53 protein-coding genes, 4 tRNA genes and 1 other RNA gene are annotated in these 56,119 nt (G+C 69.2%); 21 read left to right on the forward strand and 37 right to left on the reverse strand.

Annotation, left to right across the window (positions count from 1 at the left end):
• Positions 1-220 precede the first annotated feature (220 nt).
• Entirely contained in the window at positions 221-865 is a 645-nt protein-coding gene (locus ACWD3I_RS06120; RefSeq protein ID WP_365394901.1) for a TetR/AcrR family transcriptional regulator, read from the reverse strand.
• A gap of 79 nt (positions 866-944) precedes the next feature.
• On the opposite strand from ACWD3I_RS06120, the gene ACWD3I_RS06125 reads away from it, so the two are divergent.
• Positions 945-2,369 (forward strand): MFS transporter, encoded by a 1,425-nt coding sequence (locus tag ACWD3I_RS06125; RefSeq protein ID WP_365394899.1) that lies wholly within the window; start codon positions 945-947, stop codon positions 2,367-2,369.
• Here ACWD3I_RS06125 and ACWD3I_RS06130 read toward each other — a convergent pair.
• From ACWD3I_RS06130 to purS, 4 genes are all read right to left on the reverse strand, one after another.
• A complete protein-coding gene (locus tag ACWD3I_RS06130) occupies positions 2,359-3,618 on the reverse strand; it encodes a hypothetical protein (RefSeq protein ID WP_365394897.1) in 1,260 nt (419 codons plus the stop codon). The two genes, ACWD3I_RS06125 and ACWD3I_RS06130, sit on opposite strands and share 11 nt — an antisense overlap.
• Before the next feature lie 105 nt (positions 3,619-3,723).
• Positions 3,724-5,982, reverse strand: a complete 2,259-nt coding sequence (gene purL, locus ACWD3I_RS06135) for a phosphoribosylformylglycinamidine synthase subunit PurL (RefSeq protein WP_365394895.1) — start codon at positions 5,980-5,982, stop codon at positions 3,724-3,726.
• On the reverse strand, positions 5,979-6,659 hold the full coding sequence (gene purQ, locus ACWD3I_RS06140) for a phosphoribosylformylglycinamidine synthase subunit PurQ (RefSeq protein WP_266890397.1): 681 nt from the start codon (positions 6,657-6,659) through the stop codon (positions 5,979-5,981). Before purQ ends, purL begins: the two co-directional genes overlap by 4 nt.
• Positions 6,656-6,919 carry a phosphoribosylformylglycinamidine synthase subunit PurS gene (purS, locus tag ACWD3I_RS06145; protein WP_015659417.1) on the reverse strand — a complete coding sequence of 88 codons (264 nt, stop codon included), beginning with the start codon at positions 6,917-6,919 and terminating at the stop codon, positions 6,656-6,658. The genes purQ and purS overlap by 4 nt, the downstream gene beginning before the upstream one ends.
• Before the next feature lie 292 nt (positions 6,920-7,211).
• Between purS and ACWD3I_RS06150 the strand changes: the two genes are divergently transcribed.
• The 8 genes from ACWD3I_RS06150 (at position 7,212) to ACWD3I_RS06185 (ending at position 11,657) form a co-directional block, all read left to right on the forward strand.
• The gene (locus ACWD3I_RS06150; protein ID WP_365394893.1) at positions 7,212-7,529 is read left to right on the forward strand and encodes a histone-like nucleoid-structuring protein Lsr2; all 318 of its coding nucleotides are present in this window, start codon (positions 7,212-7,214) and stop codon (positions 7,527-7,529) included.
• Between the two features lie 134 nt (positions 7,530-7,663).
• A tRNA-Gly gene (locus ACWD3I_RS06155) sits at positions 7,664-7,735 on the forward strand.
• A 79-nt stretch (positions 7,736-7,814) separates the two neighbouring features.
• Positions 7,815-7,887 (forward strand) — tRNA-Gly (locus tag ACWD3I_RS06160).
• A 128-nt stretch (positions 7,888-8,015) separates the two neighbouring features.
• A complete protein-coding gene (locus tag ACWD3I_RS06165) occupies positions 8,016-8,951 on the forward strand; it encodes an ABC transporter ATP-binding protein (protein ID WP_365394891.1) in 936 nt (311 codons plus the stop codon).
• The gene (locus ACWD3I_RS06170) at positions 8,948-9,727 is read left to right on the forward strand and encodes an ABC transporter permease (RefSeq protein ID WP_365394889.1); all 780 of its coding nucleotides are present in this window, start codon (positions 8,948-8,950) and stop codon (positions 9,725-9,727) included. Before ACWD3I_RS06165 ends, ACWD3I_RS06170 begins: the two co-directional genes overlap by 4 nt.
• A gap of 15 nt (positions 9,728-9,742) precedes the next feature.
• Positions 9,743-10,954, forward strand: a complete 1,212-nt coding sequence (locus tag ACWD3I_RS06175) for a sensor histidine kinase (RefSeq protein WP_365394887.1) — start codon at positions 9,743-9,745, stop codon at positions 10,952-10,954.
• A complete protein-coding gene (locus tag ACWD3I_RS06180; protein WP_266890390.1) occupies positions 10,951-11,559 on the forward strand; it encodes a response regulator transcription factor in 609 nt (202 codons plus the stop codon). The genes ACWD3I_RS06175 and ACWD3I_RS06180 overlap by 4 nt, the downstream gene beginning before the upstream one ends.
• Positions 11,560-11,581: 22 nt before the next feature.
• Positions 11,582-11,657, forward strand: a tRNA-Gly gene (locus tag ACWD3I_RS06185).
• Positions 11,658-11,692: 35 nt separating this feature from the next.
• On the opposite strand, the gene ACWD3I_RS06190 is transcribed toward ACWD3I_RS06185, so the two are convergent.
• From ACWD3I_RS06190 to ffs, 6 genes are all read right to left on the reverse strand, one after another.
• Complete coding sequence (locus ACWD3I_RS06190) at positions 11,693-12,592, reverse strand: phosphoribosylaminoimidazolesuccinocarboxamide synthase (RefSeq protein WP_365394884.1); 900 nt, start codon at positions 12,590-12,592, stop codon at positions 11,693-11,695.
• Positions 12,593-12,684: 92 nt separating this feature from the next.
• On the reverse strand, positions 12,685-14,190 hold the full coding sequence (locus tag ACWD3I_RS06195; protein WP_365394882.1) for a N,N-dimethylformamidase beta subunit family domain-containing protein: 1,506 nt from the start codon (positions 14,188-14,190) through the stop codon (positions 12,685-12,687).
• Positions 14,191-14,405: 215 nt separating this feature from the next.
• Entirely contained in the window at positions 14,406-16,250 is a 1,845-nt protein-coding gene (locus tag ACWD3I_RS06200) for a M48 family metalloprotease (protein WP_365394915.1), read from the reverse strand.
• A gap of 416 nt (positions 16,251-16,666) precedes the next feature.
• Positions 16,667-17,920 carry a phosphoribosylamine--glycine ligase gene (gene purD / locus ACWD3I_RS06205; protein WP_365394880.1) on the reverse strand — a complete coding sequence of 418 codons (1,254 nt, stop codon included), beginning with the start codon at positions 17,918-17,920 and terminating at the stop codon, positions 16,667-16,669.
• Positions 17,921-18,034: 114 nt separating this feature from the next.
• Positions 18,035-20,440, reverse strand: a complete 2,406-nt coding sequence (locus ACWD3I_RS06210; protein WP_365394879.1) for a DNA polymerase III subunit gamma and tau — start codon at positions 20,438-20,440, stop codon at positions 18,035-18,037.
• Positions 20,441-20,503: 63 nt separating this feature from the next.
• Positions 20,504-20,602: signal recognition particle sRNA small type (gene ffs, locus ACWD3I_RS06215), an RNA gene on the reverse strand.
• Between the two features lie 72 nt (positions 20,603-20,674).
• Here ffs and ACWD3I_RS06220 point away from each other — a divergent pair.
• Positions 20,675-20,762, forward strand: a tRNA-Ser gene (locus ACWD3I_RS06220).
• A 79-nt stretch (positions 20,763-20,841) separates the two neighbouring features.
• Here the strand turns inward: ACWD3I_RS06220 and ACWD3I_RS06225 are convergent.
• The 10 genes from ACWD3I_RS06225 to ACWD3I_RS06270 all read right to left on the reverse strand — a co-directional run bounded on the left by ACWD3I_RS06225 (position 20,842) and on the right by ACWD3I_RS06270 (position 27,852).
• Positions 20,842-22,080: a tyrosine-type recombinase/integrase gene (locus ACWD3I_RS06225; RefSeq protein WP_365394877.1), complete on the reverse strand. Its 1,239-nt coding sequence runs from the start codon at positions 22,078-22,080 to the stop codon at positions 20,842-20,844.
• Between the two features lie 11 nt (positions 22,081-22,091).
• A complete protein-coding gene (locus ACWD3I_RS06230) occupies positions 22,092-22,325 on the reverse strand; it encodes an excisionase family DNA-binding protein (RefSeq protein ID WP_365394874.1) in 234 nt (77 codons plus the stop codon).
• Positions 22,318-23,616: a replication initiator gene (locus tag ACWD3I_RS06235; protein ID WP_365394913.1), complete on the reverse strand. Its 1,299-nt coding sequence runs from the start codon at positions 23,614-23,616 to the stop codon at positions 22,318-22,320. The genes ACWD3I_RS06230 and ACWD3I_RS06235 overlap by 8 nt, the downstream gene beginning before the upstream one ends.
• 142 nt (positions 23,617-23,758) lie before the next feature.
• Positions 23,759-24,004: a SpdD protein gene (locus tag ACWD3I_RS06240; RefSeq protein WP_365394872.1), complete on the reverse strand. Its 246-nt coding sequence runs from the start codon at positions 24,002-24,004 to the stop codon at positions 23,759-23,761.
• Between the two features lie 25 nt (positions 24,005-24,029).
• Complete coding sequence (locus ACWD3I_RS06245; RefSeq protein ID WP_266825090.1) at positions 24,030-24,224, reverse strand: hypothetical protein; 195 nt, start codon at positions 24,222-24,224, stop codon at positions 24,030-24,032.
• 15 nt (positions 24,225-24,239) lie between these two features.
• On the reverse strand, positions 24,240-24,431 hold the full coding sequence (locus ACWD3I_RS06250; protein WP_365394870.1) for a mobile element transfer protein: 192 nt from the start codon (positions 24,429-24,431) through the stop codon (positions 24,240-24,242).
• A 12-nt stretch (positions 24,432-24,443) separates the two neighbouring features.
• Positions 24,444-25,070 carry a DUF2637 domain-containing protein gene (locus tag ACWD3I_RS06255; protein WP_365394868.1) on the reverse strand — a complete coding sequence of 209 codons (627 nt, stop codon included), beginning with the start codon at positions 25,068-25,070 and terminating at the stop codon, positions 24,444-24,446.
• 89 nt (positions 25,071-25,159) lie between these two features.
• On the reverse strand, positions 25,160-26,536 hold the full coding sequence (locus ACWD3I_RS06260) for an FtsK/SpoIIIE domain-containing protein (RefSeq protein WP_365394866.1): 1,377 nt from the start codon (positions 26,534-26,536) through the stop codon (positions 25,160-25,162).
• Positions 26,536-26,895 (reverse strand): SCO3933 family regulatory protein, encoded by a 360-nt coding sequence (locus ACWD3I_RS06265; protein WP_046260708.1) that lies wholly within the window; start codon positions 26,893-26,895, stop codon positions 26,536-26,538. Before ACWD3I_RS06265 ends, ACWD3I_RS06260 begins: the two co-directional genes overlap by 1 nt.
• A gap of 168 nt (positions 26,896-27,063) precedes the next feature.
• Complete coding sequence (locus ACWD3I_RS06270) at positions 27,064-27,852, reverse strand: GntR family transcriptional regulator (RefSeq protein ID WP_046260707.1); 789 nt, start codon at positions 27,850-27,852, stop codon at positions 27,064-27,066.
• Between the two features lie 107 nt (positions 27,853-27,959).
• On the opposite strand from ACWD3I_RS06270, the gene ACWD3I_RS06275 reads away from it, so the two are divergent.
• The 5 genes from ACWD3I_RS06275 to ACWD3I_RS06295 all read left to right on the forward strand — a co-directional run bounded on the left by ACWD3I_RS06275 (position 27,960) and on the right by ACWD3I_RS06295 (position 31,410).
• Positions 27,960-28,367 (forward strand): NUDIX hydrolase, encoded by a 408-nt coding sequence (locus tag ACWD3I_RS06275; protein WP_361554245.1) that lies wholly within the window; start codon positions 27,960-27,962, stop codon positions 28,365-28,367.
• A gap of 46 nt (positions 28,368-28,413) precedes the next feature.
• Complete coding sequence (locus ACWD3I_RS06280; RefSeq protein ID WP_365394911.1) at positions 28,414-28,842, forward strand: ATP-binding protein; 429 nt, start codon at positions 28,414-28,416, stop codon at positions 28,840-28,842.
• On the forward strand, positions 28,842-29,219 hold the full coding sequence (locus tag ACWD3I_RS06285; protein ID WP_365394909.1) for a hypothetical protein: 378 nt from the start codon (positions 28,842-28,844) through the stop codon (positions 29,217-29,219). The genes ACWD3I_RS06280 and ACWD3I_RS06285 overlap by 1 nt, the downstream gene beginning before the upstream one ends.
• A gap of 444 nt (positions 29,220-29,663) precedes the next feature.
• Positions 29,664-30,725, forward strand: coding sequence for a DUF262 domain-containing protein (locus ACWD3I_RS06290; protein WP_365394863.1), 1,062 nt, complete (start codon positions 29,664-29,666; stop codon positions 30,723-30,725).
• Positions 30,718-31,410 (forward strand): MAE_28990/MAE_18760 family HEPN-like nuclease, encoded by a 693-nt coding sequence (locus tag ACWD3I_RS06295; RefSeq protein WP_451084039.1) that lies wholly within the window; start codon positions 30,718-30,720, stop codon positions 31,408-31,410. The genes ACWD3I_RS06290 and ACWD3I_RS06295 overlap by 8 nt, the downstream gene beginning before the upstream one ends.
• 405 nt (positions 31,411-31,815) lie before the next feature.
• On the opposite strand, the gene ACWD3I_RS06300 is transcribed toward ACWD3I_RS06295, so the two are convergent.
• From ACWD3I_RS06300 to ACWD3I_RS06370, 15 genes are all read right to left on the reverse strand, one after another.
• Positions 31,816-32,361, reverse strand: coding sequence for a hypothetical protein (locus ACWD3I_RS06300; protein WP_365394859.1), 546 nt, complete (start codon positions 32,359-32,361; stop codon positions 31,816-31,818).
• A 364-nt stretch (positions 32,362-32,725) separates the two neighbouring features.
• Entirely contained in the window at positions 32,726-33,754 is a 1,029-nt protein-coding gene (locus ACWD3I_RS06305; RefSeq protein ID WP_365394857.1) for a tetratricopeptide repeat protein, read from the reverse strand.
• A gap of 483 nt (positions 33,755-34,237) precedes the next feature.
• On the reverse strand, positions 34,238-36,019 hold the full coding sequence (locus tag ACWD3I_RS06310) for a stealth family protein (RefSeq protein ID WP_365394855.1): 1,782 nt from the start codon (positions 36,017-36,019) through the stop codon (positions 34,238-34,240).
• A gap of 28 nt (positions 36,020-36,047) precedes the next feature.
• Positions 36,048-37,745 (reverse strand): stealth family protein, encoded by a 1,698-nt coding sequence (locus tag ACWD3I_RS06315; RefSeq protein WP_365394853.1) that lies wholly within the window; start codon positions 37,743-37,745, stop codon positions 36,048-36,050.
• Positions 37,746-37,909: 164 nt separating this feature from the next.
• On the reverse strand, positions 37,910-38,116 hold the full coding sequence (locus ACWD3I_RS06320; protein WP_365394851.1) for a DUF4287 domain-containing protein: 207 nt from the start codon (positions 38,114-38,116) through the stop codon (positions 37,910-37,912).
• A 55-nt stretch (positions 38,117-38,171) separates the two neighbouring features.
• Positions 38,172-40,166 (reverse strand): beta-galactosidase, encoded by a 1,995-nt coding sequence (locus ACWD3I_RS06325; protein ID WP_365394849.1) that lies wholly within the window; start codon positions 40,164-40,166, stop codon positions 38,172-38,174.
• Positions 40,163-41,476 (reverse strand): glycoside hydrolase family 36 protein, encoded by a 1,314-nt coding sequence (locus ACWD3I_RS06330; protein WP_365394847.1) that lies wholly within the window; start codon positions 41,474-41,476, stop codon positions 40,163-40,165. Before ACWD3I_RS06330 ends, ACWD3I_RS06325 begins: the two co-directional genes overlap by 4 nt.
• 38 nt (positions 41,477-41,514) lie before the next feature.
• Positions 41,515-42,399, reverse strand: coding sequence for a carbohydrate ABC transporter permease (locus ACWD3I_RS06335; protein WP_365394845.1), 885 nt, complete (start codon positions 42,397-42,399; stop codon positions 41,515-41,517).
• The gene (locus tag ACWD3I_RS06340) at positions 42,396-43,376 is read right to left on the reverse strand and encodes a carbohydrate ABC transporter permease (RefSeq protein ID WP_365394843.1); all 981 of its coding nucleotides are present in this window, start codon (positions 43,374-43,376) and stop codon (positions 42,396-42,398) included. Before ACWD3I_RS06340 ends, ACWD3I_RS06335 begins: the two co-directional genes overlap by 4 nt.
• A 5-nt stretch (positions 43,377-43,381) precedes the next feature.
• The gene (locus tag ACWD3I_RS06345) at positions 43,382-44,680 is read right to left on the reverse strand and encodes an ABC transporter substrate-binding protein (RefSeq protein ID WP_365394842.1); all 1,299 of its coding nucleotides are present in this window, start codon (positions 44,678-44,680) and stop codon (positions 43,382-43,384) included.
• 292 nt (positions 44,681-44,972) lie between these two features.
• Entirely contained in the window at positions 44,973-46,691 is a 1,719-nt protein-coding gene (locus ACWD3I_RS06350; RefSeq protein ID WP_365394907.1) for a copper resistance CopC/CopD family protein, read from the reverse strand.
• 101 nt (positions 46,692-46,792) lie between these two features.
• On the reverse strand, positions 46,793-47,551 hold the full coding sequence (locus tag ACWD3I_RS06355; RefSeq protein ID WP_365394840.1) for an SDR family NAD(P)-dependent oxidoreductase: 759 nt from the start codon (positions 47,549-47,551) through the stop codon (positions 46,793-46,795).
• Positions 47,548-48,015 carry a cupin domain-containing protein gene (locus tag ACWD3I_RS06360; RefSeq protein ID WP_365394838.1) on the reverse strand — a complete coding sequence of 156 codons (468 nt, stop codon included), beginning with the start codon at positions 48,013-48,015 and terminating at the stop codon, positions 47,548-47,550. Before ACWD3I_RS06360 ends, ACWD3I_RS06355 begins: the two co-directional genes overlap by 4 nt.
• Positions 48,012-48,605 (reverse strand): GNAT family N-acetyltransferase, encoded by a 594-nt coding sequence (locus tag ACWD3I_RS06365; RefSeq protein WP_365394836.1) that lies wholly within the window; start codon positions 48,603-48,605, stop codon positions 48,012-48,014. Before ACWD3I_RS06365 ends, ACWD3I_RS06360 begins: the two co-directional genes overlap by 4 nt.
• Positions 48,598-50,661 (reverse strand): penicillin acylase family protein, encoded by a 2,064-nt coding sequence (locus tag ACWD3I_RS06370; RefSeq protein WP_365394834.1) that lies wholly within the window; start codon positions 50,659-50,661, stop codon positions 48,598-48,600. The genes ACWD3I_RS06365 and ACWD3I_RS06370 overlap by 8 nt, the downstream gene beginning before the upstream one ends.
• Positions 50,662-50,739: 78 nt before the next feature.
• Between ACWD3I_RS06370 and ACWD3I_RS06375 the strand changes: the two genes are divergently transcribed.
• From ACWD3I_RS06375 to ACWD3I_RS06390, 4 genes are all read left to right on the forward strand, one after another.
• On the forward strand, positions 50,740-51,444 hold the full coding sequence (locus ACWD3I_RS06375) for a siderophore-interacting protein (RefSeq protein WP_365394833.1): 705 nt from the start codon (positions 50,740-50,742) through the stop codon (positions 51,442-51,444).
• 25 nt (positions 51,445-51,469) lie between these two features.
• Positions 51,470-52,063 carry an HhH-GPD-type base excision DNA repair protein gene (locus ACWD3I_RS06380; protein WP_365394831.1) on the forward strand — a complete coding sequence of 198 codons (594 nt, stop codon included), beginning with the start codon at positions 51,470-51,472 and terminating at the stop codon, positions 52,061-52,063.
• A 55-nt stretch (positions 52,064-52,118) separates the two neighbouring features.
• Positions 52,119-52,775, forward strand: coding sequence for an HdeD family acid-resistance protein (locus tag ACWD3I_RS06385; protein ID WP_365394829.1), 657 nt, complete (start codon positions 52,119-52,121; stop codon positions 52,773-52,775).
• 69 nt (positions 52,776-52,844) lie between these two features.
• A complete protein-coding gene (locus ACWD3I_RS06390; RefSeq protein WP_365394827.1) occupies positions 52,845-53,150 on the forward strand; it encodes a hypothetical protein in 306 nt (101 codons plus the stop codon).
• Positions 53,151-53,349: 199 nt separating this feature from the next.
• On the opposite strand, the gene ACWD3I_RS06395 is transcribed toward ACWD3I_RS06390, so the two are convergent.
• A complete protein-coding gene (locus ACWD3I_RS06395) occupies positions 53,350-54,963 on the reverse strand; it encodes a helicase HerA-like domain-containing protein (protein WP_365394825.1) in 1,614 nt (537 codons plus the stop codon).
• A 104-nt stretch (positions 54,964-55,067) separates the two neighbouring features.
• Here ACWD3I_RS06395 and ACWD3I_RS06400 point away from each other — a divergent pair, with 104 nt between their 5' ends.
• Both ACWD3I_RS06400 and ACWD3I_RS06405 read left to right on the forward strand, forming a co-directional pair.
• Positions 55,068-55,364 carry a type II toxin-antitoxin system VapB family antitoxin gene (locus ACWD3I_RS06400; protein ID WP_003999914.1) on the forward strand — a complete coding sequence of 99 codons (297 nt, stop codon included), beginning with the start codon at positions 55,068-55,070 and terminating at the stop codon, positions 55,362-55,364.
• A gap of 99 nt (positions 55,365-55,463) precedes the next feature.
• Positions 55,464-56,105, forward strand: coding sequence for a LytR C-terminal domain-containing protein (locus ACWD3I_RS06405; RefSeq protein ID WP_365394823.1), 642 nt, complete (start codon positions 55,464-55,466; stop codon positions 56,103-56,105).
• Positions 56,106-56,119: the final 14 nt, after the last annotated feature.

Below are 56,119 nucleotides of genomic sequence, written 5' to 3' on the forward strand. Positions count from 1 at the left end.
GTCGCCGAACAGGCTGAAAGACACAGGCGGGTAGAGGATCGGGACGGCAAACCCTCACCCCCGGACGCCGAACAGGCTGAAAGACACAGGCGGGTAGAGGATCGGGACGGCAAACCCTCACCCCCGGACGCCGAACAGGCTGAAAGACACAGGCGGGTAGGGGATCGGGACGGCGAACCCTCGTCCTCCGACGCCGGACGGGCTGGAGTGCCCGGGGCGTTCACTTCCTGCGTGCGTATCCCCCGAGTCCCTGTTCCACCAGCGCGAAGGCCTTCTCGGCCCGTTCGGCGGCGTCGGCGGCGACCTCGTCCACGGACTCGCCGGCGTCGATGCGCAGATGGTGTTCCTCGACCAGGGCCTGGCGGGCGGCGGTGAGGGTGGCGGCGGCGATCAGGGCCAGGGTGCGGTCGCCGGTCTCCTCGGTGAGAAGGTCGGCCAGTTCACGCGCGCCCTTCTCGGACGACAGATAGGCACGTTCCCGCAGGACCGGCGTCGCCATGATGACCGTGCGGATCCGGCGGGCGAAGGGTTCGCCGTGCAGGCCGATCGAGGGGTCGCGGCTCTCGGCCATCGCCAGGAACTGCCGGCGCACGGCCTCCACCGCGGACTCGCCCGGCGCCCGCTCGCGCACGGCACGGGCCGGGTCGGAGAAGTGCTCCTCCATGGGCTTGAAGACCAAGTCCTCTTTCGTACCGAAGTAGTTGAAGACGGTCATCTTGGAGACCTCTGAGGCGTCCGCGACCTCCTGCACGGAGACGGCGTCGAACCCCTTCTCGACGAACAGCTCGACAGCGGTCCGGTAGATCCGCAGCGCCGTCTGGAGCTTCTTGCGCTCGCGCAGCCCCATCCCCTCAGCAAAAGCCATGGCATCACTGTACCAAGATGAATTTTAGGTCGAGATAAAAGATTGACTCAGTACATAAATCTCGGGCATGGTGCTGCCCATGACCGAGACCCTCATGACCGAGACCCAACGGAAAATCGGCTTCCTCGTCTGCCTCGTCACGATCGTCCTGGCCGTCCTGGACATGCAGATCGTGTCCGCCGCGACCGTCCCGATCGTCCGGGACCTCGACCCCGCGCACGGCATCGACAAGATCCCGTGGCTGGTCAGCGCCTTCTCGCTGGCCTCGGCGGCGGTCCTGCCGCTCTACGGCAGGCTCTGCGACGTCCTCGGCGCCAAGCACGTCTTCCTCGGAGCCGTCGGCACCTTCCTCCTCGGCTCGGCGCTGTGCGGCGCGGCCCAGTCGATCGGTCAGCTCATAGCGGCCCGGGCCGTCCAGGGCATCGGGGCCGGCGGGCTGATGAGCGTGACGATGGTCGTGATCGCCCAGCTGAGAGGGCCCGGTGAGCGGGACGCCAAGGGCGCGGGCATGGGCGGGATCCTCGCCGGTGGGGGCATGGCGATCGGCCCGTGGATCGGCGGGGTGCTGTCCGACCACGCGAGCTGGCGGTGGATCTTCTACGTCAACCTGCCGCTCGGCGCCGCCGTCCTGGTGCTCGGCGCGCTCGCCCTGAAGCTCCCCCGGCACGGCGGCGGTCACCGCATCGACTTCCTGGGCGCCGCCCTCGCCGCCGCCTTCTCCACCGCACTCCTGCTGGTCACCGAGTGGGGCGGCCGGCAGTACGCCTGGTCGTCACCGCAGATCACCGGCCTCGCGCTGGCCTCCGCCGCCGCCCTCGCGCTGTTCCTGCGCCGCCAGGTCACCGCCGTCGAACCGATCCTGCCGCTCTCCATGTTCCGTATCCGGGAGCTGCGCTGGGGCTTCGCGATCCAGGGACTGGTCGGTGCGGGCATGGTCGGCGCGATCTACTACGTGATGGTGTACCTCCAGGTCGCCCGGGGCATGGACAGCGCCTCGGCCGGACTGTTCCTCATCCCCATGGCGCTCGGCATGACGGCCGTCGGCATCGTCGCGGGCAGGCTCGCCGAACGCGGCCGCCCCGAGCGGACGTTCGTGATCACCGGCTCGGCCGTCACCGCCGTCGCCTTCCTCCTGCTGGCCACCACCGGCACCCGCACCTCCCTGTGGTGGCTGCGCGCCGAACTCCTCCTCCTCGGCGTCGGCTTCGGCCAGTTGATCGGGCAGCTCATCCAGCTCGTCCAGGAGGCGGCCCCGCGCCACCAGCTCGGCGTCGCCACGACCGCCATCCGCTTCTTCCAGACCCTGGGCACGGCCCTGGGCGCCGCCGTCTTCGGCACGCTGCTGACCCGGCTGGACGACGGAACGGGCACGGCGTCCTACGTCTCCGCCATGGACGCGGTGTTCCTGTGCGGGGCCGGGCTGATGGCTCTGTGCGTGGTGCTGGCGCTGCGGCTGCCCAAGGCGGGTACGGCGGTGCCCGCGCCGACCCCGGTCAGGACGTGAAGCCGGACGGGAACTTCACGCCGGTGCAGCCACGGCGGGCGGCGACATCGTCGACGTACGCCTTGAAGAGCGCGCGCAGTCTCGGCCGGATGTACTGGTCGTACGGGTACGGCACGGTCAGCGTGTGGAGCGCGGGCTCGCCGGCGCAGGTGGCTGAGGCCCACCAGACGTTGGCGGTGTCGTCGAAGCCGGCCGTGCCGGGAGCGAGGGGTGTCTGGTCGGTCCCCAGGCCCTCCGACTCGACCTCGCCGGCCTCGTCGCCGAAGAACGACTCGGTCCGCAGCCACCAGGGGGTGCCCGGTGTGTCGCGGTCCCCGATCTCCTTGTCACCGAGGTCGGACCAGATGCGGTCCACCTCCTCGTCGTCCACCGCGAGCAGACAGCTCTCCTCCGGCGCGTGGGCGCCGGCCGGGGTGGCGAGGGCGCGGTCGGGGAGGCGGCCGCGGCCCTGGTCCTCGATGTGCGCGGCGTACCAGGCGCAGGTGCCCCTCGCCGACGCCGCGGCCGTCAACCGCTTGCTCGGTGTGGGGAGTTCGGCCGGGAGGGCGGGGAGCTCGGTCGTGCAGCCCGTCTTGGCCGCGAGGCGCTCGGCGGCGGTGCGGGCCAGCGCGGCGAGGGTCCGGCGGTCGGCGTCCGTGACCTCGGTGTCCTCGGAGTAGTGGGCGATCGTCATGGCGTTGAGCGAGGTCACGTGGTCCGGCTCGTTCGCGCAGACGGCCTTCACGGCGACGGCGTTGTCGTAGTACAGGCCGAGCCGCCCGTCGCCCAGCGGGTACGCGGCCGACTCGGCGGCCTCCCGCGTGCTGTCCGCCTCCCGCGTCCACCGCTCGAAGGGGTCGTCCCAGCCGTCGACGAGCTGCGCGTACTCGTCGGACGGGGTCTGCCAGACGGACAGCTGGAAGTGGTTGTACGAGGTGCCCGGCTCCCCCACCCGGTAGATCACGCACTTCTGGGGGAGCGTGCCGAGGGCGTCGGAGTCGTCGAGGTCGAACATCACGTCGTCCTCGTCACTGCCCGGTCGCGCCCGGTCGGTGCCGCCGTCGAGGCCGAGGACCGGGTCCGGGTCGACCAGGCCGTCGCAGGCCTTCGTGATCTTCTCCCGGCTGGCGGCGCGATCGAGGTGCTCCTCGGTCTCCAGCCACAGCCCCCAGCCGCCCGCCCCGATGCCGAGCACCGCGGTGATCACCACGAGCCGGTTGAGCCGGTCACTGAGCCGGCCGCCCCGGCCGGGTATCCGCAGGAACTCCACCGATCCTCATCCCCCGCGTGCATCGATGACCGGCAGAAGTTAACACAAGTGAAGGCCCCGGCCGTTGGACGGTCGGGGCCTTCAACTCCGTATGTGCGAAAGGCTTTACGCCAGCAGCGCCGGGATCGTCTCCTCGTGCGCCTTGCGCAGCTCCTCCAGGGACAGCTCGAACTCGCCCTGGAGCTCGACCGTGTCCCCGTCCACGACACCGATGCGGGTGACCGGCAGGCCGCGCGCACCGCACATGTCGTTGAAGCGGAGCTCCTCGGAGCGCGGCACGGCGACGACCGCGCGTCCCGCCGACTCGGAGAAGAGGAGGGTGACGGCGTCGAGCCCGTCCGGTACGACCAGACGCGCGCCCTTGCCGCCGAGCAGCGCCGACTCCACGACCGCCTGGATCAGGCCGCCGTCGGAGAGGTCGTGCGCGGAGTCGATCATGCCGTCGCGGGAGGCGGAGATCAGGATCTCGGCCAGCAGCCGCTCACGCTCCAGGTCGACCTTCGGGGGAAGGCCGCCGAGGTGGTCGTGCACTACCTGCGACCAGGCCGAACCGCCGAACTCCTCACGCGTGTCGCCGAGGAGGTACAGCAGCTGGCCCTCCTCCTGGAAGGCGACCGGCGTGCGACGCGCCACGTCGTCGATGACGCCCAGGACCGCGACCACCGGGGTGGGGTGGATGGCCACCTCGCCCGTCTGGTTGTAGAGGGAGACGTTGCCGCCGGTCACCGGGGTGCCCAACTGCTGGCAGGCGTCGGCCAGTCCACGGATGGCCTCCGCGAACTGCCACATGACGGCCGGGTCTTCGGGCGAGCCGAAGTTCAGGCAGTCGGAGACGGCGAGCGGCTTGGCGCCGGTCGTCGCCACGTTGCGGTACGCCTCCGAGAGCGCCAACTGAGCGCCCGCGTACGGGTCCAGCTTCGCGTAGCGGCCGTTGCCGTCCGTCGCGATGGCGACGCCGAGGCCGGTCTCCTCGTCGATGCGGATCATGCCCGAGTCCTCGGGCTGGGCCAGCACCGTGTTGCCCTGCACGAAGTGGTCGTACTGCGAGGTGATCCACTTCTTGGAGGCCTGGTTGGGAGAGGCGACCAGCTGGAGCACCTGTGCCTTGAGCTCTTCGCTCGAAGCGGGCCGGGCCAGCTTGTTGGCATCGTCCGCCTGAAGGGCGTCCTGCCACTCCGGACGGGCATACGGACGCTCGTAGACCGGGCCGTCGTGCGCCACGGTCCGCGGGTCGACGTCGACGATCTTGCCGCCGTGCCAGTAGATCTCCAGGCGGTCGCCGTCGGTCACCTCACCGATGACGGTGGCGATGACGTCCCACTTGTCGCAGATCTCCAGGAACCGGTCGACCTTCTCCGGCTCCACGACCGCGCACATGCGTTCCTGCGACTCGCTCATGAGGATTTCCTCGGGCGAGAGCGTGGAGTCACGCAGCGGTACGTCGTCCAGCGTCACGCGCATGCCGCCGGAGCCGTTGGAGGCCAGCTCGCTGGTGGCGCAGGAGAGACCGGCGGCACCGAGGTCCTGGATGCCGACGACCAGCTTCTCCTTGAAGGCCTCCAGGGTGCACTCGATGAGGAGCTTCTCCTGGAAGGGGTCGCCGACCTGTACGGCGGGGCGCTTCGAGGGCTTGGCGTCGTCGAAGGTCTCGGAGGCCAGGATCGAGGCGCCGCCGATACCGTCACCGCCGGTCCGGGCCCCGTACAGGATGACCTTGTTGCCCGAGCCGGACGCCTTCGCGAGGTGGATGTCCTCGTGCCGCATGACGCCGATGGCACCGGCGTTGACCAGCGGGTTGCCCTGGTAGCAGGAGTCGAAGACGACCTCGCCGCCGATGTTGGGCAGGCCGAGGCAGTTGCCGTAGCCGCCGATGCCCGCGACGACACCCGGCAGCACGCGCTTGGTGTCGGGATGGTCGGCCGCGCCGAACCGCAGGGGGTCCACGACCGCGACCGGGCGCGCGCCCATCGCGATGATGTCGCGGACGATGCCGCCGACACCGGTGGCCGCACCCTGGTAGGGCTCGACGTACGACGGGTGGTTGTGCGACTCGACCTTGAAGGTGACCGCGTAGCCCTGGCCGACGTCCACGACGCCCGCGTTCTCGCCGATGCCCACGAGCAGCGCGTCGGACTGGGGGGCCTTCTCGCCGAACTGGCGGAGGTGGACCTTCGAGGACTTGTAGGAGCAGTGCTCGGACCACATGACCGAGTACATGGCGAGCTCGGCACCGGTGGGCCGGCGGCCGAGGATCTCCACGACCCGCTCGTACTCGTCCTTCTTCAGACCGAGTTCGGCCCAGGGCAGCTCGACGTCGGGGGTCGCGGCCGCGTGCTCGACCGTGTCCAGAGGCGTCCGGCTCATGCGTTGACCAGCTTCTTGAGGATCGAGGTGAAGAAGGGGAGACCGTCGGTGCGGCCGGAGCCGATGAGCGGCTCGACGGCGTGCTCCGGGTGCGGCATGAGGCCTACGACGTTACCGGCCTCGTTGGTGATGCCGGCGATGTCGCGGAGCGAGCCGTTCGGGTTGAAGTCGACGTACCGGAAGGCGACCCGGCCCTCGGCCTCGAGCTTGTCGAGGGTGTACTCGTCGGCGACGTACCGGCCGTCCATGTTCTTCAGCGGGATGTGGATCTCCTGGCCGGACTCGTAGTCGGCGGTCCAGGCGGTCTCCGCGTTCTCCACCCGCAGCTTCTGGTCGCGGCAGATGAAGTGGAGGTGGTCGTTGCCGAGCATTCCGCCCGGGAGGAGGTGGGCCTCGGTGAGGATCTGGAAGCCGTTGCAGATACCGAGGACCGGGAGTCCGGCCTTCGCCTGCTCGATGACCGTCTCCATCACGGGCGAGAAGCGGGAGATGGCGCCGGCCCGCAGATAGTCGCCGTAGGAGAATCCGCCGGGCAGCACCACGGCGTCGACCTGGTGGAGGTCCTTGTCCTTGTGCCAGAGGGCGACCGGTTCGGCACCCGCGAGGCGGATCGCGCGCTGGGTGTCCCGGTCGTCGAGACTCCCCGGGAAAGTGACGACGCCAATACGAGCGGTCACTTCGCGGCCTCCGCGACTTCTTCCACCTTCACGGTGAAGTCCTCGATCACGGTGTTGGCGAGGAAGGATTCCGCAAGATCGTGGATGCGGGCGAGCGCGGCCTCGTCGACCGGTCCGTCAACTTCCAGTTCGAATCGCTTTCCCTGACGTACGTCGGAGATGCCTTCGAAACCCAGACGCGGCAGTGCGCGCTGCACCGCCTGGCCCTGGGGGTCGAGGATCTCCGGCTTGAGCATGACGTCGACTACGACGCGTGCCACTGGCACTCCCGGTGTGTGGTGCTGAGCAAGGTTCCTGAAGGTGTCTGTCCAACAGTGTCTTCAGACTACCCGCACAAAATTTCTACGCGCGTCGACTTGTAGGAAACTACGTGACTGCCGTCACGATCCGGTATCAACGGCCGTGTTCACGAAAATTTCCAGGAAAGATCCCCGATCGACACCCGATACCTATTGCGCTCAGACACGCGGAAGGATTTAGTCGGGCTTCCCATTGCATTGTCGGGCACTGTACAAATGAATTGGCAAGTGCCGTATGAAGGGACCGATATTCGTGGCGCAGAAGGTCGTGGTCACTCTCTTTGACGACATCGACGGCTCGGAAGCGGCGGAAACGATCGCCTTCGGACTCGATGGCAAGTCGTACGAGATCGACCTGAATCAAGCGAATGCCAAGAAACTGCGTAGGGCGCTCGAGCCCTACGTGGACGCCGGCCGCAAGCGGTCGAAGTCCGGCAAGGCCTACCGGCAGACGGAGGTCGCCCCCGACCCGGCGGCCGTCCGCGCCTGGGCCCAGGCGAACAAGATGGACGTGCCCGCGCGTGGCCGTATCCCCAAGAAGGTCTACGAGGCGTTCGCCGCGGCGCAGTGACAGCTCACAGGGCGTGCTCAGGGTCCGTCAGCGGGCCCTGAGGACAACCGACTTGCGTTGCACCCCACCTGGTCGGCTAGAGTCTGGAGCACGCCGAGGGGCGGGGACGGAAAAGCCCAGCCCACGGAGTACATGCGGGTGTAGTTCAGTAGCAGAACATCCCCCTTCCAGGGGGAAGGCGCAGTGTGCAATTCCTGTCACCCGCTCTGCACCACCGTCTGACCACTCTTGTGGATCAGGTAGGATGGTGCCCGCGCCGATCGGTGAGAGCCGATCGGAGGCAATGCGAACGTAGCTCAGTTGGTAGAGCGCAACCTTGCCAAGGTTGAGGTCGCGAGTTCGAACCTCGTCGTTCGCTCTTGATTCGAAGGCCCCCCGGCTTCTGTCGGGGGGCTTTTTCGTGGTTGGCGTACCCCTGACATTTGTCATGTCGAGTGATGACAGCGCGCACTGCTTCCGGGCCCGGGGCACCGAGATGCTTGACCCATGAACACGAACGTGATTGAGGTCACCGACCTGCGACGCGTCTACGGGGGCGGGTTCGAAGCGGTCCGCGGGATCAGCTTCTCCGTGGCCCGGGGCGAGATCTTCGCACTGCTCGGCACCAACGGGGCCGGCAAGACATCGACAGTGGAACTGCTGGAGGGGCTCGCCCGGCCGACCGGCGGCCGGGCGCGGGTGCTCGGGCACGATCCCTACGAGGAGCGGGCCGTCGTCAGGCCGCGGACCGGCGTGATGCTCCAGGAGGGCGGTTTCCCGTCCGAGCTCACCGTCGCCGAGACCGCCCGGATGTGGGCGGGGTGCGTGAGCGGGGCGCGGCCTCCGCTGGAGGCGCTGGAGCTCGTCGGGCTCGCGCGGCGGGCCGACGTACGGGTGAAGCAGCTGTCCGGGGGTGAGCGGCGGCGTCTGGACCTGGCGCTCGCGCTGCTCGGGAACCCGGAGGTGCTGTTCCTGGACGAGCCGACGACCGGACTCGACGCCGAAGGGCGCCGGGACACCTGGGAGCTGGTGCGGGCGCTGCGCGACGGCGGTACGACCGTGCTGCTGACCACGCACTACCTGGAGGAGGCCGAGGGCCTCGCCGACCGGCTCGCCATCCTGCACGAGGGGCGGATCGCGGTCACCGGGACACCGGCCGAGGTGACGGCCGGACAGCCCTCGCGGATCTCCTTCGAACTGCCCGAGGGGTACTTCGTGGGCGATCTGCCGCCGCTCGGGGAACTGGGGGTGCTGTCCCACGAGCTCGACGGCCGCGTCGTACGACTGCGGACGCGGGAGCTGCAGCGGGCGGCGACCGGGGTGCTGGTGTGGGCTTCGGGAGCGGGGGTCGAGCTGCGGGGGCTCGATGTGCGGTCGGCTTCGCTGGAAGAGGCGTTCCTCGGGATCGCCGAGACGGAACAGATGAAGGAGCGGGTGGCATGAGCAGCACGACTCTCAGCACGCCGGCCGGGCGGATCTCGGCGCTCGGACGGGCCGAGCTGACACTGTTCCTGCGGAGCAGGGGCATGGTCTTCTCCGCGATGTTCCTGCCGCTGATACTGCCCTTCAGCGTGAAGGCGGCCCTCCAGGACATGGACCTCGGGAAGTCGGGGCTCACCGTGGGGCTGGTGCTGCTGCCCGCCGCCATCGGGTTCTCGCTGCTCTTCGCGGTGTACACGGCACTCGTGGGCGTCTTCGTCGGGCGGCGCGAGGAACTCGTCCTCAAGCGGCTGCGCACCGGGGAGCTGCGGGACGTGGAGATCCTGACCGGGGCCGCGCTGCCGGCCGTCGTCACCAGCATCCTCCAGTCGCTGCTCCTGGTCGCCGGCTGCACGGTCCTGCTCGACGTGGCGGCACCGAAGGCGGTGGCGCTTGCCGTCCTGGGTCTGCTCCTCGGCCTGGTGATCTGCGCGTCCCTGGCCGCCGTCACCGCGAGCTTCACCCGCACCGTGGAGAGCGCACAGGTCACCGGCCTGCCGCTGATGCTGGTCTCGATGATCGGCTCCGGGATCACGGTGCCCCTGGAGGTGCTGCCCGACCGGATGGCCTCGGTGTGCGAGCTGCTCCCGCTCACCCCCGTGATCACGCTGGTACGCGGCGGCTGGACCGGGGACCTCTCGGCGTACGAGGCTCTCGGTGCCGCGCTGACGGCACTGGCCTGGGCCACGCTGGGCGTGTTTGCTGTACGACGGTGGTTCCGGTGGGAACCGCGGCGCTGAGTCGGGGGCTGGGAAATGAGCGGTTCGGGGGGCTGGTGGCGGCAGAAGAGCACGCCGGCCAAGGTAGAGACGTACACGCGATGGTCGTTCCACTTCTTCGCGCTGATCGAGTTCGTCTCGATCGGGCTGCCGCTCTTCGGTGAGATGGTGCCCTGGGTCGCGGCCTCGCTGGCGCTTGTGGTGGCCGGGCACGCCGTGGTCTGTGCCGTGACCGCGGCGCGGGCGCTGGACTGGACGCTCGGCCGCCGTGAGCAGCCCGTCCACATGCTGTGGACGCTCGGAGCGATCACCGCGGCGGTCGCCGTCATGGCGATCGTGATCGCGGAGCACGGGCCGAGCGGGGACGACGTCGACACCGCGGCCGGCTCGGTCTTCGCCGTCGTGCTGATCTTCGGGGCGGGCATCTTCTCGCTCGGTGTGCGCAGCCGGCGGCGCATGTACTCCGTCGTCACGGGCTTCGCCGTCGGGGCGGGGCTCGTGGCGTTCGCGGGCAAGCCCGGCCCCGCCGCCCTGATCAGCGTGCTGGTGGTGCTCCTCGGCGGCGGATTCCTCGCCTTCACCTCCGCCTTCTCCGTCTGGCTGCTCAACGCCGTCTACGAGCTCGACGAGGCCCGCGAGACCCGGGCCCGGCTCGCCGTCGCCGAGGAGCGGCTGCGGTTCGGGCGCGATCTGCACGACGTCATGGGGCGCAACCTCGCGGTGATCGCCCTGAAGAGCGAGCTGGCCGTGCAGCTGGCGCGGCGCGGGCGGCCCGAGGCCGAGGAGCAGATGGTCGAGGTGCAGCGCATCGCGCAGGAGTCGCAGCGCGAGGTGCGGGATGTCGTACGGGGCTATCGGGAGGCCGATCTCGGGGTCGAACTCACCGGCGCGCAGGGTGTGTTGCAGGCGGCGGGGATTCGCTGCGAGGTGTCCGGGGAGGCGGCCGGGCTGCCGGTGGACGTGCAGTCGGCGCTCGGCTGGGTCGTGCGGGAGGCGACGACCAATGTGCTGCGCCACGGAGATGCCGGGCGGTGCGCGGTGGACGTGCGGGTGACTCGCGACTGTGTGGTGCTGAAGGTGGAGAACGACGGGGTGGCCGCGCCTTCCGGACCGGGAGGCTCGGGGCTGGCCGGGCTGCGGGAGCGGCTGGCGGCGGTGGACGGGACGTTGGAGGCGGGGCCCGTGGGCGACGGCGTGTTCAGAGTGGTGGCCTCGGTGCCGCTGCGCGTGAGTGAGGTCATGGCATGACGGTGCGACTGCTGCTCGCCGACGACGAGCACCTGATCCGGGGCGCGCTCGCGGCGCTGCTCGCGCTGGAGGACGACCTCGTGATCGTCGCCCAGGCCGCGTCCGGTCCCGAGGCGCTGGCGATGGCGAAGGCGCACACTCCCGACGTCGCCGTACTGGATCTCCAGATGCCCGGCGCCGACGGTGTGAAGGTCGCCACATCCCTGCGCACCGAACTGCCCGACTGCAAGGTGCTGATCGTGACCAGCCATGGGCGGCCCGGACATCTCAAGCGGGCCCTTGGGGCCGGTGTGCGCGGGTTCGTCCCGAAGACGGTCAGCGCGCAGCGGCTCGCGGAGATCATCCGCACGGTGCATGCCGGAAACCGCTACGTCGACCCGGAGTTGGCCGCCGACGCGATCTCCGCCGGGGACTCGCCGCTGACCGCGCGCGAGGCCGAGGTGCTGGAACTCGCCGCCGACGGGGCGCCCGTCGCGGAGATCGCCGAGCGGGCCGCGCTGTCGCAGGGGACCGTGCGGAACTATCTGTCGTCGGCGGTGTCGAAACTCGGGGCGGAGAACCGCCATGCGGCGGTGCGGCTCGCGCGGGAACGAGGTTGGGTATAGTGGTTCTCGCGCCACGGCGCATGCGAACGTAGCTCAGTTGGTAGAGCGCAACCTTGCCAAGGTTGAGGTCGCGAGTTCGAACCTCGTCGTTCGCTCCATGTGAAAGCCCCCGGTCTCCCGGGGGCTTTTCGCGTTACGACCAGCTGGTGCCGGTCAGTCGCTCGTACGCCTCGACGTACTTGGCGCGGGTCCGGTCCACGACCTCCTGCGGCAGCGGCGGCGGGGGCTGCTCGCTCTTGCGGTCCCAGCCGGACTCCGCCGAGGTCAGCCAGTCGCGCACGAACTGCTTGTCGTACGAGGGCTGCGCGCGGCCCGGCTCCCACTGGTCGACCGGCCAGAAGCGGGACGAGTCCGGGGTGAGGACCTCGTCGCCGATGACGAGGGTGTCGCCGTCGAAGCCGAACTCGAACTTGGTGTCCGCGAGGATGATGCCCCGGTCGCGGGCGATGTCCCGGCCGCGCGCATAGACGGCGAGGGTGGCCTGGCGCAGCCGGGCGGCGGTGTCGGCGCCGACCTGGCGGGCGACCTCCTCGTAGGAGACGTTCTCGTCGTGCTCGCCGACCGCGGCCTTGGTGGCCGGGGTGAAGATCGGGGCGGGGAGTTCACTGCCGTCGGTCAGGCCCTCGGGGAGGGCGAGGCCGCAGACCGTGCGGGACTCGTTGTACTCGGTGAGGCCCGAGCCGGTGAGGTAGCCGCGGGCGACGGCCTCCACCGGGACCATCTGGAGCGACTTGCAGACGAGGGTGCGGCCCGCCCAGTCGGCCGGGGCGCCCTCGGGCAGTTCGGTGCTCAGGACGTGGTTGGGGATCAGGTCCGCGAGCTGGTCGAACCACCACAGGGAGAGCTGGGTGAGGATGCTGCCCTTGTCGGGGATCTCGGTCGGCAGCACCCAGTCGAAGGCGGAGATACGGTCACTGGCGACCATCACGAGGTCGCCCGCCTCGTTCTGGTACAGCTCACGCACCTTGCCGGTGTGGAGGTGCACCAGGCCCGGAACCTGAATCGGCTCGGGCTTTTCTACGAATCCGGACACGGTTCCTCCCCGTGGTTCTGTCCAAGTGGCTCGATTGTCCCGTATCGGGACCCTGACCAGGGACAGGGGGTCGGTGGCGGTGGCGTATGGGGTCAGTCGCGCTTGCAGATGTGGTCCAGCAGATTGGCGGTGGCGCGCTGGACTCTGGGATCCACGTGCCCGGGGCGGTCCAGGAACGGGGACCACGCGAAGGTGCCGGACGCGAAGACCAGGGCGCCCGAGGGGGCGCGGTAGAGGGACGTCTCCTGGTGGCGGAGGGTGCCCTCGGTGTCGGCGTACGGGGAGTGGGCGAGCAGGATGCGGTCGTCGTGCTCGGGGAGCGGGGTGCGCGGGAAGTAGCGGTCGGCCTCGCCCGCGACCAGTCCCTCGATCTCGTCGCCCTCGTGGGCGCCGGTGGCCTCCCAGAGCCAGTGGTCGGCGTTGCCCACGATCAGCGGGTGGGGGTCGGGGACCCGGCCCGCGTACTGGATACCGACCACCTGCTGCTCGGGGCGGTCGACCTCGCGCCACAGCACCGGCCGGCCCGGACCTCTGCGCTTGCGGCAGGTCAGGAGACGGTCGGGGACACCGGACGGGGACGGCCCCAACTCCACCTGCCAGTACATGGTGTTGGCGGAGAGGAAGACCAGCGATGTGCCGTGGTCGCGGGCGCGCTCCACGGTGCGGCGCATGTTCGCCGACCAGTACTCGTCGTGGCCCGGGAAGACCAGGCCCCGGTAGCGGGTGGGGTCGACGCGGCCGGAGTGCAGGTCGCGGGCGTCGGCGTAGGCGAGGTCGTAGCCGTAGCGCTCGGCGAAGCGGATGAAGTCGTAGGCGTGGCCCACGTGCAGGGGAAGGCCGGCGCCGGCGTACGGGCGGTCGAAGGAGACGGTCGTGGCCGCGTCGGACTCGCCCAGCAGACGGCCTTCCTCGTCCCAGGCGTGATAGAGGCTGGCGCCCGTGCGGCCGTCCTCCGGGTAGAGGTTGTACGCCTGCCAGGTGACGTCCGGCAGGAGGAGCAGCAGGTCCGCCGGGTGGTCGTGGCGGACGGTGAACGGGACGTGGGAGCGGTAGCCGTCGGCGGTGGTCAGGACGGCCACGTACGCCCCGATGCTCCAGAAGGACGGGATCTGCAGGCGCCAGCTCAGCCACCAGTGGTGGCAGGAGACCGTGCGGTCCGCGGTGAGCGGCGGGGGCTGGACGATGCCGGAGAGGCGGGGGCTGGTGGTGATCTTGGCGGCGCCGTCACCGCCGTAGTGGCCGATGCGGTACACGTCGACGCCGAACTCCTGGGGCGGGTCGACCGTGATGTGGAAGTCGATGGCCTCGCCGGGGGCGACCGCGCTGGTCGAGGTGAAGCCCTTGATCTGGCGGCGTACGTCGTCCGCGGCACGGGGGCCGCCGGCGGTGCGGGGGGCCGGGATGCGAGCGGTGCCGGTCCGGCCGTCGGCGGGTGTCGGCTGCGGGGATCCCTTCACATACCAGGGGACCACCTGGCCGGTGTCGTCGAAGTACGTCTCGTCGCCGCGGAGCCAGGGAACGGGGCCCTGGCCGAAGGGGTCCGTCACCGCGTGCGCCAGCGCTCCCGACTCCCAGCGGCGGATCTGCTCCGACCCCATGGCTGCTCCCCTCCCTCGTGCCCCCGTGTGTGAGTGCGGTCGTCCGTTCGTGCCTGTGACGTGTGTCTTATGTCGTAAGCCCTTGCCATGTGCCCGATCGGTCCCAGCACATCACATTACGCACGCACGCGGTCACTATTCGTTGCGAATTGGCCGAAAGTGGAACGAGGGCTTCCGGTAAGGGAGTTGTGCGGAATCCCGGTCGGGGGGCTCGCTCAGACGAGGCGGACCGGCTTCTCCGGACGTATGCCGGACTCCAGCAGCCAGGAGCGCAGGGGGACCGGGTCGCCGTCCACGATGAGGCTGAGGACCACGGGGCTGAGGTCGGCTGCGCGGTCGCCGTTGATGAGGAGGGTCGGGCCGTCGAGCCAGTCGAGGCCGGGGGTGGCGCCCGCGGTGTCCATCGCGGCGCAGCAGACCATGGCCGTGACGTGGTCGGTGAGGAGTTCGCGGGACGTGCGGGGCGGTTGGGGCGGGAAGAGGGGGAGCGCGCCGTCGTCCCAGAGGGTGGTGTCGGGGCCCTGGGGGGTGGGTGCGGTGGCTTCCTCGCGGGCCAGTTCCGCGGTGAGGCCCGCGGCGAGGGTGGCGGTTCGTTCGTTTTCCTGTTCGTCGGCCTCGGCCTCGGCCTCGCCTTCGGCGAGTGTGTTCCCGCCCGCGCCGTCCATGACGGTTTCGTCGTCGGGTGCGGGTGGCCCCTGTGGGGCGGCGTCGCCGTCGGCGACTACGGGTTCGGCTGTCGCCAGGGGTACGGACTCCGGGTCGGACTCTGCGCGCATCGCACCGTCGGGCGCCGACGTCGCAAGGTAGTCCAGGACCCTGGACAACGTCGGGCCGTCCGTCTCCGGGCCCGTGGTCTCGGGGGTCCGGCGTACTCCCTGTGCGTCCAGGACTCGGTGGAGGCGGGCCGCGTCCAGGCGCCACTTCCGGTCGACGACCTCTTCCGGGTACTCCTGCCAGCCGACCGGGGACCAGTCGGGACCGGACTCCGCCGGGCCGCCGTGGAAGAGGCGGGCGGCCAGGAGGGAGGTGGCCTCGTCGATCGTGCCGGGCTCTTCCAGGAGGTCACAGGCGGGGCGCTCACCCAGACGGGAGGCGAAGCCCTCGGCCAGGCGGTCCCGGCGGGAGAGTTCCGTGAGTGCCGCCACCACTCCCGCGTCCAGGCGGGACGGCCAGCGGCCCATCCGCCATGCGGGCAGCGCCACGCGGGTCAGGAGGCGGTCCCAGCCGGCGTAGGCCAGACCCACCTGCTCCTGGGCGACGATCCGCAGGCCGTAGTCCACGCCCTGGGCGCGCTCGGCCGCCGCGGCGGCGACCCCTCGCTCCATCTTGGACGCGTGCTCCCGGCAGCTGCGCAGCAGCAGACGGGCCACCCAGCCGACGCCGGCGCACACCACGCGGGTCACCGCGCAGCGGCCGGATGTCGAGGCCACGGCCACCGCGGCGTCCAGGCCGCGGACGAAACGGCGGGCCGCGGCTATGTCCGGGTGCGCCGAGGGGCCCGTACCGGCGACGACCGGGGCGAGGACCGCGCGGAGCTCACCGACCCGCATCCACCACAGGAACGGGGAGCCGATGACCAGGACGGGCGCCGCCGTCGTACGCCGCGAGCCGCGGGCGCCCGTGAGCTCGTCGCGGTCCTCCTGCTTCGGCGGGCCGTGGGACGGGTGGGTGCGGTCCTCCAGCCAGCTGTCGCAGTCCGGGGTGAGCGCTATCGCGGACGGGGCGGGCACATCGAGACGGTCGGCCAGGTCGCGCACCATGCGGTACAGGTCCGGCGCCGACTCCTCGGCGATCGGGACGGTCGGGCTCATGGCGGGGCGGGCGCGGGCGACGACCAGGGCGATGCCGGTGGCGGCCAGCAGGACGAGCGCGGCGAACGGCGTGACGACCCAGCGGGCGGCATGCCAGCCCGGGCCCACGAGGTGGCCGGTGGAGCCTCCGGCGTACAGCACCACGGCGACGGCCGCCGGCAACAGCGCGACGGCCAGCGCCCGGCTGCGGATGCGCAGCACGGCGAGCGCCCAGGAGCGCGCGGCCTGTGCGCCCGCCTCTCCACCCATACCGGTCACGACCGGGTGTCACCCCCTCCGTGCTGTCCTGGCTGCCTGACTGTCCTGGCGTTGCTCACTCCCCCACTGTGGCACCCCCCACTGACATCGCAATGCCGGTGGGCCAAGTGCCGGAACGCTTGCGCCGCACCCTAGTTGGGGCCCCTGCCCACGTCACCCGGAAAAGGGATCGGTCACTCGATGGAATGGCTTTGGGGAAAGGTGGATGACGGACAGCGATGATCAGGCCTTGGTTCTTGACCCAAGTTCAGCCCCCGTCCGGCGTGCGGTTTCCGGCCGGTGGCGGGGCCGGTGCCGGGGGCCGGGCACGCGTCAGGCCCCGAATCCTGAGACGGATTCGGGGCCTGTCGGGTTCATCCGGTCTGCCGGTTGTTCCGGCTGTTTCCGGTTGTTTCCGGTTGTCCTGGCTATTCGCCCGCCGCGGCCTTCGCCGCGATGTCCGTACGGTGCTGGGAGCCGTCCAGACGGATGCGGGAGACCGCCCGGTACGCACGGTCGCGGGCCTCGTCCAGGTCCTTGCCGGTCGCCGTGACGGACAGGACGCGACCGCCGGCACTGACCACGGCGTCGCCGTCGTGCTTGGTGCCGGCGTGCAGGACGTACGCGTGCGGAGCGTCCTCGGCGGCCACCTCGTCAAGGCCGGTGATCGGGTCGCCGGTGCGCGGGGTGCCGGGGTAGTTGTGCGAGGCGATGACCACGGTGACCGCGGCGTCGTCGCTCCAGCGCAGCGGCGCCAGGTCGGCGAGGTCGCCCTTGGCGGCGGCCAGCAGGAGACCCGCGAGGGGGGTCTTCAGGCGAGCCAGGACCACCTGGGTCTCGGGGTCGCCGAAGCGGGCGTTGAACTCGATGACGCGGACTCCGCGCGAGGTGATCGCGAGACCGGCGTAGAGGAGCCCTGAGAAGGGCGTGCCGCGGCGGCGCATCTCGTCGACGGTCGGCTGGAGGACGGTCTGCATGACCTCCTCCACCAGCTTCGGGTCGGCCCAGGGCAGCGGGGAGTACGCGCCCATGCCGCCGGTGTTCGGGCCCTCGTCGCCGTCCAGAGCGCGCTTGAAGTCCTGGGCGGGCTGGAGCGGGACGACGGTCACGCCGTCGGTGACGGCGAAGAGGGAGACCTCGGGGCCGTCGAGGAACTCCTCGATGACGACCCGCTCACAGGAGTTGGCGTGCGCCCTGGCCGCCTCCAGGTCGGGCGTGACGACGACGCCCTTGCCGGCCGCGAGACCGTCGTCCTTGACGACGTACGGGGCGCCGAAGGCGTCGAGGGCCTCGTCGACCTCCTCGGGGGTCGTGCAGAGGTAGGAACGCGCGGTGGGGACGCCCGCCCCCGCCATCACGGCCTTCGCGAAGGCCTTGGAGCCCTCGAGCTGCGCGGCCTCCCTGGAGGGACCGAAGACCGGGATGCCGGCCTCGCGCACGGCGTCGGACACCCCCGCGACAAGGGGTGCCTCCGGGCCTACGATCACGAGCTCGGCGCCGAGCCCGGTGGCCAGCGCGGCGACGGCCGTGCCGTCCAGGGCGTCGACCTGGTGCAGCTCGGCGACCTCGGCGATGCCGGCGTTGCCGGGGGCGCAGTACAGCGCGGTGACGTCGGGATCGAGGGACAGGGAGTGGCACAGGGCGTGTTCGCGGGCGCCGCTGCCGATGACGAGGACCTTCACGGGGTCAGCGTAACCGGCTCGGGGCCCGGGAAATTGTGCGGGTTACCGAAGGGGCGGGGGAACGGGGTTTGTGGGTTTCTCCGAAACGGGGGTCCCGCCTCGTCGAGAAGCCCCCTATTCGTTGGTGAACTCCTCCATCACCGTCGCTCCCAGCTCCCGCACGATCAGTTCACGGCCGGAGAGGGCCGATTCGTTGAGGTCGGGGTCGTCGTCCTCGGGAATGTCGTCCTCGGGGGAGACCGGGGGCGGCTCCGGGGCGGATGGCCGGGGAGTGGGGGCCGTGGCGGCCGGGGGCGGTGTCGCCGGGGAGTGTGCGGGGGCCGCGGAGCTGGGAGCGGGGGTCGCCGGGCGCTGTGCCGGGGCGGGGGCGCCGCCTCCGCCGTAACCACCGGAGGGTCCGGGCGACCCAGGGGTGCCGGGGGTTCCGTAACCTGCACCGCCGCCGTTGAAGCCGGGCGTGCCGCCACCGGTCTGCGGGGGTGCCGACCCGCCTGACGGGTCGACGACCGCCTCGATCTTCCACTGGACGTTGAACTGCTCGCCCAGCGCCTGCTTCAGGACGTCCTCGCTGCCGCTGCTCACGAAGTTGTCGCGTGCTCCGGCGTTGACGAAGCCGATCCGGAGGGTGGTGCCGTCGAAGCCGGCCACCTGGGCGTTCTGACTGAGCAGGATCCAGGTGAAGCGGCGGCGGTTCTTGACGGCCTCCAGGATGTTCGGCCAGAGCATGCGGGGGTCGACGCCACCGGCCGGAGGCGCGTAGGCGGCGGGGGCGGCCGGCTGGGGCTGGGCGGGTGCCGGCTGGCTCGGCGCGGGGGTGGTGGGTGCGGGCTGGCTCGGGGCGGCCGGGGGCTGCCCGCCTCCGGCGGGGGTCGCCGTGGGCCAGCCGCCGGGGCGTCGGCCGCCGCCCGCCGGTGCGGCGGTGGGCCAGGCGCCAGGGGCGGAGGTGGTGGGGGCCGCGGGGGCGGGAGGAGGTGCCGCGGGTGCCTGGGGAGGCTGGGGCTGAGCGCTGCCGGTGTCGCCGGGTACCGGGCCCGTGGGCGCGGCCTGGGCGGGGGCGGCGTCGTAAGCCGGGGCCGGGGTCGTGTCCTGTGCGGGCTGACCGGGTCCGGCGCCGAAGCCCGGGGCGCCCCCCGCGGCAGGTCCGGTCGGCGCAGGTGCGCTCGCCGCAGGTCCGGTCGGCGCAGGTGCGCTCGCCGCGGGTCCAGTCGGCGCAGGTCCGGTCGGCGGGCCCGAAGCCCGTACCGCTGCCCGGGCCGCCGCCACACCGCCCCCCGGCGGAACCGGCGCGGCAGCCGCTGCCCCGTGCGCCTCGGGCCCGGGGACGTACCCCATCGCGGGCGCGCCCCCGCCCCCGGAGAAGTTCACGCCACGCTCCAGCCGGTCGAGCCGGGCCATCACGGACCGCTCGTCGCCATAAGCGGCCGGCAGCATCACGCGCGCGCAGATCAGCTCCAGCTGGAGGCGAGGGGAGTTCGCGCCCCGCATCTCGGTGAGGCCCGCGTTGACGAGGTCGGCGGCGCGGCTGAGCTCGGCGGCGCCGAAGATGCCGGCCTGGGCCTGCATACGCTCCAGGACGTCGGAGGGGGCGTCGATGAGGCCGGTCTCCGTGGCGTCCGGGACGGCGGCGAGGATCACCAGGTCCCGCAGCCGCTCCAGCAGGTCGGCGACGAAGCGCCGCGGGTCGTTGCCGCCCTCGATGATCCGGTCGACGACCTCGAAGGCGGCGGCACCGTCACCCGTGGCGAAGGCCTCGACGACGGAGTCGAGGAGCGAGCCGTCGGTGTACCCGAGGAGGGAGGTGGCCATGGCATACGTCACACCCTCCTCCCGCGCCCCCGCGAGCAGCTGGTCCATGACGGACATGGAGTCACGCACGGAACCCTGCCCCGCCCGCACGACGAGCGGCAGCACGCCCTCCTCGACGGGGATGTTCTCGTGGCCGCAGACCTCGCCGAGGTAGTCGCGAAGGGTCCCCGGCGGCACGAGCCGGAACGGGTAGTGGTGGGTCCGCGAACGGATGGTCCCGATGACCTTCTCGGGCTCGGTGGTCGCGAAGATGAACTTCAGATGCTCCGGCGGCTCCTCGACGACCTTGAGCAGCGCGTTGAAGCCGGCCGACGTGACCATGTGGGCCTCGTCGATGATGTAGATCTTGTACCGGCTGCTCGCGGGTCCGAAGAAAGCCTTCTCGCGCAGCTCACGGGCGTCGTCCACACCACCGTGGGACGCGGCGTCGATCTCGATGACGTCGATGGAACCCGGGCCGTTGCGCGCGAGGTCCTGGCAGGACTGGCACTCTCCGCACGGGGTCGGCGTGGGACCTTGCTCACAGTTCAGACAGCGGGCCAGGATGCGTGCGCTGGTCGTCTTGCCGCAGCCACGCGGACCGCTGAACAGGTACGCGTGATTGACCCGGTTGTTCCGCAGCGCCTGCTGCAACGGGTCGGTGACATGCTCCTGCCCGATGACCTCGGCGAACGACTCCGGGCGATAGCGGCGGTACAGCGCGAGAGACGACACGCATACGAGGTTATAGGCGCCCACTGACAACCAGCCCCACACAAGAGGCCACCCTTGCCGACAAACGCAAGCGCCCCCCACGCACCCGCCAGAGCCAACCTACCCTTGCTGCCTTCCGGCCCTGGGGGAGTTCAGTCAGATAGCGCCACGTGAGGGGCTGCCCAAACAGTACCCGATGACTGGGGCTGGGAACGAGTTCGCGAGCACTCCTCAACGTCTTGTATTGTTTGCCGCGGAGGATTCGCCTAGTGGCCTAGGGCGCACGCTTGGAAAGCGTGTTGGGGGCAACCCCTCACGAGTTCGAATCTCGTATCCTCCGCCAGTGCCTCACCGGGCACGATGTCGAAGGGCCCCACCGTTCGCGGTGGGGCCCTTCGTCGTTGTCCGTCTCAGTTTCCGTCTCAGTTCGTCTTCGGCGGCTCCCAGAGAGCGTCACCGACTTGCTGGGCGACCTTCCGCAGCAGCGTCCCAGTGACGTGCATGTAGCGGGCGCGCATACGGGCCGCTCCCCCAGGCTCCCAGCCCATGATCGCGTCGACCACGACGTCCGGGACGCCGAGGATCAGGAGGACAGTCGCGGCGGTGTGGCGAGCGTCATGGAGGCGACCGTCTCGTACGCCCGCGTCCTTCAGGAGCCGCTTCCAGATGTGGAAGTCCGTGTTCGGGCTGAGAGGGCCGCCGGTCGAGGAAGCGAAGACGTACCCCTTGCCCTCCCAGTCGGTACCGGCCTCGATCCGTTCCTTCTCCTGTACCTCCTGGTGTTGGCGGAGGAGCTTGATCAGCGGGTCGGGCAGGCCGATCGTGCGACGGCCAGCGCGGGACTTGGTGGACTTGTGCTCGCGGCGGGTCTGCTGTTTCTGGGGGCAGTAGCCAGCTTTCCGGCCGCACGGCTTGTCTCCACAGCCGTGGGCGTACTTGGGGCGGAGCCGGTTCTTGCGGATGCGGACGTACCCCGCGTCCAGGTCGACGTCTTCCCAGTGGAGCCCGAGCGCCTCCCCCTGGCGGAGACCAAGCGCCAGGGCGACGACCCAGCGCGTGCTGTTCCGGAGTTTGGCGGCCTCGACGAGCAGGCTTTGAACCTCCTCGATCGTGAACGGCTCGATGTCCTCTTCCTCGAGACGCGGAGCCTTGGCGATCTCGGCCACGTTGGTGGCGACGTGCCCACGCCGCTTGGCCTCACCGAGGGCGACCCGGATCGTGCGGTGAGCGTGGTGGGCGGTGCCGGCGGAGCTCCCGGCGTCCTGCATCTTCCGGTAGAAGCGCTCCAGGTGTTCCGGCTCCAGCTTGTCGAGCTTGTGAGCGCCCAGGCCGGGCACGAGGTGTACGCGTACGTCGACCTCGTAGCCGTCGTACGTGTTCTCGGAGACGTACGGCTTGGCAATGTTCTCGACCCAGTGCTCAAGCCAGGCCTGAACGGTCCAGCTCTGGCCCGGCTTCCTGAGTTTCTTCTCGTCCCGGGCCCGCTCCATGTCACGGACGGCCCTGGTCACCTCGGCCTTGGTCTTCCGCTCGATGTGGCGGCGGTCCGGCTTGCCGTCATCACGGACGCCGACCGTCACTCGGCCGTGCCATTTGCCGTCCTTGCCGAAGTAGATGGAGGAGGCGCCGTTGGGCTGACGACTGCGCTTGTTCTCTGCCATGACGTCTCCTCTCAGGCCGCTTCGGCGGGTCGGTAGCGGAGCTTCGCGACGTAAGCGGGCACGGCATCGGCGGGGACTCGACGCAGCCTCCCGACCATGACGGACTCGATCTCTCCGGCGAGGACGAGCCGGAAGCAGGTCGTACGACCGATCCGGAGCCGTCGGGCCACTTCCTCGACGGTCAGCAGAGCCAAGGACGGGTCGAACTGTTCGGGCACGACAGCGACGACTCGGGGCTCAGCCACGGGTGGGCTCTCCTTCCGTTCCGGGGGCAGGGTCGAGGGATGCGGACAGCCAGGCTTCGGCGTCGGAGAGGCCTGTTCCGGCGAAGACCCAGTGCGCGAGGACGTACGTCGTCTCGGGCTCGCGCGTGGGTGTGGCGGCTTGTGCGCGGCGCCATTCGGCGCGGGCATCGCGGAGGGCGCCGAGGGTGGTGGAGTAGCGGCGGGACTTGGTGGAGAAGTGGCCGCGGAAGCCGAGCATGTGGGCCCAGGCTCGGAGGCGGAGGTGTTCCAGTTCCTTGCGGGCGCCGAGGGACCAGGCGGTTCGGACCAGGCTGCGGGCGTGGTCGCTGATGTCGAGCTGGGCCAGCTCGGCGGCGAACTTGAGCGGGCGGTCGAGAGCTCCCGTGGCTGTCTCGGCTCCCTTGGTCGCGTACTTGGCGATGTACGCGGCTACGGCTCGCTCGGTCAGCTCCTGGCCGTCGTTGAAGTCGGCGGATCGGATGGTGCGGACGTCGAGTTGGCGGCCGAAGGTGAAGGTGTGGGTGCGGGCGTCGATGGTCGGGCCGTCCACGCTCGTTTTGGTTGCGGCAGTGTTGATGGCGTCGGTGAGCAGCTCGGCGGTGGCCCAGGTCGGGGGCGGGGTGTCGCCGCCTCCCGGGCCGTCGAGGCGTATGACGGCGTGGAAGTGGACCGCACCACGCTTCTGGTACTCGGCGACCTTGGCGAAGGACACGCGCGCGTGGTCGCGGAACCTGCGTTGCGAGAGGCCGGCGCGCTTGGCAACCTCACGGCGCAGGTACGTCGAGAAGCGCCGCCAGAGGGCGCCCGCGTGGGCATTCCAGAGAACGGCTGCTTCGTAGTCGTAGGTGTCCGGGTTGAGTGGGGTGCCGAGTACTTCGTCGTCCTGGTCGTGGTGGACGCCGCAGCGGCAGGGGCGGCTGTCGGAGCGGCGGTTGTGGACCGGGCCGAAGCCGGGGGCGGTGAAGGTGGCGAACACGCGTGGGTGGGCGCCGACTTGTTCCGGGGTGCCTTTACCGCCGCGCAGTCCGGCGGTGATCAGGTGGAAGGTGTCGCGGCGGTAGACCTCGGCGCAAGCCGGGCAGCGGGTCGTACGGCGGTTGTTGCAGCGGACGAGGAGTTGGCCGGCCGGGAGGCTGGTCGAGTCGAGGTGGTGGACGACGGCGCCGATCTCGCCGGTCGTGGTGTCGACGTCGTACTCGGTGCGGTGGCCGTCGAGGCGGATGGGGTGGGTGCAGCCGCCGAGGGTGGAGAGCTGGCGGAGGATACCCGGGAGCGTGCCTTGCGAGGCCAGGTTCGCGAGTTCCGGGAGTGGGGCCGGAGTGGTGCGGGTGAAGATGGCGTTTCTCCTTCTGGCTGGCTAGGTCGGGAGGAACAGGCCCCGGGGCGGCGTGATGCTTAGTCGAGCGACGCCGCCCCGGAGGTCTGGCGGGGGCTCAGCGCCGGTGCTGCTCGCGGAGCAGGGAACGCAGGACCACGGCGGCCACGGCTACGGAGATGGCCGTGATGGCGACGGCGGCCAGGAGCGCGGTGAGGACGACTCCGCCGACGACCAGGGCGACGACGGTCTTCTGATCGATGGAGACCGACGGGAGCGAGCGCCGTACGGGCATCGGGTCGGCCGGGGCGTGGGTGTGCGCGGGCGGCGGGGTCGGGTTGTCGGGGTACTTGGGCAGGAACACGGCGGCGGTCTCCTTATCTACTCGTCTAGTCGTGTGAGCCGTTTATGACGTCCACGCCGGTGCGCGTGCCGGACTCCACGGCGGGGGCCATGAAGGTGCGGGAGAGCAGGAAGCCGAAGAGGGCGATCAGTACGACGACCCAGGTACGGACGCCGAGGAACTTGACCGCTCCCCAGGCGAAGAAGCCGAGGACGAAGACGAGCGGCAGGCTGACGGTCACGGGTACGAGGTCCTCTCAGCGAACGGGGCAGCGGTGGGTGTTGGCGGCCAGTTCAGCGGCGGCGCGACTGTCGTAGTCGGTGGAGAAGCCGCAGCGCGGGGCGGTGCAAGCGGCGGTGTGCTTCTCGCGGCCGCGTTGGTCGTACGAGGTGGCGACCTGGACCGGGCCGATACGGGTGACGTTGCGGAAGCGGCGGTTGGCGGACATGCGGGTCTCCTCTCAGAGCTGGGCGGCGATGGCTTCAGCCATGGGTACGGGAACGCCGAGGCGGGCGCGGAGGGTTGGGGTGTCGATCGGGGTGCCGGTGCGGGTGTGGTGTTCGGTGGCGACCTTGCGGGCGTGGTCGACCAGGGCGGTCGGGACGGGTACGGCTGGGTGCTCGGGCGGGGCTTCGATGGCTGGTTGGGCGGGTGATTCGGGGGCGGGTTCGGGCGCGTCCTCCTGGTCCTCGATGACCTCGGTGTCGTTGGCCGGCTTCGTCGTCGGACTGGAGTGGGCGAGGAGTGTTCCGCCGAGGAAGGCGACCGCGGGCCAGCCCGCGACGAGGATGCGCAGCCAGGCCGGCACCTGGTCCAGGTCGAGCAGTCCGGCGGTGGCAACGTTCGCGCCGAGGGATGCGGCAAGTGCGATGACGAACCAGCACCACCCGGCCGCTTTCGCCTCACCGGACCGGAGTCGACGCCAGGCGGCGACGAGCAGCAGGTCGACGGAGACGGGGTAGGCCCACGCTTTCCATCCGTCCTGTCCGGCCGCCGAGGCGATGTCGTGGATGTGGGCGAAGGACAGCGCGGCGGCGATCAGCGCCTGGACGAGCACCGCGTCGACGCGGGCCAGTTGGGCGCGCATGAGCGGCTCCTTCCGGGTTCAGGCATGGGAGGGGTAGGGACGTGGCGTGAGGCGGTCACGCCGACCGGAGTTGGAGGGTGGGAGGAAGGTCAGTCGGCGATCGGGCGTGGCTGGACCTGCGGCGCCGGGGAATCGACCGGTCGTACGGGCACGTGGGGCCGGAAGGGCTTGAGTGCGGGCAGGTCGGGGGCCAGGTGCGCGGAGTCGCGGCAGGTCTCGGCGGCGTCGCCGAGGGAGAGGTACGGCGTACGGATGCGGGACCAGCCGCCGGAGGTGTCACCGGCGACGGCCAGGCCGGGGCGTTCGGGGGCGATGGCGCAGGCGGCCATGACCGCCTCTGGGGCGATGTCGCCGAGTGCCATCTTGGCGGAGGCCTCGTCGTTGACGCGGTGGCAGACGCGGCCGGTCAGCTGGGCACGGAGCATGGTGGCGCCCTTGCCGAGTTCGGCACCGAAGCGCTGTCCGCAGACCTCCAGGTAGATGCCGGCGGCGCGGCCGAGTTGGGCGAGGCGGATGAGTTGGGTGACCATCTCGTCGCGGCGTTCCTCGTCCTTCCTGGTGGCGACGAGGAAGAGTTCGGCTACCTCGTCGACGAACAGCACGATCGGGGTGGGGCGTTCATGCTCGGGCAGGCCCCAGATGTCGGAAGTGATCTCCTCGTCAGGTGTGCTGGGGGCGATACCCTGCCGGGCCTTGATCAGGTCGTAGCGGTCCTCCATTTCCTTGACGAGCACGGGCAGCAGCTCAGCAGCCTGCTCCGGATCGGTGGCGAGGGCCGAGAGCCGGGCGGCGAAGGGCGCCAGCTCGACACCCCGCTTGCAGTCGATGCCGACCAGGGCGACCGGTTGCGGGGCGAGGCCGGTGATCAGGTGGCGCAGGTACATGGACTTGCCGGACAGGGTGGCGCCGAGGGTGAGTTGGTGCGGCATGGTGCGGTAGTCGCGTACGAAGGCGGTGGCGTCCTCGCGCAGGGCGACCGGGATGCGCAGGTATCCGGAGTCGACCTTGCGCGGCATCCGGACTTGCCGCAGGACGTCGAAGCCGACGAGCCGAAGTTCGACGACACCGGGCTTGATGGTGGTGACGTAGACGGCGTGAACGCCCCAGGCGTGGCGCAGTCGTTCGGCGGAGGCGGCGACGTCGGCGGGTTCCTGCCCCGGGGCGAGCCGGAGCCGCAACCGGAGCCCGGTCGACGTAGGACGGATGATGCCGCGACGCGGCGGCACGGGCCGTATCTCGCGTCGGGTGGTGGCTTTGACTGCCAGCACGCGCAGTCGGGATGGTGCGACGGTCAGGCCGCACGCTTCCATGACCGAGCTGTACGAGCTGAGCAGCCGGGCCGTGGATATCGGCAGGCCGACGGTCGACCAGTAGACCCCGGGGTGCTTGGCCCGGGCGTAGGCGGCCCCACCGCCGAGTGCGGCGACAGGACCACCCACCTCCAGGAGTGTCGTCAGGTCGGACATCAGGCAGCGGCCCCGGTAGCAGCAGCCGGGAACGCGGCCGGGGTGACGGCGGCGGCACGGAAGGCGATGCCGTGACGCTGCTGCCCGTTGAACACGCTCTCCCAGGGCCGGGCGATGAGCCCCGGCAGCGAGACCGGCGCACCGAGCGCCAACCCCTCCGAGATACCGCCCTCAGGAACGGTGACCTTGATCAGCGACGACTCGCCCTCCTCGATGTAGACGACGCCGATCGTCATCAGCGGCTCTCCGCTGACGGTGTCCATGGCCCGCTCGCCGGTCTGACGGTCGCGAACCTTCGGCTCCGGAGCCTCGGTCAGCAGGATCGTCGCGGCGGAGGCCTCAACACGGATGGTGCGCAAGGGAGTTCCCATATCTACTCGTCTATACATGATGCGTCCTGCGAACCCGATCTTCGGGATCACGCGGACCACTCTGTCACTCAACTTGCCCACTCGTCTATACGAGTATGCCTGTTTAGGTGTACGAGTCCGAGAACCGTCCCCGCGCACCACCGCAAACCATGACGATCAGGTCGCCGGAAGCTGGTACGACAGCACGTATGCGTCAGCCGCCATCACGGTGTCGCAGACCTCGACGGCCCGGCCCTCGGTGTCGAAGGCGGTCCGGATGAGGTGGATCACGGGTACGCCGGAGGCCAGGCGGAGCGTCTTCACCTCGGCCGGCGAGGGCATCCGGGCGCGGATCTCCTCTTCGAAGTGGTCGAGGCGGTGGCCGAGTTCTTCGAGGCGGGCGTAGATGCCGCCGGGCCCGGGATTGGGTTCGGCGATCTGAGTGCCGCGGGCGATGTCGAGGGGCAGGTAGGAGGTGGCGAACTCGACCGGGCGCCCGTCGAGGAGATACCGGCGCCGCCGGGCGAGTACGCGTCGTACGGAGCCAAGCCGGGTGGAGATGTCCTGGCTGGCCTTCTCTTCCTTGACCTCCAGACTGTCGACCTGGGGGTGACTGCCGGCGGCGTCGGCCTCGACGATGAAGGCGGACTTGCCTTGTTCCCGATGCCGCCGCGCGAACCGGTCGGAGGCGAGACGCCGTACGGGAGGTCGGGGCCGGACGAAGACGCCCTTGCCGTGCTCGGCGTGCACGAGCCCTTCCCCCTGGAGGATGGAGAAGGAGTTTCGGACCGTCATACGGGATACCCCGTAGTGATCGACGAGGTCGGCCTCCGAGGGCAGCTTGTCGCCCTCGCGGAATCGCCCACGGTCGATGGCCTCACGCAGCTGGTCGGCGATCTGCCGGAAGACCGCACGATCGCTCGTGGGGTCGAGATCGCCGAGAAGGCCGGAAGAAAGAGGGCTCACGCGTACTCCTTTAGGTATCTAGACGAGTGGGCGAGTCTTGTTGCTACGGTGGAGAGCCTAGCCAGCCGAGAGGGCCGAGGAACGTGAGCACTGACCGACCGCACTCCGTGAGCGTTGCCGGAGTGGTCGTCGACGCCCAGGGCCGGGCCCTCCTTATCCAGCGCCGCGACAACGGCAAGTGGGAGCCCCCGGGCGGCGTCCTCGAACGCGAGGAGACCATCCCCGAGGCCCTGCAACGCGAAGTCCTCGAAGAAACCGGCATCAAGATCGCACTTCCCGCGACCCTGACCGGCGTCTACAAGAACATGACGGGCCTGATCGTCTCGCTGGTCTTCCGCTGCGAAGCCGCCGACGGCACGCCCACCACCGGCGACGAAACCCGCGCCCTGCGCTGGGCCACCCGCGAAGAAGTCTCCGAACTCTCCGACGAGGCGTACGCCATCCGCGTCCTGGACGCACTCGACGCGACGTCCCCGCCGGCCATCCGCGCCCACGACGGCGTGAAACTCGTCTAGCCCGAACCCGCTGCACATGGCGGCCTACCAGCACGAAGGAACTTGTATGCACGAGTATACGAGTGCAGCCCGGGTCTGGGGGCTCACTTGCCCAGGTTTTCCAGAAGAGGTGAGCCGGGCCCGCCGCTGGACCCGCGACATCCTGCGCGGATCACCGCTGGCAGAGGACGCCGAGCTGATCGTGAGCGAGCTCAGCGCGAACGCGATCCTGCACACGGCCAGCGGCCGGGACTCTGGCAGCTTCCATCTGGCTCTGGCGGTGTCGGCACAGGTAATCGCCCTGTCGGTCACGGATGGCGGGGGTGCCGGCGCGGTCCCGAAGGTCGAGCACCAGGACCAGGAGGCCGAGCATGGCCGGGGCCTCGGCATGGTCACCGCGATCGCTCACCGTGTTGTGGTCCACGACAGCGATGGCGGCCACACGGTCACCGCGGAGCTCTTCACCGACGTACATACGGGAGGCCACCCGTGCTGATGAACGGACCCCGCCACGGCTACTGGTGCGAGTGCTGGACACAGGACCTCACCGAGGAGGAACGGCCGACGCTCCGAGCATCCCTCGAAGCCTACTCGGCTTCCCAGGCAGACAGATGGGTTGCGGTGACGCTCCGCACCATCTCTCCAGCTCTGGACTCTGACGCTTCCGACGTGGCGTGGGCCTGGCTCTCCCAGGGACGCATCGCAACCCGGCAAGCCCTCTTACGCTCCGAGCCCTGCACGGTCACGATCACCCATGCCCAGACCCGCATCACATGGACGATTCGGCCAGTGCTCTTCCTGCCGCTCGCCCACCGTCAGGGCGTCGAACTCCCAGCCTGCACGAACGACTTCAAGCCCCACGCGCCCGACTGAGTTACAACTTTCTCTACTGGTTCAAGGCGGCTCGCTCCGCTCCCCGCGCGCGGCCCGGCCCCCGGCCGGGCCTGCGCTCCTGTCTCCGCCCCGCTCCAGCCCGGCCGGCGCCCGTACCGCGCTCAAAGCATGCAGCCGTCTGACGCCAGAGAAGGGCTACGTCGTGGCTGGGGCGGTCGGCTCCACGGCTTTACGGAGCCACTTTGGCGCGAGCCTCGAAGATCATGGCCCCAACGTCGTGCTTTACCGGGCAGGTCCACAGACTGCCCGACGCGCCGGAAGCTTACGGGGCCATGATCACTCGCGCCAAAGCAGCGCCACCCCAAAGCCGCTCCACCGACCACTCGTTGTTCGATCCGAGAGACCTCCACAGGGTCACTCACATGAGTATGTTGGACATACTCCATCGAGGATGTACCTGGCCACCCAAGAGACAGGGACAACGTGTCTACGCCCGTCGCACCCACCGAACAGCGGACGCAGCTAGCAGCCCAGCGGCGCAAAGTCGATTTCGACACTTACGACGTCACTGTGGACGAACTCCTGCGGCGAGTCAGTAGAAAGCGGATCGACATCGCTCCTGTTTACCAGCGGCAATTCCGATGGGATAAGTCCCGCCAGTCGCGCCTAATCGAGTCAGTCATGCTGGGAATTCCCGTCCCTCCACTATTCATGGCGACCAATAGCGCCAGCGGAGAACAGACCCGCTGGGAAGTGGTCGATGGCCTGCAAAGGCTGCTGACTCTGGTAAATTTCGCCGGAGATGAGCAGACGAGAAACGCCGCAAATCTGGACGGCGACCCTCTTCGCCTCACCGACCTTGAGAAGCTGAGTACCTTCGAAGGCTTCGCATTCGACGGATTCCCTGAGGACATTCGCACCACATTCGAAGATCGACCACTCAAGATCATCATTCTCAATGATAAGAGCGAACTGCAAGTGCGCTACGACTTGTTCGAGCGTCTGAACACCGGCGGCATCGAGCTGACCGACCAGGAGATCCGCGAGTGTGTATATCGGGGGGAATTTGTCAACCTCCTTGGAAGGCTTGCCAAAGATGACAACTTCAACACCGTTGTCAAGCTTCCTGTCGCCCGCCAAAAGGACGGGACTCGCGAAGACTACGTCCTTCGATTCTTCGCCTTCCTTGACCGCTACCAAAAATTCGAGCACTCGGTCAAAGATTTCCTCGACGAATTCATTGCAGACGCCCACAAGGCACCAAAAATCTCGTCGAGGGAAGCCGTATTTAACAGCACCTTCTCGTACTTGGCCTCATGTTTCCCCGACGGCCTCAAGAGCCGGAAGGGACAGACTCCTGTGAACCTCTTCGAAGCCGTATCTGTAGGAGCCGCCCTAGCCCTCCGTGAAAACCCTAAGCTTAGGGTCCCCAACATGGATTGGGTGTTCTCAGATGAACTTCGAGCTTTTGTGACTGGCGCCACCAACAGCAGGCCGCGCGTACGCGGCCGCATTGAGCTCGCCAAGGGCAAGTTCCTTGGCTAGGCGCCCGATCTTTGACCGTACCCCGGTAGAGAAAGAGTTTCGACAACGAATCGCGGTTGTACACAAACTCCTTGACGCTACAGACTCATCTCCAGGCGCCGCAGGAGCAACATCCACTATTGACGTCTCGCGAGAAGCCAGAGGTCTCAGCATCGTGCTCCTGTACGCGGCGTATGAGAATCTCCTCAAGGGGATTTCGCGCACCCTCCTGGAATCTGCTGTTCAATTGAAGCTCGGGAACAGAAGACTCAAGCCGGAATTTCAGATATTCGCTATTCACGCGAAGCTGCAGGCGCTTACCGATATTTCTGCGCCTCAAATCTGGAAGGGCTCTGGAAGAGGGGTGATCGATGCGCTTCTCGACAAGGCATGTTCAATAAACTCGAACATTTTTCCAAACGACGGAAGTCACATGAAAACCGCCCAGGTAGTCACACTGTGCGAAGTGTACGGCTTGAATCCTCCCGGCCCTATTCTTCGGGAAGCCTGGGGGCGCATTAACACCGTCGTTTCTGAGCGCAACAGCATCGCTCACGGCCAGCGAACACCCGAAGAGGTTGGCCGTAACTATTCCATCGGAGAACTCAGGAATCTAGTGGATATTTGGGAGCGGAGATGGTGTGAGTTCCTGGCGGACGTGGAAAACAAGGCGTCGACTAGAGAATTCTACCGTGAGCCTCGCTAGAAGGCTTCCCCCAGAGAGCCCGGCGAGCATCCCCTGGATCAATGTTCCACCAAATTTATGCGGGCGGCGCAGAAGGCTCTCAAATAGCTATATGTCAGCTATATTTCCCGACCGACGCTTCCTTCAACGTTGGCTCTGGTTGACCGATCGGTTGGATTGTCCTCAAGAAATGGGTCTCAACTCTATCCGTGAACCAGAAAGGAGATCTTACTCAGACTGAGATAACTGGGGAACTGGAGATTCACCGAGGGCCACACACCTTCGGAAGACCCACCGTCTTCAGGGAAGGAGTGACTGGCGGTACGAAGACATTATGGTCAAGCTATCCTTCGGCCCGTTCCCGAGAATTACGATGGCTCCCTACGCCAGGTAGGCCCGGAGTAGGCATAATTCACAGCCAACTCATCACCCCACTTCCATGTTTAGAATTATGGATGCACGCATCCCGAGGTCAGAAATGGAAACACCTGACACAGAGCGTGCTTGTTCATATTTTTCCTCCTCTTCTTCCTCCCATTTGAATTCAATCCCAGCCATAGTTAGGACCTTCCATTCGTTATTCAGGGCGGCAATGATAGGACCCGCCAGGAGTGCAAGCTCAGCGGGCCCCGCCAAAAGCAGGTCAGTGGATTGGGCCTTCAAGTCTTTCAAACGATCACTAAGTGAAGTACTTTCACTAAATGTCTCAAGCCATACCTCAGGGGCTTCTTGATCCACCTTAAGCTTGACGAGCTTGAGCATGAACAAATCAAGATCTCGCTCGATCTCGGAAACAGTTATCAAATAATTCCGATACGCTTCTCTGCGTTCAGAGCGTACTGTTTTCTTATGCTCCAACTTCGCCTGATCGCGTATTTGGTGCCGAGCTGCAAAATAGGCCAAAACGCCAGTACCCAGCGTTCCGGCAACACCCACGCACGCTCCGAGCACCGCAGCTGTCCCCTGATCCATTTATGCATCATGCCCACATGACCTACTCAAGTGCTGCCACTTGGCAGGAAATTGCTTACGAAGGTCAATGTGCACAGCCCGGCCGCGGACGAAAAAACGTCAACGTGGACAGCCATGAACGCTCTTCCGAGGACGAGCTGAAGAGCAGGCGCAGAACCGAGAGATTCCGTGCCACAGTCGTGTCAGATGCGGAGTCATGCACGGTCAACAGCGAGTACGAGCAGGTGCATCCGTGCCCGCTAGCTCGGCCAGAGAGGTCGCAGGTCACCCCCAAGAATTCCAGCCTCTCTCCTTTAAGGCGCTGGCACACAGCAAGAACTACGACCACTTGTGCTGCTCTATCAGGACAGGTTGGGCCGGAACGTCAGTACGTCGAGAGTCCCATGATCTGCTGAAAGTCCGGGTCATCACGCAGCCCTCTGAAGTAGTCGTCCAAGTGCCCGCGGACGAGGCTGATGCCGCCGAGGCTGTGCAACTGACGTAGTTCGACGATCGCTTCCTCGCGGCGACCGGCCAGGGCATACACGCCAGCCAGGTTGTAGGCGATGTCTGTGATCTCGTAGGTGGCCGTGGCGTATCGTCTGGCCAACAGCAGATCAGCCTCCGCCTGGGCATATTTTCCAAGGCGCTTGGCCATCGCCCCTCGATAGGCGAACAGCCGCGCGACCAGGTTCGCTTCAGCGTCGTCTGGAACCAGAGCGATCGCCTCGTTCACCGCCCGCAATGCAGAGAGGTCAGATGAAGGCCCTCCCCTGCTGTTCGCATGCGCCACGCCTCGGGCGAAGTGAACCTCCCAGTCCGCGTCCACCTCGCCCACATATCGATCGAAGCGCTCCGCCGCCTCAACCCACCGTCGCTCAGCCATAAGTGCCTTGGCCAGGTTCAGTTCGACGTCGGGTGACACGGCGTCTCCCGCGGCACGGTCCCGCAGGACACTCATCACGGCTTCCATCTCTGCCAACGCCTCGCGCACCCGCTGGTCCGCAGCAGCAGTTCCAGTGATCAAGCTTGCGGTGTCGACACCTGCCTGACTAAGTGATTCATGCAGACCGCGACTTGCTCGGGGGGCAAGCAGCACCGCCCGCTCGTACACCTCGTCACTGGTGATGTTCTGACGGTGCTTGGTCAACAGCTGGTAGACAAAGAGCAGAGTCAGCGGGACGTCCACCACCGCAGCAACCGCGAACATCCCCGGCACCCAGCCCGGCGAGCTGGCAGTGACCGCACCCGTGATGAACGCAGGAACTGAGACCAGGAGCAGCACAAGCACTGCAGCCAGCAACTGAGTGGGAGAGAGAACACCACTGGGGTCGATCTGCTGGTTGCCAAGCACTGAGGTCAGCAACTGCGCCGGTGCGGTCTCACGGCTGGTGTGGGTCTGTTCGTTAGCCACCCTCTTATAGTGGCGTGGCCGAGCCCTTTGACGAGGGTGATTGAGCAAAGCAGACAAGGTGTCAACTGACGGTTCGTCGGTTGATCAAGTGTCGGCATGTCTAGTCACTTCAGCGGGATAAGCCGCTCCGATCCCCGTCAATGCCCATGGGCACGTGGACGACGAAGAGTTCGCCGATCGCCTCACTAAACATGGGCAAGTGTGAGCGCCTCATCTGGCTCCACCGTCTCAGTTTCCGTCTCATTCAGCCCCGTTCACGGCCGTTCAGCGAGGACCGCCGCTCAGGATCACCACACATCCCAGCCGCCCATGAACCCAGGTGAACGCCCCTGCACACACCCCGCCGTCCCACCCCCACAGTTGGAAAGCGTGTTGGGGGCAACCCCTCACGAGTTCGAATCTCGTATCCTCCGCCAGTGCCTCACCGGGCACGATGTCGAAGGGCCCCACCGTTCGCGGTGGGGCCCTTCGTCGTTGTCCGGGTCAGAGGGTTTCGCCGGCGTGCTGGGCCGTTCTGTGGAGGACGGGGTGGGCGGGGGTTCGGGTCGTTGATTCGTAGCGGCTCGGGAAGGGGTACTTGCGTTCCAGGAAGGCGCTGATGGCCGCCTGGGCCGCCGATCTGGCCTCGGGGGGCGTGTCCACGTCGTTGAGGCAGAAGAAGTCGACGTCCTCGCCGGCCGCGAGGCGGGACAGTCGGCGGCGCATGTCCGGGGTGCCGAGCTGGACGTAGCGGAAGCGGTAGTCGGCCGGGACGGCGCGGGCGGTCGCCATCGCCCAGTGGTGGTGGAGGGTCGATGCCGGAGCCACGTCGGACGTCGAGCGGAAGCGGGAGTACGAGGTGCGGTCCAGCTCCTCGATGCCCAGGCTCTCCATCTCCCGCATCACCGACAGCAGCTGGGGGTGCGGGGTGTGCAGGGACTTGTTGGTGATCTGTCTGCCGTGGAAGCGGCTGATGATCTCGCGGGCGTTCTTGCCCGCGGAGTTCGGGGCCGGTTCCAGGGGGTGCGGGGCGCCTATGCCCAGCTTCAGCGGGGAGAGGGGGATGCGGGCGATGCCGTTGCCGTGGAAGAAGTGCTCGGCCCCTACCGGACGGTTGATGAAGACGTCGTCGTTGAAGTAGAGGTAGTGCTCCGACAGGCCCGGGATGTGGTGCAGGCGGCTCTCTATCGCGTGGGAGTTGAAGACGGGGAGCGCGTCCGCCGGGAGGATGTCCCGGTGGTCGATCACGGTCAGGCCCTCCGCCTGCGGGTCCAGCCAGTCCGGGATCTGGGAGTCGGTCACCAGGTAGACGTGCCGGACGAAACCGGCGTACATCTCCAGCGAGCGCAGGGCGTACCGCAGCTCGTCATGGCTGGTGTAGCGGGAGGCACCGGTCTCGCGCGGGGCGATGGTGTTGTGGGAGAGCGCCTGGTGGGCTCGGCGCTTGGCCGCCATCGCCGGGTCGTCGCCGTCGACCCAGGTGTAGACGGCGTCGACGGGGAAGCGCACCTCGTCGATGCCGGGTTCGGCGAACGGGGCGAACGTGGGCACGCCGCGATGGCGGCCCGCGACCACGGCGGGGCGTTGCGCCGTGAGCGGGAGCACCTCCGACACCGGGTTGTGGCGTGGGGCGACCAGTGCCGGGCCGAAGACGTCCGGCATCCGGCTGCCGGGCACGGTGAGCCAGGAGGGGTCCGTGCCGAGGTCCCGGCCGTGCCGCCAGAACTCGATGTCACAGCCCGTTTCGAGACCGGTGAGGACCTGGCCCTCGGGGCCCAGGCGCACCACGCCGGTGCGGAGCACCTCGGCCCGCCGGAGCGCCCGCGGCAGCTTCCCGTCGGCCCACAGCGCCGCGGCGGTCACCCCGCCGTCCGGTCCCACGGCCCCGACGTACCCCACACCGGAGGCGAAGCGCTGGGCGGCCCGCGGGAGGATCGTGCCGCGGTACGTCTCCGCCACGCCGATGACCTGGCGCGGCACCCCCTGTCCGTGGTCGGCGGGGACCAGGAAGTACGGGACGCCGAGCCCGTCCAGCAGGGTGCAGACCCGTTCGAGATCGGCCTCGACGGCGTCCGCGGCGGTGTATCCGGCGACTGTACGGCCGTACAGCCGCGTCGGTCCGAAGGTGACCCGGCGCAGCCCGGGGACGGCGGCCCGCAGGCGCCGGCGGGCCCGGGCCGTGCGCAGCGCCCAGAGCCGGGCCGCGAGCCGGAGTCTCAGGCGTACGAGAAAGTCCCGGACCGTTCGGATGCCCCCCGGCATTCCGAAGCGGTCACGGATGTCCATGCCCCCCATGTCCTACCCCCCGGCCCCGTCAGCTCTGCTTCTCGTACGGGCTCGGGAAGGGGAAGTAGTCCTCCAGGAACTCGTTCATCCGGACGCTCACCTGCTCCCGTTCCTCGGGCGGCACGTCGACGTCGTTGAGGCAGAAGAAGTCGAAGCGGCGGTTGCGGCGCAGGTCGGCCAGGCGTCGGTCGGCGTCCGGGCGGCTGATGTTGACGTACCGGAAGCTGTACTTGCCCGGCAGGCCGTGGCCGGTCATCAGGGCGTACTGGTAGAGCAGCGGGGCCGTCACCGCGATGTCCTGCGGGGAGCGGAAGCGGGAGGCCGTGGTGCGGCGGATGTCCTCCGGGAAGAGCTCTTCGAGCACCTGGTGGGTTCGGCGCTGCTGGGGCAGCGGAGTGTGCATGAAGTTGTTCGTCGTCATCCGCCCGAATCTCTCCAGCAGGAGCCGGCGGACGTTCTTGCTGGCGGAGTTGGTGGCCGTCTCCTCGGCGTGCGGCTTGCCGACGCCGATCTTGAGCGGGGACACCGGGATCTTCATCAGGCCGCTGCCGTGGAAGAAGTGCTCCGGGGTGACCCGGCGGCCGACGAACACGTCGTCGTTGAAGTAGAGGTAGTGGTCCGACAGGCCCGGGATGTGGTGCAGCCGGGTCTCGATCGCGTGCGAGTTGAAGACCGGCAGGACGCCCTCGGGGAAGATGTCGCGGTGGTCGACGACCGTGATCCCGGGGGCCGTGTCGTCGAGCCAGTGCGGCTTCTGGCCGTCGGTCACGATGTAGATGTGCCGGACGAAGTCGGCGTACATCGCGAGCGAGCGCAGCGAGTACTTCAGCTCGTCGTGGCTGGTGTAGCGGGAGGCGTTGGTCTCCTTGTCCAGGATCTCGGCGGTGCCGCGGTCCTGGTGGCGGGCCCGCTTGGCCCGCATCTCGGGCTCCTCGCCGTCGACCCAGGTGTAGACGACGTCGACGGGGAAGGTCACGTCGTCGATGGTCGGCAGGGTGAGCGGGACGAAGCTCGGCAGCTCGCGGTCGCCGACCCGGACGGTGGCGGGCTGCTGCTCGGAGGCCGGGAGGACGTCGGTGATGCCGTTGTTCCGGGGTGCGACGAGAGAGTCGGCGAAGATGTCCTCGGACGCCTGCGGCTGCACCTTGGCCAGCCGCCGGGGGCCGTCGGCGGAGGCGAGGAGTTCGGCGCCGTCCTCCCAGAACTCGATGTCGCAGGCGAGCTCGGGACCGGCGAGCAGCTGGCCCGAGGGTCCGAGGTGGTTCTCCCCGACCCGCAGGATGGGGGCGGTCCGCAGCCCGGCAGGCAGCGCGCCGTCCATGAACAGCGCGGGGTGCTTGAGCTTTCCGCCGGGCATCGGGCGGCCGATGAAGACCGCCTTGCCCTCGTTCTGCGTCTCCAGGGCGGTGAGCAGGCGCTCCCGGTCGACGACGTTCACGCCGACCGTGTGCCGGGTGCGGGCGGCCGGCACCAGGAAGTACGGGATCCCTTCCTGCTCCAGCGCGGCGACGACCAGGCCGAGGTTGGCGGCGGCCGCCTCGGCGGCGCTGAACCGCGTCACGACCCGGCCGTAGAGCTGCTGGCCGCGCACCGCCACCGGGCGGAGCACCGGATCCGTGACCGCGGCCCGGCGGCGCCGCCGCATGGTACGCAGCTGCCACACGCTCTCGGCGGCCTTCCGCTCGACTCGCGGGCGCATCCGCCGGGCAAAGGAACGCACGGTCACGTTCTGAGCTCCTCTTCCATGAACCTGTCGAACATCTCTGCGTAAGGCAGACAGACGTATGTGACGGAAGGTTGTAGAAGAGTTCTCCGGGATTTAACGGACCAAGAGGTTCCAGAACAGCTGAACCACAGCCGGGAGTGGTAATGGGCCCGGGAGCCGGTGGGTCACTTGCCCTCGGCCAGGGTGTGCGCCACCAGCGCGTTGGCGTGGCCGTGGCCGAGGCCGTGTTCCGTCTTGAGCCAGGTGACGAGCTGCATGTGCCGGGTCAGCGGGGAGGTGCGGATCAGGTCCTGCCAGTGGGCGATCGGGTGGCCGTACTTCTTCTCGATGGAGGGGAAGTAGGAGGCGGGGCCCTTCACGGGTCCGGTCATGTGCGTCACGTCCTCTCGTAGGTGTCGCCACTATGACCGGTGCCCGCGGAGAAACTCATCGCCACCCGCGCGGCTCCCTCACCACCGCCACCTCGCCCGCCGCGACGGTGACCACGCCCGGCACCGGCTTCCCGGTGAGCAGCTCGGTGGCCTCGCCGGACACCGAGATCTCCGCGCTCGCCCCGGTGTGGTTGATCAGGAAGAGGTAGTCCGCGTCCGCACCGCGCCGCAGCACCGCCTCCACACCCTCCGGAGCACTGAGGACCGGCATCACTCCCGCCTCCGTGCGGATGCGGTCCAGGAGAGCTGCGAGCGTCGCCGGGTCCGGCTGTGTGGCCAGGTACCACGTGGTGCCCATGCCGAAGGAGTTGCGGGTCACCGCGGGTACGTCCGCCAGCGGGCCGGTCGTGTACGTCGTGATCGCCTCCGCGCCCGCCAGACGCACCCGTTCCGACCACAGCCGCGCCGAACCGCCGTCGCTCAGCTCCACCGACTCACCCGGCAGCAGCGGGAACAGCTCGTCCGTGCGCACCCCGAGCGCCTCGCGGAACGCACCCGGGTAACCGCCCAGCCGCACATGGCAGTTGGCGTCGACCGCGCCGCTGTGGAAGCCCACGGCCAGCGTGCCGCCGCGCTCCGCGAAGCCCGTCAGATTCGCCGCGCCCTCGTCATCTACCAGGTACAGGCTGGGCGCCAGCACCAGGCGGTACGACGACAGGTCCGCCTCCGGGTGAACGAAGTCCACCGCGATGCCCGACCGCCACAACGGCTCGTACCAGGCACGGACCAGCTCCTGGAAGCGGAGCTCCGCGCTCGGCTGCGAGGGCAGTTCCAGGGCCCAACGGGCGTCCCAGTCCCAGACGATGGCCACCTGCGCCGGAACGGTCGAGCCGCGCACCTCCCCCAACGCCTTCAGATCCGCGCCCAGTCGGACCACGTCACGCCAGATCCGGCTGTCCGTCCCCGCGTGCGGCAGCATCGCCGAGTGCCACTGCTCGGCGCCCGCCTTCGCCGCCCGCCACTGGAAGTAGGCGATGCCGTCGGCGCCCCGGGCCACATGGGCCAGCGCGTTGCGGCGCAACTCCCCCGGATTCTTCGCCCGGTTGACCGGCTGCCAGTTCACCGCGCCCGTCGAGTGCTCCATCAGCAGCCAGGGCCCGCCGGCCAGCGAGCGGACCAGGTCGCCGCTGAGCGCGAGGTCGATGTGCGACTCGGGGTCGGTGGACTGGAGGTAGTGGTCGTTGGAGACCACGTCCAGCTTCTGGGCCCAGCGCCAGTAGTCCAGCGCGTCGAAGTTGTGCATCACCATGAAGTTGGTGGTCGCGGGGATCTCCGGCGCCGCCTCCCGCAGGACCTCGCGTTCCGCCTCGCACAGCGAGAGCAGTGCGTCGCTGCAGAAGCGGCGCCAGTCCAGCTGGTGGGTGGGGTTGGGGACGGCGCCCGTGGCGCGGGGCGGGATGATCTCGTCCCAGTCGTAGTACCACTGGCTCCAGAAGCGGGTGCCCCAGGCGTCGTTGAGCGCCTCCAGACTGCCGTACTTCTCGCGCAGCCAGCCCCGGAACGCCGCCGCGCTCTCCTCGCAGAAGCACTCCGGGTTGTGACAGCCGTACTCGTTGTGGACGTGCCACATCACGACCGCCGGGTGGCCGGCGTACCGCTGCCCGAGCGCACGGGCCATCCGCAGCGCCGCCTCGCGATAGGCCGGGCTCGACGGGCAGAACGTCTGGCGGCTGCCGTACGACAGTGCCCTGCCGTCCTTGTCCACGGGGAGCGCCTCGGGGTGCTCGACGAAGAACCACGCCGGCGGTGCCGCCGTCGGGGTCGCCAGGTCCGCCGCGATGCCGTGGGCGTAGAGCATGTCGAGGACGCGGTCCAGCAGGGAGAAGTCGTACGCGCCCTCCTTCGGCTCCAGGAGCGCCCAGGAGAAGATCCCGACGCTGACCATGGTCACGCCGGCCTCGACCATGAGGCGCATGTCCTCGGCCCAGACCTCCTCGGGCCACTGCTCGGGGTTGTAGTCGCCGCCGTAGGCGATGCCCTGCGGGATCATCGGGCGTCTCCGCTCAGGAGTCGGCGGGTCGTCTCCACACCCCACTGGTCCAGGGACAGCAGCCGGTCGCTCGACGCCATCAGACCGCCGGTCGCCTCCACATGGGCCGCCCAGCGTTCGCGGGTCTCCACGGCCGGGCGGGCCATCAGACAGTCGGGGTCGTTGACCCAGAACCGGCCGTGCTGCCACTGGCGGCCGACACCCGTGAACTCCGCCGGGTCCTGGCCGGGCTGGCTGTAGTCGTCGGCCTCGGGGCGGCGGTGCGGGGCCGTGTCGGGGCTGACGCGCATGGCGTCGAAGAGGCCGATGGAGGGCAGGAGCGGGGCGCCGCAGCCCAGGAGGTAGGCGTCCTCGCCGATCGCCTCGCGGATCAGCTCGATGCCCTGGCGGTACGCCGTGAGGGGGTCCGCGTCGGAATGCCGCACGCCCTCCAGCGCGCCCGCGTACAGGAAGTCGACCTTGAAGTAGTCGTAGCCCTCGGCGCGCAGCGTCCGGAAGACGTCCGCCAGATACTCCGCCGCCTCCGGGTGGGTCGTGTCCAGGACGCTCAGGTCGTGGCCCCAGTTGCGGCCTGCGTGCAGGAAGCCGCCGTCGAGGTCCTTGACCAGCCAGTCGGGGTGCTCGGCGGCCAGGTCGCTCGCCGGGTCGACGAGGAAGGGTGCCGTCCAGATGCCGGCCCTTCTGCCCCGCGCCCGGATGGCGTCCGCGATGCCCTGGCGGGAGCGGAAGCGGCCGGAGAGGGTGAGCCAGTCACCGAGGGCCTTCTGGTAGCCGTCGTCGATCTGGACGACGGCGATGGGCAGGTCGAGGGTGTCCATCGCGCGGAGGTTCTCGTGGATGTCGTCCTCGGTGACCTGCGTGAAGTACTCGTACCAGGAGCACCAGACGGTGGGCGCCGGGCGCGGGGGAGCCACCTCCAGCGAGGCGGCCCAACTCCCCAGTACCTCCTGGATGCCCGTGCCCGTCCACTCCTTCACCGGCCCGTCGGCGCTGATCTCCGCCAGGTCACCGGTGACGGCCAGCCGGATCGACGGGACCTCCCGGGTCGGGTCCACGGCGGCCCAGAGGCGGACCGCCGAGCCGTCGCCCGGGTCCAGGGCCAGCAGCCCCTCGCCCTGGAAGGTGCCGTGGGGAACCGTGACGCCCGGCCGGTAGCAGACCGTCGCCCAGTTGTCGTTCGTCGGGCGGTACGGCTTGTCACCGAGGGCGTAGGCGCCGCTGGGGCTCCAGGACTGCCAGCCCTCCTCGTGGACACGGGCCGTGCGCGCGTCCACGGGCACGGAGGCGACCGGGGTGAAGGAGTGGGACACGGTGGTTCTCTTTCAAGAAGGGGCTGCGGTGGAAGGACTCAGCCCTTGTTGGCGCCGAGCGTCAGACCGCTGACGAACTGACGCTGGAGCACGAAGTACACGATGAGCGTGGGGATCGCGGTGAGCAGGGCGCCCGCGGCGACCAGGTTCGGGTCCGTGAAGTACGTACCGGAGAGGTTGTTGAGCGCCGAGGTGATCGGCATGTTCTCGCCGGTGGAGATGAGGACCAGGGCCCAGAAGAAGTCGTTGTAGATCCAGATGGACAGCAACGTGCCCAGGGCGGCCATCGCGGGCTTGCACAGCGGGAGCGTGATCTGCCAGTACTGCCGCCACACGGAGGCGCCGTCGACGAGGGCGGCCTCGGTCAGTTCGTGCGGGAGCGAGCGCATGTAGTTGCTCAGTACGAACGCGCAGAAGCCGGACTGGAACGCCACGTGGATGAGGACCAGGCCGAGTGCGGAGTCGTACAGCTTGCCGGACATGGTGATGCCGGGCAGGTCGATGAGCAGGTACAGGCGGTACAGCGGGGTGATGATGACCTGCTGGGGGAGCAGGTTGCCCGCGGTGAAGAGCAGCAGCAGGGCGAGGTTGAGGCGGAAGTCGAAGCGGCTGACGTAGAAGGCCACCATCGAGGAGAGGAACAGGGTCACCAGCACCGCCGGCACGGCGATGATCACCGTGTTGACGAAGTAGTGCGTCATGTCCGACTGCGTGAACGCGTTGGTGAAGTTGTCGAAGCTCAGCTTGTCGGGCCAGGAGACATAGCCCTTCTCGCTGGTCTCCGCGTACGGCCGCAGGGCCGCGTAGATCGCCCAGAGCAGGGGGGCGAGCCAGGCCAGGGCCATGGTGGCCAGGACGACGTGCAGCAGGACCCGGGCGGGGCGCACCGGTGTCCTCGGCTTCTTCAGAGCGAGGGTGCTCATGCGCGCCGCTCCTTCCGGAACGTGGACACCAGATAGGGGATGATCACGACGAGCGAGATCAGCAGCAGCACGACCGCGATCGCCGATCCGTACCCGATCCGGCTGGACTCACCGATGATGTTGTTGGTCACGAGGATCGACAGCAGCTCGGTGCCCTCGGCGCCCTTGTTGAAGACGAAGACCAGGTCGAAGGCGCGCAGCGCCTCGATGATCGTGACGACCAGGACGACCGTGTTGGTGGGCCGCAGCACCGGGAAGATGACGTTCTTGAACGTCTGCCACTCGCTCGCCCCGTCCAGCGCGGACGCCTCCCGCAGGGAGGGGTCGACGCCCTTCAGGCCGGCCAGGTAGAGGATCATCATGTACCCGGTGTGCCGCCAGGAGGCGGCGATGAGGATCGCCCAGAGGTTGAGGTCCGGGTCGCCGATCCAGTCGATGTAGTGGCCGGGCTTGTTGGCCCCGATGACGCTGTTGATCAGGCCCGTGTCGGGGTTGTAGACGAGCTGCCAGACAAATCCGATGACGGCCATGGACAGCACGACCGGCAGGAAGAAGGCCGTCTGGTAGACCCGGCTGAACTTGATCTTCTTGTCCAGCTGCACGGCCAGGAACAGGCCGAGCGGGGTCGGGATGCAGATGAGCACCACGAACCAGATGACGTTGTGCTCGACGGCGGGCCAGAACTGCGGGTTGTTGGTGAACAGTTCCTTGAAGTTCTCGAGCCCGACCCACTGGATGGAGTCGAAGCCGATGCCGTTCCAGGAGGTGAAGGCGAGGAGGATCGACGCGAGCGCGGTGACCCAGACCAGGGCCACGTGCAGGATCGTCGGCAGGCCGGCCATGAAGCCGAGCGTGAGCCGGTCGCGGCGGGTGAGCAGGCGCTTGTGTCCCTGCGGGACCCGCTTCTTGACCGGGGCAGTGCCCGAAGGCGGCTCGGGGGCCGCCTCCGGGGACTTCGTGGGGGTGTCGGTGGTCATCGTGGTCAGCTGGACGCGAAGATCGTCTTCTTCTGGCGCTCGATCGAGCTGAGCAAGCTGTCGATGCCCTTGGGATCGCGCACGAACTTCTGCAGCGCGGGCTGCATGACCGTCGAGGTGAAGTCGGGGCGGCTGTCGCGGTCCATGAACTGGGTGAGGCTCTTGGCGCCCGAGATCATCTCGTACGCCTTCTTCTGGATGGCGGTGTACGCGTCGGTGGAGGCCTTGGTGGAGGCGGCGACCACGCTGGGGTCCGACTTGAGGTAGATCTCCTCGGCGGCCGGGGTGCCCAGGTACTCCAGGAGCTTGACCGCACCGGCCTTGTTCTTCGGGCTCTTGCTCATCATGAAGCCGTCGGTCGGGGCCTCGACGGTGTCCTGGCCGTACGCCGGGTCGATCTCCGGGAAGGCGAAGAAGTCGAGGTCGTCCAGGGCGGCCTTGTCGGTGAACTGCTGGGCCACGAAGGTGCCGAGGAGGTACATGCCGGCCTTCTTGGAGGCCAGGGTCTGGGCCGCGTCCTGCCAGGTGCGGCCGGTGGCGCCCTCCTGGTGGTACGGGAGGATCTCGGTCCACAGGTCGAAGACCTTGCGCACCTTGGCGTCGGTCCAGGCGGCCTTTCCGGCCATCAGGTCGACGTGGAAGTCGTAGCCGTTCTGGCGGAAGTTGATCTGGTCGAAGGTGCCGAGCGCGGGCCAGGCGTCCTTGTCGCCGAAGGCGATCGGGACGAGCTTGTCCTTCTCCATCTGCTTGCACAGGGCGACCAGCTGGTCCCAGGTGGTGGGGACTTCGTAGCCGTACTGCTTGAAGACGCTCTTCCGGTAGAAGAGCGCCCACGGGTACGAGTAGAGCGGCACGAAGTAGTACTTGCCGTCCTCGCCCTTGCTGAGCTTCTTCATCGCCTCGGGGAAGTTGCCCCCGATGGTCTGCCACACGTCGTCGATCGGGGTGGCGAGGCCCTTGGCCGCGAAGAACTGCATCCGGTAGCCCGCGAACCAGGTGAACACGTCGTCCGGCGTGCCCTGCAGGTAGGCGTTGATCTGCTCCTGGAAGGTGTTGGAGTCCTTGGTGTTCACGTCGACCGTGATCCCGGAGTCCTTCTTGAAGCCCGCGTAGATGTCCGCGAAGGCCTTCTTCGGCACCGGGTCGGACGCCTTGGAGCCGAGGGTGACCGTCTTCGGGTCGGACGAGGCTCCGCTGCCGCCGCAGGCGCTCAGCAGGGGGATGCCGGCACCGAGCACGGCGGCGCCGCCTATGCCGCGCAGGACGGAACGGCGGCTCGCGGAGGGGAGGGAGAAGTCGGGCATGAACGGCTCCTGAGGGGCAGGGTTCGGCCAGGCAGGGGAGTGTGTCGAAGTCCGTCGTAAACGACCAGAAATCAACTTGACCGAACACGGTGGCGTAATGACAGCCGTATGTCCTGTCATGCGTCAAGAGATGACCGTCACCTTTGTGGAAACGTGACCGACACATCCAAGATCGATCCGATCGTCCGAATCGCCTTCGACCGGTCGAACAAGCCGGCTCACCGTGGGCACCTGGGTGCTGCGGTTCCTCGGTGGGGGATCTTCGGCCGCTCGGCCGGGTGCTGCCCCAGCCCTAGCCGATCACGACGGACTTCTCCACGCTGACCTGGTCGACCTCGGAGACGCGGACCGTCACCTTCATCTCCCAGGTGCCGCCGATCGGGAGGTCGAGGTCGTTGGTTCCCCAGTAGCCGCCCTTGTCGGTCAGCTCGGCGTCCAGCGGGCCGATGTCCTGGGACGGGAGGGTGAAGGAGAGGCGGAGTTCGGGGACGATGGCGAAACCGCCCTCGGCGTCCAGGACCACCGCTTCCACCGAGTTCCGGCCGACCCGGCCCGGGTCGAGGGTGATCTGCACCTTGCCCCGGGCGCCGCCGATGTCGAAGGGGACGTAGGAGACGGACGCGACGGGCAGACCGGTGGCCGCGGGGCTCTGAGCGGCCTCCGCCTCCGCGCGGCCCGGCACGGTGCCGGTGAGCACGGTCGTGAGGACCAGCACCACGACACCGATGGTGACCTCGGCGAGGACGGAGCGCCGCAGACCACGGCGGTCCGGAACGACCGGCGGCTCCTCGGGCGACTCCGGCAGCGGCGGCCCGCCCACCGGCTCCGGCACCCGTTCCGGTACGGCGGTCCGCTCGTCCGCCGTCGCCAGGCGTACCGTCCACAGCCGCGAGAACCCGGCCGCCGTCAGCAGCACGACCACCACGATCAGCTTGGCGACCAGGAGCCGGCCGTACGTCGTGTCGGTGAACGCGCCCCAGGAGCCCAGGCCACGCCAGGACTGGTAGACGCCGGTGACGACCAGGACGGTCACGGAGACGAAGGCGAGGCGGGAGAAGCGGGTGACCGTGGCCGGTTCGACGACCGCCGCCCGGTACAGCGTGACGACCAGTGCCGTCAGACCGCCCAGCCAGGCCGCCATCGCCAGGACGTGCAGGACCGAGGAGGCCATCGCCACGGGCACCTGGATGCCGGCGGAGGCGTGCTCACCGGCGGCCCAGGTGAGGGCGAGGCCGAGGGCGAGGGCGGCGCCGATCGCGTAGGAGGACCGGCGGCGCCGGAACAGCCGCAGGAGGAAGACCGCCGTCAGCGCGAGCAGCACCAGCCGGGCCAGCAGCACCAGCCCCGGCCTGCTCGTCACCGTCCGTTCGAAGGCCGCGGCGTCGAAGGCCGCCGCGGGACCCGTGCCGGCCTCGTAGGGCGCCCGCAGCACGAACAGCGCGACCGTGGCCCCCGCCAGCGTCCACCAGCCCACCCGCAGCAGCCTGGGCAGGATGTTGGCGTCCGCCGGGCGGCACAGCGCGAGGAAGACCGCCGTGCCGATGAGCAGCGCCACCGCGAGATAGGCCAGGTAGCGGGCGATGTTGTAGAGGCCGGCCGTCGCCGGGTTCTCCACGGGTCCCGGGTCCACGGTCACCACCGTCGCCGAGGGCTTCCCGACGGAGAAGGTGAACGCCCCCGACACCGGATGGCTGTCCGCCGAGACGACCCGCCAGGCCACCGTGAAGGTGCCCTCGCCGAGCCCGGAGGCGGGCAGCGACACCCGGGCGGTGTCCGAACTCCCCGGCACATGCCCGGCCTCCCCCGTGCGCACCCGCTCGTTCTTCGGGCTCAGCACGCGGAAGGAGTCGTCGAGCAGACCGACGGACTCGGTGAAGGTCAGGGTGATGTACGCGGGGGCGGACTTGAGGACGGTTCCGTCCTCGGGGTCGGTGGAGCGGAGGGCGGCATGGGCCGACGCCGGTCCCGCGCCGCCGAAGAGGAGCAGGACCAGCACGGTGCCCAGCAGCACCAGCCCTTGAACTCGCCGCCGTCCTCGTCCACCGTCACGCTCCACGTCAGTACTCCGTCCCCGCAGCTCCGCGTTATGTACGGACACCGGCGCCGGAACACTCACCACGTGGGCCGCGCCGACACTCCCCCGTCCACGACCAGGTCCTGCCCGGTGATCCAGGTGGCGAGCGGCGAGGCGAGGAACACACAGGCGTCGCCGATGTCCTCGGGTCGGCCCAGCCGGCCCAGGGGCGCCTTCGCATGCCACCGTTCCACACCCTCCGGCCAGTCCCGCGCCAGCCCCTCCCGGTCGATCAGCCCGGGCGAGACGCTGTTGACGCGGATGCCGCGAGGCCCGTACTCCAGGGCCGCCGACCGGGCGTGCATCACCAGGGCGGCCTTGGACGCGCAGTAGTGGGCGTGCCCGGCGGCGGGACCGTGCGCCTCGATCGAGGCGATGTGCGTCACCGAGCCGCCGCCGTGCTCCATGACCTCCGCCGCCGCCTGTGTGCACGCGAAGGCGCTCGTCAGGTTGGTGTCGACGACCTCACGCCACTCGGCGGCCGTCATCCCGGGCAGCTCCCGCACCGGCTGCACCCCCGCGTTGTTGACCAGCGCGGTCAGTCCGCCGCCCCACGCGTCCGCCTCCCGGACCAGTTCCCGGCAGTCGTTCTCGTCCGTCAGATCCGCCTGGAGGACGACGGCCCGCGCGCCCGACTCCCGGACCCGGGCCGCCACTTCCTCCGCCGCCGTCACCGCCGTACGGCAGTGCACGACGACCGCGGCCGCCCCCTGTTCGGCGAACCGCACCGCGATCCCCCGCCCGATACCTCCGCCCGCGCCCGTGACGAGGGCGACCTGTCCTTCGAGGAGTCTCATGGACGACACAGTCGCGCGATCCGGTCGGCGTCGGCGGGATGCTGCGCCATCAGGGCCTCGGAGTCGCCGTGCTCATAGCTCTCGTAGGTGAACCCGGGAGCCATCGTGCAGCCGAAGAACGTCCACGCGCCCCGCGTGCGCGCCCCCATCCAGGTGCCGCCTGGGACGGTCAGCTGGACGTGCTGACCGGCGAGGACGTCGGGGCCCAGCACCGGAGTGCTCGATGTGCCGTCCGGGGACAGGAGCAGGAGTTCCAGGGGGTCGCCGAGGTAGAAGTGCCAGATCTCGTCGCCGGGCAGGCGGTGCAGGGCGGAGAAGTCGTCGGCGGTGAGCAGGGCGACTATGGCCGAGCCCTCCGGTCTGCCGTCCGCGCGCTCGGGGCCCGCCCAGGTACGGCGGAACAGACCCCCCTCTCGCGGGATCGGCTCCAGTCCGTAGTGGGCGACGAGGTCTTCTGGGGTCACGCCGGGAAGGCTACCTCCCTGGCCAGGAAGGCCAGTTGAGCGTGCTTCTCGGGCAGATGCACATCCGGGATGTCGATCTCCGGCAGCACGACCCGCTCCCCGGCCACGAACCCCTGCCGCAGGAACCGGGCGATCGCCTTCTCGTTGCGTACGTCGGGGTCGACCACGACCCGCTCGCGGCCCAGGCCGAGCAGGACGTACGACGCGACGGCGCCCAGCAGCGCCGACGACCAGCCGGACCGTCCGCCGTCCGCTCCGGCCGGCGCGAGCAGCAGATGGACGCCGATGTCACCTGGTTCGACGGGGTAGCACTCGCTGACCCGGTCGGCCTCCGGCTCATAGGTCTGGAGCAGTCCGACCGGCTCGCCGTCCTTCTCGAGCAGATAGGCGTGGTGGGTGTCGAGGGTGTCCATGTGGGCGTAGATCTCGGCCACTTGGTCCTGGGTGAGGCCGTTCATGCCCCAGAAGGCGGCCCGTTCCTCGCTGACCCAGCCGTGCAGCACCTCCGCGTCGGCCTTCGCGTCGAGGGTGCGCACACGGACGGTGCCGAAGCCGTCGACCTCCTGCTCATGGACGTAGGTGTCAGACATCGCTCTCCTTGCTGAGCTGTTCGAAGTCGGTGACGACCGGGACGAGGTCGCCCGTGAGCCACAGGGGAAGTTGATCACGGTGATGGGGCGAGCCGGGCACGCCCGAGGCGCCGAACGGCACCACCCAGCGGCTGTCCTCACGCCGGGCCAGGTCCCACACGTAGCGGGCGGCCGGACCGCGCGCGGCCAGGTCGGTCAGACCGGGCACGGCGGAGGTGCACAGCACGCAGTCGTGGTCGCCGGAGAGACCGGGTTCGTCGTACGTCTCGTACGAGGTGTTCGGCAACGCCCGCCACGGGTACAGCCGGTGGGTCTCGCCCCAGGTCGCGGGCGGCTTCCCGGCGGCCACCTCCTCGACGGCCGCGCGGATCTCGGCGGGGCGGTCGATGCCGTACAACTCCTCGGCGCGCAGCAGGTGTTCGAGGGCGTAGCCGATGCGCGGGGTCAGTCCGAGCCAGGGGAGGAGAACCTCGGGGTAGGCGGGTGGGGCGGTCAGCGCGGCGAACACGGGGTGGGCGGCGAGTCGGCGGACGACGGCGCCGCGCACCGCCGAGTAGCGGGCGGCGTCCTCACTGTCCGCGTCCATGCGGCGGTTCCAGCGCAGGAGGGTGCCGGTGAGCTCCGCGGCCCGTGGGGTCAGATCCCGGAGGGCGGCGAGGTGGTCCAACAGGGGCCCGGCGGAGGCCAGATACGTGTCCATGTGGAGGGCGGGCATGTCCCCGGCCGACCACTTGTCCTGCTCCGCGAGCATCGCCGCGATGCGGTTCGCGCGGTGCGGCGGGGCGAACTCGACACCGAGCGGTGCCGCCGGACCTCGCTGGTTGGCCATGACGGCGACGCCGTCCTCCGTGAGTCCGGCGCGGGGCATGTCGTGCCAGCCCTGCCACTCGTACCCGGTCTCCCAGGCGGGGACGACACGGGTGCGGTTGGCCTCGGACCGCACCGGCACCCGGCCCGCGACCCGGTGCAGCAGCCCGCCCTCGGTGTCGGCGGCCTGTACGACGTTGACGGGCTCGGCCCAGTTGTCGAAGGCCCGGTCCACGTCGGCGACCCGGCGGGCCCGCAGCAGGGGGAGCAGGGTGCTGAAGCCCAGGTCGCCGGTGACGCGAGGCGGGGTGCGGAGGCTGAGGGCGAGCGGCGTGCCGTCGTCGAGCCCTTCCGGGCCGCCGGCGATGACGGGCCCGCGCTCGGTCTCGATGACCTCGACCTCGACGGGCTCCTCGCCGGCGACTTCGACGGTTTCGGTGTGCCGGGACGCGCGCGTCCAACTCCCGTCCGGGCCGAGGGCCTCGACACCGGCCCCGGTCCGCCGCAGCCGTTCCTCGTACAGGTCCTGGTAGTCGGCCATGGCGTTGGTGATGGCCCAGGCGACCGTGCCGGTGTGGCCGAAGTGGGCGATGCCGGGGACGCCCGGGACGGCGAGGCCGACGACGTCGAACTCCGGGCAGGAGAGGTGGATCTGCTGGTAGACGCCGGGGTCCTCGATGAAGCGGTGCGGGTCGCCGGCGATGACGGCCTGCCCGGTCACGGTCCGCTCGCCGCTCACCAGCCAGCCGTTGCTGCCGGAGGTGCCGGGACCGTCGATGGCGAAGAGCCCGACGGCCTCCTCGCCGAGGTGCTTGACGGCCTGCTCGCGCCAGAGCTTGGCGGGGAAGCCCGCGAAGAGGATGTGGGCACCGAGCCAGACGCCGAGGGGGGTCCAGGGCTCCCAGCGGCCGGGGGCACCGAGGGGCAGGGTCGCGTCGGCGAGCCCTTCGTTGACCCCGTCGACGTACGCCCGTACCCAGTCGGCCGTCTCCGGGTCCCGTCTCTCCAGATGCGCGAAGCAACGTCTCGCGGTGTCCTCCAGCCGGGCCCTGCGCACGAACCGGTCCCAGGGCAGGGCGTCGGGACCGAGGAAGGACGCCGAGGTGCCGCGGGCCCGGTGCCGTTCGACCTCCAGCTGCCAGGCCCGGTCGCGGGCGGTGACGATGCCCTGGACGCGGGCGAGTTCGCGCACGCTGTCGGCACGCAGATGCGGGACACCCCAGACATCACGGTAGATCTCGGCGCTCACTCTGGGTCTCTCCTGTGCTTTAGGTTAGGCTCACCTAAGTAACTGGTGGTGAAATCGTACGCGAGGAGTGAAGAGACGATGGGGCAGGGGCACGGCTGGGAGGGCGCGGTCCTCAAACTGCTGCGGGCCAAGGACTACGTCCTCACCGTCACCGGCGCCGAGGACGTCACTTCGACCTACCGACGCATCCACCTCACCGACGGCGGCATGCTCGCCGCGACCGGCGTCCACCCCACGATGTGGGTGCGGCTGTGGTTCTCCGACGCGGGCAAGCCGCACCAGCGGGCCTACACCCTGGTCGACCCGGACCCCGCGGCCGGCACCTTCGGCCTGGAGTTCGCCCTCCACGAGGGCGTGGCGAGCGACTGGGCGCGGAACGCGAAGCCCGGCGACACCATCGAGGCGACGGTCCACGGCACGGCGTTCGAGAACCCCGACCCGTCACCGACCCATGTCTTCGCGATCGGCGACCCGGCGTCCCTGCCCGCCATCAACTCCCTGCTGGAAGCGCTGGACTCGTCCCCGGCGACGGTCTGGTTCGAGGGCGGCACGGACGGCCTCCCCTTCCGCACGGACCCGTCCCGCCATGACGTCCGCACCGGTGCGGGTCTCGTCGACCGGGTGAGGACCGACCTTCCCGACCTCCTCAGGGCCCACCCGGACGCCTACGTCTGGATCGCCTGCGACACCAGGACGACCCGCACCCTGTCCTCGTACGTCCGCAAGGACCTGGGCGTCCCCAAGGAGCGGATGCACGCGCTGGGGTACTGGCGGGCGGCCTGACCCCGTACGCGGCATGATCGGGGTCATGGACGTCACCCTTCACCTCGCCCAGGACCCCGAGGCCGACGAACTCCTCGGGCGCTCCCCGCTCGCCGCGCTGGTCGGGATGCTGCTGGACCAGCAGGTTCCGATGGAGTGGGCGTTCAAGGGACCCCGGACGATCGCGGACCGGCTCGGTCTGGACGACCTCGACGCGCACGAGATCGCCGTGCAGGACCCGGACGCCTTCGCGACCCTGCTCTCGGACAAGCCGGCGGTCCACCGCTACCCGGGCTCCATGGCCAAGCGGATCCAGCAGCTGTGCCAGTACCTCGTCGAGCACTACGACGGCAACGCCGAGCTCGTCTGGAAGGGCGTGGACGACGGACGCGAACTGCTCCGCCGGCTGGAGGACCTGCCCGGCTTCGGCAAGCAGAAGGCCCAGATCTTCCTGGCCCTGCTGGGCAAGCAGCTGGGCGCACAGCCCAAGGGCTGGCGGGAGGCGGCGGGCGGGTACGGCGAGGCCGGGTCCTTCCGGTCGGTCGCCGACATCACCGGCCCGGAGTCGCTGGTCAAGGTACGGGCGCACAAGCAGGAGATGAAGGCTGCGGCGAAGGCCGCGAAGGCGGCCGGCAAGTAAGCCGATCGGCCCAGCCCACCGTGCGGGGCGGCCGTACGCGGTCCCAGCATGGACCATGACCGAGGCACCGCACGGCTCCTCCTGGGGCCGGGAGTTCGACGACCGCAAGGTCCACACGCAGCAGCGCTCCCATGAGCCCGAGCCGCCCGTCGAGGGCCCCCTGCACGCGCTGTCCGAGGCGGCGTGGCAGGTCGTCCTGATCACCGGCATCGCATCGCTGATCCTGGGCGTCCTGGTGCTGATCTGGCCGGGCTCCACGCTCCTCGCCACCGGCATCCTGTTCGGCGTCTACCTGGTCGTCAGCGGCGTCTTCCAGCTGGTCTCGGCCTTCGGCACGCACAAGACGACCGGACTGCGCGTCCTCGCCTTCATCAGCGGCGCCCTGTCGATCCTGCTGGGCCTGTTCTGCTTCCGCGGCCCCATGCAGTCGCTCCTGCTGCTCGCCCTGTGGATCGGCATCGGCTGGCTCATCCGCGGGATCACCCAGACTCTGGCCGCCGCCTCCGACCCGTCGATGCCCGCCCGCGGCTGGCAGATCTTCCTCGGGATCGTCACGTTCCTCGCCGGGATCGTGCTGATCGACTCCCCCTTCGAGTCGGTCGCCGTCCTCACCGTGGTCGGCGGGATCTGGCTGGTCGCCGTGGGCATCGTCGAGATCGTCACGGCGGTACGGATGCGCGGGCAGGCCGGGAGAGTGCCGCGCACGGTGTGAGTAACCCGTGCGAGCGGATCTGACGGACGACGCGATGAACCTCGTACTCCCTGGGGCAGACCAGCAACCATGAGCAGCACCAGAACCTGGCTCCGTGCCTTTGTCCTGCTGCTCGCGCTGCTCGTGCCGGGCGGCCACGCCGGGGCGCACGCCGCCACCGCCGTCACCCCGGTCGCCGGCGAGATCGCCGAGTACGACGTCCTGGACACGGCCCTGCGGGCACCGGCCCGCGCCGCCCACCGTCCCGTCGTACCCCTGCGCCCCGCGCCCCGGCCCGCTCCGGCGCCCGGCGCCCCGGCGGGCCGCCCCCTCCCGGCGCCGCCGCGGCCGCCGTACGCCCTGCACACCCTGCGCTCGGTGGTCCTGCGCTGCTGACCGGCCCTCGCACCAGAGGTCAGTCAAGCAGCGACGCAAGGAGCAACCACCATGCCCATCGACCCGTACGCCGTCCTGCGCGCCCTCGTGCGCGCCGAGGCCTCCCGCAACACGCCCAAGCCGCAGCCCCGGGAGAGCAAGCCGCCCGTGAAGGAAGGGAAGCGAGGCTGAGCCGGTGCGGAGGCGGGACCTCGCGGGGTCACCGCCTCCGCCGTGCCGTACCGAAGACCGAGCGGCTGATCTCGCGGCCGATCTGTGTCCCCAGGGAGCGGGCGAGGGACTTGAACACCCCGCTGCCGACGACCTGTTCGACCATGGAGGGGTCGTCCTTGGGCTCGGACTTCCTGGACCCGGTCTTCCTGGCAGGGGTCTCCGCGGGAGGGGCCGACATCTCGTCCGGCCCCTTCGCTCCCCGCGCCGCGTTCAGCTTCTCGTACGCCGACTCGCGATCCACAGCCTGTGCATAGCGCCCGTGCAACGGCGACGCCTGCACCGCCGCGTCCAGGGCGGCGCTGTCGACGGGGCCCATCAGGGACTCGGGGGCACGCAGACGGGTCGCCGCGACAGGCGTCGGGGCGCCCTTCTCGCTGAGCACCGTGACCACGGCCTCCCCCGTCCCGAGCCCGGTGAGCAGCTCCTCCAGGTCGTACGCCGAGTTGGGGAAGGTCTTCACCGTGGCCTTCAGAGCCTTCTGGTCATCCGGTGTGAAGGCCCTGAGCGCGTGCTGGACGCGGTTGCCGAGCTGGGCGAGGACGTCGGCGGGTACGTCCTTCGGGGTCTGCGTCACGAAGAAGACACCGACCCCTTTCGAGCGAATCAGCCGGACGGTCTGCGTGATCGAGTCCAGGAACGCCTTCGAGGCGTCGTTGAACAGCAGATGCGCCTCGTCGAAGAAGAAGACCAGCTTCGGCTTGTCGGCGTCCCCGACCTCGGGCAGATCGTGGAAGAGGTCGGCGAGCAGCCACATCAGGAACGTCGAGAACAGCTGCGGTTTGTCCTGTACGGCGGGCAGTTCGAGGACGGAGACCATGCCGCGCCCGTCCTCCGCCGTGCGCAGCAGCTCGTTCGTGTCGAACTCCGGCTCCCCGAAGAAGTCGGCCATGCCCTGCGCCTCGAAGGCGGTGAGGGAGCGCAGGATCACGCCCGCTGTCGCCGTGGACAGTCCGCCGATGTTCTTCAGCTCGCTCCTGCCCTCGTCCGAGGTCAGGAAGGTGACGACGGCCCTGAGGTCCTTCAGGTCGAACAGCTCCAGGCCCTTGGTGTCGGCGTAGTGGAAGATCAGGCCGAGCGACTGCTCCTGGGTCTGGTTGAGCTGGAGCACCTTGGACAGCAGCAGCGGACCGAAGTCCGTGATCGTCGCCCGCACGGGGATCCCGTGGCCAAGGCCGCCGAGGGCGTAGAACTCGGCCGGGAAGCCGGTCGCCGTCCACTCCTGGTGTACGTCCGCGGCGCGGGCCTGCACCTTGTCGTCACGGGCTCCGGGCGCCGAAATCCCGGACACGTCACCCTTGATGTCCGCGAGGAACACCGGAACGCCCTGCGCGGAGAGCTGCTCGGCGATCAGCTGAAGCGTCTTGGTCTTGCCGGTGCCCGTCGCGCCCGCCACGAGACCGTGCCGGTTCAGCATCGGCAACGGGATCCTGACCTGCGCGTCCGGCAGACACACCCCGTCCCACAGGAGGGCGCCGAGATCGAGGGCGGGCCCGGTGAAGGCGTACCCGGAGGCGATCTCCAGGGCCTCCTTCGGAAGGGCCGGCGCACTCCCCGGGGCTTCGGGAGCGGCGGCCTGCGGCATGGTCTCGCTGTCACTCATCTCAGGCACCTGTTCCGGTTTGCCCCCGTTTACGGCATCTTTTCCAGCATCACACTCCGTCGCCATGGCTGCGCCCGGAAGGTCTTGACCGGTAGGCTTTCCGTGTGATCTTCAAGCGCATCGGAAACGGCCGGCCGTACCCCGACCATGGCCGGGAAAGCACCCGGCAATGGGCGGACGTCGCGCCGCGCCCGGTCCGCCTCGATCAACTGGTGACGACCAAGGGCCAGCTCGACCTGGAAACCCTGCTCGCCGAGGACTCCACGTTCTACGGCGATCTCTTCGCGCACGTCGTGAAGTGGCAGGGCGACCTGTATCTCGAGGACGGCCTCCACCGCGCGGTACGGGCGGCGCTCCAGCAGCGCCAGGTGCTGCACGCGCGTGTACTCGAACTGGATTGAGTGGCGGGCTTGTAAAGGGTTGACCCTTTCGGGTTCTTCCGACCCGAATCCAATGATCATTTAGTAGGCATCGCCGCCCCGGCGCACTACGCTGCGCCCATGAGCATGCTGACTCCCCCAGGCATGGGCGGCAAGTACCGGATCACGGGGGACAAGTACCCGCGCATGCGCCGTCCCCGGCGGCGCGCCAGGCTCGTGGTCGCCCTGGTCGCCTCGGTCACCGCGCTCGGTCTGGTCGGCTGGGGCACGCTGCAGCTCATCGACGTCTTCACCGGCGGTGGCGACAAGGCCTCGGCGGCCGGCTCCAAGGCGGACTGCGCGACGAAGGCGTCCCCGTCGGCCTCGTCCTCCACCAAGGCTTATCCCAAGCCCGCCCAGATCACCGTCAACGTCTTCAACGCCACGCCCCGGGCGGGGCTCGCCAAGAAGACCGCGGACGAGCTGAAGAAGCGCGGCTTCAAGATCGGCGACGTCGGCAACGCGAGCGCGGAGTTCGACAAGAAGGTCAAGGGCACGGGCCTGCTGCTCGGGCCCACGTCCGCCGTGAGCACCTCGTTGCCGGTCCTCGGCACACAGCTCGCGGGCGCGGAGGCCCGCCCGGACACCCGTAAGGGGACGGACGTGGACCTGATCATCGGGACCGGCTTCAAGTCCCTGACGGCAAAGACGACGGCGGACAAGGCACTGGCCAAGCTGGGCGCACCCCAGCCGACGCCCACGTCGTCAAAGAAGGCCTGCTGAAACGCGCCCTGCAG

Source organism: Streptomyces sp. NPDC002817, from assembly GCF_053592055.1.

Coding starts and splice junctions, on each gene's coding strand:
- ACWD3I_RS06120 (WP_365394901.1), bottom strand. CDS start 865: ATGGCTTTTGCTGAGGGGATGGGGCTGCGCGAGCGCAAGAAGCTCCAG.
- ACWD3I_RS06125 (WP_365394899.1), top strand. CDS start 945: ATGACCGAGACCCTCATGACCGAGACCCAACGGAAAATCGGCTTCCTC.
- purL (WP_365394895.1), bottom strand. CDS start 5,982: ATGAGCCGGACGCCTCTGGACACGGTCGAGCACGCGGCCGCGACCCCC.
- ACWD3I_RS06165 (WP_365394891.1), top strand. CDS start 8,016: ATGAACACGAACGTGATTGAGGTCACCGACCTGCGACGCGTCTACGGG.
- ACWD3I_RS06170 (WP_365394889.1), top strand. CDS start 8,948: ATGAGCAGCACGACTCTCAGCACGCCGGCCGGGCGGATCTCGGCGCTC.
- ACWD3I_RS06175 (WP_365394887.1), top strand. CDS start 9,743: ATGAGCGGTTCGGGGGGCTGGTGGCGGCAGAAGAGCACGCCGGCCAAG.
- ACWD3I_RS06180 (WP_266890390.1), top strand. CDS start 10,951: ATGACGGTGCGACTGCTGCTCGCCGACGACGAGCACCTGATCCGGGGC.
- ACWD3I_RS06195 (WP_365394882.1), bottom strand. CDS start 14,190: ATGGGGTCGGAGCAGATCCGCCGCTGGGAGTCGGGAGCGCTGGCGCAC.
- ACWD3I_RS06200 (WP_365394915.1), bottom strand. CDS start 16,250: ATGGGTGGAGAGGCGGGCGCACAGGCCGCGCGCTCCTGGGCGCTCGCC.
- ACWD3I_RS06225 (WP_365394877.1), bottom strand. CDS start 22,080: ATGGCAGAGAACAAGCGCAGTCGTCAGCCCAACGGCGCCTCCTCCATC.
- ACWD3I_RS06250 (WP_365394870.1), bottom strand. CDS start 24,431: ATGTCCGCCAACCGCCGCTTCCGCAACGTCACCCGTATCGGCCCGGTC.
- ACWD3I_RS06255 (WP_365394868.1), bottom strand. CDS start 25,070: ATGCGCGCCCAACTGGCCCGCGTCGACGCGGTGCTCGTCCAGGCGCTG.
- ACWD3I_RS06260 (WP_365394866.1), bottom strand. CDS start 26,536: ATGTCCGACCTGACGACACTCCTGGAGGTGGGTGGTCCTGTCGCCGCA.
- ACWD3I_RS06280 (WP_365394911.1), top strand. CDS start 28,414: ATGCACGAGTATACGAGTGCAGCCCGGGTCTGGGGGCTCACTTGCCCA.
- ACWD3I_RS06285 (WP_365394909.1), top strand. CDS start 28,842: ATGAACGGACCCCGCCACGGCTACTGGTGCGAGTGCTGGACACAGGAC.
- ACWD3I_RS06300 (WP_365394859.1), bottom strand. CDS start 32,361: ATGGATCAGGGGACAGCTGCGGTGCTCGGAGCGTGCGTGGGTGTTGCC.
- ACWD3I_RS06310 (WP_365394855.1), bottom strand. CDS start 36,019: ATGGACATCCGTGACCGCTTCGGAATGCCGGGGGGCATCCGAACGGTC.
- ACWD3I_RS06320 (WP_365394851.1), bottom strand. CDS start 38,116: ATGACCGGACCCGTGAAGGGCCCCGCCTCCTACTTCCCCTCCATCGAG.
- ACWD3I_RS06325 (WP_365394849.1), bottom strand. CDS start 40,166: ATGATCCCGCAGGGCATCGCCTACGGCGGCGACTACAACCCCGAGCAG.
- ACWD3I_RS06335 (WP_365394845.1), bottom strand. CDS start 42,399: ATGAGCACCCTCGCTCTGAAGAAGCCGAGGACACCGGTGCGCCCCGCC.
- ACWD3I_RS06340 (WP_365394843.1), bottom strand. CDS start 43,376: ATGACCACCGACACCCCCACGAAGTCCCCGGAGGCGGCCCCCGAGCCG.
- ACWD3I_RS06345 (WP_365394842.1), bottom strand. CDS start 44,680: ATGCCCGACTTCTCCCTCCCCTCCGCGAGCCGCCGTTCCGTCCTGCGC.
- ACWD3I_RS06355 (WP_365394840.1), bottom strand. CDS start 47,551: ATGAGACTCCTCGAAGGACAGGTCGCCCTCGTCACGGGCGCGGGCGGA.
- ACWD3I_RS06365 (WP_365394836.1), bottom strand. CDS start 48,605: ATGTCTGACACCTACGTCCATGAGCAGGAGGTCGACGGCTTCGGCACC.
- ACWD3I_RS06375 (WP_365394833.1), top strand. CDS start 50,740: ATGGGGCAGGGGCACGGCTGGGAGGGCGCGGTCCTCAAACTGCTGCGG.
- ACWD3I_RS06380 (WP_365394831.1), top strand. CDS start 51,470: ATGGACGTCACCCTTCACCTCGCCCAGGACCCCGAGGCCGACGAACTC.
- ACWD3I_RS06385 (WP_365394829.1), top strand. CDS start 52,119: ATGACCGAGGCACCGCACGGCTCCTCCTGGGGCCGGGAGTTCGACGAC.
- ACWD3I_RS06390 (WP_365394827.1), top strand. CDS start 52,845: ATGAGCAGCACCAGAACCTGGCTCCGTGCCTTTGTCCTGCTGCTCGCG.
- ACWD3I_RS06395 (WP_365394825.1), bottom strand. CDS start 54,963: ATGAGTGACAGCGAGACCATGCCGCAGGCCGCCGCTCCCGAAGCCCCG.
- ACWD3I_RS06405 (WP_365394823.1), top strand. CDS start 55,464: ATGAGCATGCTGACTCCCCCAGGCATGGGCGGCAAGTACCGGATCACG.